The 54,400-nt window shown below is 68.4% G+C and carries 54 protein-coding genes, 1 tRNA gene and 6 pseudogenes (1 of these 61 running past the window's edge); 26 read left to right on the top strand and 35 right to left on the bottom strand.

Translation table 11 applies throughout. From position 1 onward, the window contains the following. The 3 genes from MET2598_RS0123165 to MET2598_RS0123155 all read right to left on the bottom strand — a co-directional run. Nucleotides 1-141, bottom strand: partial view of a TonB-dependent receptor family protein gene (locus tag MET2598_RS0123165; RefSeq protein WP_018262545.1) — the 5' end (the start) only. The gene continues 1,980 nt to the left of window position 1, outside the view; the window shows 141 of its 2,121 coding nt (coding positions 1-141); it begins with the start codon at nucleotides 139-141; the stop codon falls past the left edge of the window. Between the two features lie 42 nt (nucleotides 142-183). Next, on the bottom strand, nucleotides 184-561 hold the full coding sequence (locus tag MET2598_RS0123160) for a hypothetical protein (RefSeq protein ID WP_018262544.1): 378 nt from the start codon (nucleotides 559-561) through the stop codon (nucleotides 184-186). 209 nt (nucleotides 562-770) lie between these two features. Then, nucleotides 771-1,109, bottom strand: coding sequence for a c-type cytochrome (locus MET2598_RS0123155; RefSeq protein WP_012330908.1), 339 nt, complete (start codon nucleotides 1,107-1,109; stop codon nucleotides 771-773). Between the two features lie 317 nt (nucleotides 1,110-1,426). Here MET2598_RS0123155 and MET2598_RS0123150 point away from each other — a divergent pair, with 317 nt between their 5' ends. From MET2598_RS0123150 to MET2598_RS0123140, 3 genes are read left to right on the top strand one after another with little or no spacing between them, the layout of a single operon-like run. Further along, on the top strand, nucleotides 1,427-2,536 hold the full coding sequence (locus MET2598_RS0123150; RefSeq protein WP_018262543.1) for a glycosyltransferase family 2 protein: 1,110 nt from the start codon (nucleotides 1,427-1,429) through the stop codon (nucleotides 2,534-2,536). Then, a complete protein-coding gene (locus tag MET2598_RS0123145) occupies nucleotides 2,518-3,240 on the top strand; it encodes a class I SAM-dependent methyltransferase (RefSeq protein WP_018262542.1) in 723 nt (240 codons plus the stop codon). Before MET2598_RS0123150 ends, MET2598_RS0123145 begins: the two co-directional genes overlap by 19 nt. Beyond that, nucleotides 3,237-5,423, top strand: a complete 2,187-nt coding sequence (locus MET2598_RS0123140) for a hypothetical protein (protein WP_236728800.1) — start codon at nucleotides 3,237-3,239, stop codon at nucleotides 5,421-5,423. Before MET2598_RS0123145 ends, MET2598_RS0123140 begins: the two co-directional genes overlap by 4 nt. Before the next feature lie 113 nt (nucleotides 5,424-5,536). Here MET2598_RS0123140 and MET2598_RS0123135 read toward each other — a convergent pair whose 3' ends face one another. After that, nucleotides 5,537-6,298 carry a helix-turn-helix domain-containing protein gene (locus MET2598_RS0123135; RefSeq protein WP_018262540.1) on the bottom strand — a complete coding sequence of 254 codons (762 nt, stop codon included), beginning with the start codon at nucleotides 6,296-6,298 and terminating at the stop codon, nucleotides 5,537-5,539. 204 nt (nucleotides 6,299-6,502) lie between these two features. Here MET2598_RS0123135 and MET2598_RS0123130 point away from each other — a divergent pair, with 204 nt between their 5' ends. The 3 genes from MET2598_RS0123130 (at nucleotide 6,503) to MET2598_RS0123115 (ending at nucleotide 10,011) form a co-directional block, all read left to right on the top strand. Continuing rightward, nucleotides 6,503-6,919 carry a hypothetical protein gene (locus MET2598_RS0123130; protein WP_018262539.1) on the top strand — a complete coding sequence of 139 codons (417 nt, stop codon included), beginning with the start codon at nucleotides 6,503-6,505 and terminating at the stop codon, nucleotides 6,917-6,919. A 244-nt stretch (nucleotides 6,920-7,163) separates the two neighbouring features. After that, on the top strand, nucleotides 7,164-8,636 hold the full coding sequence (gene hemN / locus MET2598_RS0123125) for an oxygen-independent coproporphyrinogen III oxidase (protein WP_018262538.1): 1,473 nt from the start codon (nucleotides 7,164-7,166) through the stop codon (nucleotides 8,634-8,636). A gap of 367 nt (nucleotides 8,637-9,003) precedes the next feature. Beyond that, nucleotides 9,004-10,011: an extensin-like domain-containing protein gene (locus tag MET2598_RS0123115; RefSeq protein WP_018262536.1), complete on the top strand. Its 1,008-nt coding sequence runs from the start codon at nucleotides 9,004-9,006 to the stop codon at nucleotides 10,009-10,011. On the opposite strand, the gene MET2598_RS0123110 is transcribed toward MET2598_RS0123115, so the two are convergent. From MET2598_RS0123110 to MET2598_RS0123100, 3 genes are all read right to left on the bottom strand, one after another. Then, entirely contained in the window at nucleotides 9,974-10,432 is a 459-nt protein-coding gene (locus MET2598_RS0123110) for a hypothetical protein (RefSeq protein WP_012330917.1), read from the bottom strand. The genes MET2598_RS0123115 and MET2598_RS0123110 overlap by 38 nt on opposite strands. 177 nt (nucleotides 10,433-10,609) lie before the next feature. Further along, nucleotides 10,610-10,957: a GCG_CRPN prefix-to-repeats domain-containing protein gene (locus MET2598_RS0123105; RefSeq protein ID WP_012330918.1), complete on the bottom strand. Its 348-nt coding sequence runs from the start codon at nucleotides 10,955-10,957 to the stop codon at nucleotides 10,610-10,612. Between the two features lie 154 nt (nucleotides 10,958-11,111). After that, a complete protein-coding gene (locus MET2598_RS0123100) occupies nucleotides 11,112-11,846 on the bottom strand; it encodes a lysophospholipid acyltransferase family protein (protein ID WP_012330919.1) in 735 nt (244 codons plus the stop codon). Between the two features lie 299 nt (nucleotides 11,847-12,145). Here MET2598_RS0123100 and MET2598_RS0123095 point away from each other — a divergent pair, with 299 nt between their 5' ends. After that, nucleotides 12,146-12,847 (top strand): HAD family hydrolase, encoded by a 702-nt coding sequence (locus tag MET2598_RS0123095; protein ID WP_012330920.1) that lies wholly within the window; start codon nucleotides 12,146-12,148, stop codon nucleotides 12,845-12,847. Between the two features lie 55 nt (nucleotides 12,848-12,902). On the opposite strand, the gene MET2598_RS0123090 is transcribed toward MET2598_RS0123095, so the two are convergent. From MET2598_RS0123090 to MET2598_RS39800, 3 genes are all read right to left on the bottom strand, one after another. Beyond that, entirely contained in the window at nucleotides 12,903-13,400 is a 498-nt protein-coding gene (locus tag MET2598_RS0123090; protein WP_012330921.1) for a hypothetical protein, read from the bottom strand. Between the two features lie 88 nt (nucleotides 13,401-13,488). Further along, nucleotides 13,489-13,563: transfer RNA gene (locus tag MET2598_RS0123085), tRNA-Val, on the bottom strand. A 151-nt stretch (nucleotides 13,564-13,714) separates the two neighbouring features. After that, nucleotides 13,715-14,212, bottom strand: coding sequence for an NAD(P)H-dependent oxidoreductase (locus MET2598_RS39800; protein WP_198293033.1), 498 nt, complete (start codon nucleotides 14,210-14,212; stop codon nucleotides 13,715-13,717). A gap of 170 nt (nucleotides 14,213-14,382) precedes the next feature. Between MET2598_RS39800 and MET2598_RS0123075 the strand changes: the two genes are divergently transcribed. From MET2598_RS0123075 to MET2598_RS0123065, 4 genes are all read left to right on the top strand, one after another. Then, nucleotides 14,383-14,628, top strand: coding sequence for a 3'-5' exonuclease (locus tag MET2598_RS0123075; protein ID WP_026190902.1), 246 nt, complete (start codon nucleotides 14,383-14,385; stop codon nucleotides 14,626-14,628). Nucleotides 14,629-14,792: 164 nt separating this feature from the next. Further along, entirely contained in the window at nucleotides 14,793-15,533 is a 741-nt protein-coding gene (locus MET2598_RS43010) for a DUF4365 domain-containing protein (RefSeq protein WP_236728799.1), read from the top strand. A 178-nt stretch (nucleotides 15,534-15,711) separates the two neighbouring features. After that, complete coding sequence (locus tag MET2598_RS43005) at nucleotides 15,712-16,131, top strand: hypothetical protein (RefSeq protein ID WP_236728798.1); 420 nt, start codon at nucleotides 15,712-15,714, stop codon at nucleotides 16,129-16,131. Then, entirely contained in the window at nucleotides 16,128-17,588 is a 1,461-nt protein-coding gene (locus MET2598_RS0123065; protein ID WP_018262531.1) for an argonaute/piwi family protein, read from the top strand. Before MET2598_RS43005 ends, MET2598_RS0123065 begins: the two co-directional genes overlap by 4 nt. 100 nt (nucleotides 17,589-17,688) lie before the next feature. On the opposite strand, the gene MET2598_RS0123060 is transcribed toward MET2598_RS0123065, so the two are convergent. The 5 genes from MET2598_RS0123060 to MET2598_RS0123040 form a co-directional block, all read right to left on the bottom strand. Beyond that, entirely contained in the window at nucleotides 17,689-18,285 is a 597-nt protein-coding gene (locus MET2598_RS0123060; RefSeq protein ID WP_018262530.1) for a hypothetical protein, read from the bottom strand. A 111-nt stretch (nucleotides 18,286-18,396) separates the two neighbouring features. Continuing rightward, complete coding sequence (locus MET2598_RS0123055) at nucleotides 18,397-19,206, bottom strand: IS5 family transposase (RefSeq protein ID WP_018262529.1); 810 nt, start codon at nucleotides 19,204-19,206, stop codon at nucleotides 18,397-18,399. Nucleotides 19,207-19,283: 77 nt separating this feature from the next. Next, entirely contained in the window at nucleotides 19,284-20,840 is a 1,557-nt protein-coding gene (gene guaA / locus MET2598_RS0123050; protein ID WP_018262528.1) for a glutamine-hydrolyzing GMP synthase, read from the bottom strand. Nucleotides 20,841-20,932: 92 nt separating this feature from the next. After that, nucleotides 20,933-21,949, bottom strand: a complete 1,017-nt coding sequence (locus MET2598_RS0123045) for an alpha/beta hydrolase (RefSeq protein WP_018262527.1) — start codon at nucleotides 21,947-21,949, stop codon at nucleotides 20,933-20,935. A 100-nt stretch (nucleotides 21,950-22,049) separates the two neighbouring features. Further along, nucleotides 22,050-23,363: an RsmB/NOP family class I SAM-dependent RNA methyltransferase gene (locus tag MET2598_RS0123040; RefSeq protein WP_018262526.1), complete on the bottom strand. Its 1,314-nt coding sequence runs from the start codon at nucleotides 23,361-23,363 to the stop codon at nucleotides 22,050-22,052. 108 nt (nucleotides 23,364-23,471) lie between these two features. Here MET2598_RS0123040 and MET2598_RS42310 point away from each other — a divergent pair, with 108 nt between their 5' ends. Next, entirely contained in the window at nucleotides 23,472-23,627 is a 156-nt protein-coding gene (locus MET2598_RS42310) for a hypothetical protein (RefSeq protein WP_018262524.1), read from the top strand. A gap of 153 nt (nucleotides 23,628-23,780) precedes the next feature. On the opposite strand, the gene guaB is transcribed toward MET2598_RS42310, so the two are convergent. Further along, nucleotides 23,781-25,274 (bottom strand): IMP dehydrogenase, encoded by a 1,494-nt coding sequence (gene guaB, locus MET2598_RS0123020; RefSeq protein ID WP_018262522.1) that lies wholly within the window; start codon nucleotides 25,272-25,274, stop codon nucleotides 23,781-23,783. Nucleotides 25,275-25,454: 180 nt separating this feature from the next. After that, entirely contained in the window at nucleotides 25,455-25,658 is a 204-nt protein-coding gene (locus MET2598_RS0123015) for a hypothetical protein (protein WP_018262521.1), read from the bottom strand. Between the two features lie 426 nt (nucleotides 25,659-26,084). Here MET2598_RS0123015 and MET2598_RS43870 point away from each other — a divergent pair. Continuing rightward, nucleotides 26,085-26,288, top strand: a pseudogene (locus MET2598_RS43870) (DDE-type integrase/transposase/recombinase); the annotation flags it as partial. Between the two features lie 163 nt (nucleotides 26,289-26,451). On the opposite strand, the gene MET2598_RS0123005 reads toward MET2598_RS43870, so the two are convergent. After that, a complete protein-coding gene (locus tag MET2598_RS0123005; protein ID WP_012330931.1) occupies nucleotides 26,452-26,646 on the bottom strand; it encodes a hypothetical protein in 195 nt (64 codons plus the stop codon). A gap of 706 nt (nucleotides 26,647-27,352) precedes the next feature. On the opposite strand from MET2598_RS0123005, the gene MET2598_RS41510 reads away from it, so the two are divergent. Next, nucleotides 27,353-27,646, top strand: coding sequence for a hypothetical protein (locus MET2598_RS41510; RefSeq protein ID WP_150108572.1), 294 nt, complete (start codon nucleotides 27,353-27,355; stop codon nucleotides 27,644-27,646). Continuing rightward, complete coding sequence (locus tag MET2598_RS41505; protein ID WP_012330932.1) at nucleotides 27,646-27,897, top strand: hypothetical protein; 252 nt, start codon at nucleotides 27,646-27,648, stop codon at nucleotides 27,895-27,897. The genes MET2598_RS41510 and MET2598_RS41505 overlap by 1 nt, the downstream gene beginning before the upstream one ends. Before the next feature lie 298 nt (nucleotides 27,898-28,195). Here the strand turns inward: MET2598_RS41505 and MET2598_RS42305 are convergent, their stop codons facing one another. The 8 genes and pseudogenes from MET2598_RS42305 to MET2598_RS41495 form a co-directional block, all read right to left on the bottom strand. Beyond that, the gene (locus tag MET2598_RS42305) at nucleotides 28,196-28,345 is read right to left on the bottom strand and encodes a hypothetical protein (protein WP_210163415.1); all 150 of its coding nucleotides are present in this window, start codon (nucleotides 28,343-28,345) and stop codon (nucleotides 28,196-28,198) included. 92 nt (nucleotides 28,346-28,437) lie between these two features. Further along, nucleotides 28,438-28,641, bottom strand: coding sequence for a hypothetical protein (locus MET2598_RS0122985; protein ID WP_012330934.1), 204 nt, complete (start codon nucleotides 28,639-28,641; stop codon nucleotides 28,438-28,440). Between the two features lie 413 nt (nucleotides 28,642-29,054). Then, entirely contained in the window at nucleotides 29,055-29,546 is a 492-nt protein-coding gene (locus tag MET2598_RS0122980) for an HD domain-containing protein (protein ID WP_236728797.1), read from the bottom strand. Nucleotides 29,547-30,239: 693 nt separating this feature from the next. Then, a pseudogene (locus MET2598_RS37235) lies at nucleotides 30,240-31,441 on the bottom strand (IS256 family transposase). A 178-nt stretch (nucleotides 31,442-31,619) separates the two neighbouring features. Continuing rightward, complete coding sequence (locus tag MET2598_RS43000) at nucleotides 31,620-32,258, bottom strand: Arm DNA-binding domain-containing protein (protein WP_236728796.1); 639 nt, start codon at nucleotides 32,256-32,258, stop codon at nucleotides 31,620-31,622. 204 nt (nucleotides 32,259-32,462) lie between these two features. Continuing rightward, nucleotides 32,463-32,810 carry an EAL domain-containing protein gene (locus MET2598_RS0122965; protein ID WP_236728795.1) on the bottom strand — a complete coding sequence of 116 codons (348 nt, stop codon included), beginning with the start codon at nucleotides 32,808-32,810 and terminating at the stop codon, nucleotides 32,463-32,465. A 413-nt stretch (nucleotides 32,811-33,223) separates the two neighbouring features. Further along, a complete protein-coding gene (locus MET2598_RS41500; RefSeq protein WP_157182249.1) occupies nucleotides 33,224-33,418 on the bottom strand; it encodes a hypothetical protein in 195 nt (64 codons plus the stop codon). A 601-nt stretch (nucleotides 33,419-34,019) separates the two neighbouring features. Further along, nucleotides 34,020-34,178 (bottom strand): hypothetical protein, encoded by a 159-nt coding sequence (locus MET2598_RS41495; protein WP_157182248.1) that lies wholly within the window; start codon nucleotides 34,176-34,178, stop codon nucleotides 34,020-34,022. Nucleotides 34,179-34,422: 244 nt separating this feature from the next. Here MET2598_RS41495 and MET2598_RS0122955 point away from each other — a divergent pair, with 244 nt between their 5' ends. Beyond that, nucleotides 34,423-34,776, top strand: a complete 354-nt coding sequence (locus tag MET2598_RS0122955; RefSeq protein WP_236728794.1) for a hypothetical protein — start codon at nucleotides 34,423-34,425, stop codon at nucleotides 34,774-34,776. Nucleotides 34,777-34,806: 30 nt separating this feature from the next. Here MET2598_RS0122955 and MET2598_RS0122950 read toward each other — a convergent pair whose 3' ends face one another. Continuing rightward, nucleotides 34,807-35,013: a hypothetical protein gene (locus MET2598_RS0122950; RefSeq protein ID WP_026190899.1), complete on the bottom strand. Its 207-nt coding sequence runs from the start codon at nucleotides 35,011-35,013 to the stop codon at nucleotides 34,807-34,809. Between the two features lie 389 nt (nucleotides 35,014-35,402). Next, nucleotides 35,403-35,582 (bottom strand): hypothetical protein, encoded by a 180-nt coding sequence (locus tag MET2598_RS0122940; RefSeq protein ID WP_018262509.1) that lies wholly within the window; start codon nucleotides 35,580-35,582, stop codon nucleotides 35,403-35,405. A 639-nt stretch (nucleotides 35,583-36,221) separates the two neighbouring features. Between MET2598_RS0122940 and MET2598_RS39785 the strand changes: the two genes are divergently transcribed. Both MET2598_RS39785 and MET2598_RS0122930 read left to right on the top strand, forming a co-directional pair. Next, the gene (locus tag MET2598_RS39785; protein ID WP_084673922.1) at nucleotides 36,222-37,634 is read left to right on the top strand and encodes an FG-GAP-like repeat-containing protein; all 1,413 of its coding nucleotides are present in this window, start codon (nucleotides 36,222-36,224) and stop codon (nucleotides 37,632-37,634) included. 1,109 nt (nucleotides 37,635-38,743) lie between these two features. Then, a complete protein-coding gene (locus MET2598_RS0122930; protein WP_236728793.1) occupies nucleotides 38,744-38,926 on the top strand; it encodes a hypothetical protein in 183 nt (60 codons plus the stop codon). 50 nt (nucleotides 38,927-38,976) lie between these two features. Here MET2598_RS0122930 and MET2598_RS37215 read toward each other — a convergent pair. Both MET2598_RS37215 and MET2598_RS37210 read right to left on the bottom strand, forming a co-directional pair. Then, nucleotides 38,977-39,613 (bottom strand): annotated as a pseudogene (locus MET2598_RS37215) (recombinase family protein). 895 nt (nucleotides 39,614-40,508) lie between these two features. Further along, nucleotides 40,509-41,015, bottom strand: a pseudogene (locus MET2598_RS37210) (IS630 family transposase); the annotation flags it as partial. Between the two features lie 885 nt (nucleotides 41,016-41,900). Between MET2598_RS37210 and MET2598_RS39775 the strand changes: the two are divergent. Further along, on the top strand, nucleotides 41,901-42,314 hold the full coding sequence (locus MET2598_RS39775; RefSeq protein WP_084673921.1) for a GFA family protein: 414 nt from the start codon (nucleotides 41,901-41,903) through the stop codon (nucleotides 42,312-42,314). Here MET2598_RS39775 and MET2598_RS42300 read toward each other — a convergent pair. Next, a complete protein-coding gene (locus MET2598_RS42300) occupies nucleotides 42,286-42,495 on the bottom strand; it encodes a hypothetical protein (protein WP_198293085.1) in 210 nt (69 codons plus the stop codon). The two genes, MET2598_RS39775 and MET2598_RS42300, sit on opposite strands and share 29 nt — an antisense overlap. Before the next feature lie 431 nt (nucleotides 42,496-42,926). Between MET2598_RS42300 and MET2598_RS0122915 the strand changes: the two genes are divergently transcribed. Both MET2598_RS0122915 and MET2598_RS41490 read left to right on the top strand, forming a co-directional pair. Continuing rightward, nucleotides 42,927-43,907 (top strand): histone deacetylase family protein, encoded by a 981-nt coding sequence (locus MET2598_RS0122915; RefSeq protein WP_018262505.1) that lies wholly within the window; start codon nucleotides 42,927-42,929, stop codon nucleotides 43,905-43,907. An 86-nt stretch (nucleotides 43,908-43,993) separates the two neighbouring features. Next, complete coding sequence (locus MET2598_RS41490; protein ID WP_157182247.1) at nucleotides 43,994-44,479, top strand: hypothetical protein; 486 nt, start codon at nucleotides 43,994-43,996, stop codon at nucleotides 44,477-44,479. A gap of 539 nt (nucleotides 44,480-45,018) precedes the next feature. Here MET2598_RS41490 and MET2598_RS37205 read toward each other — a convergent pair. Then, nucleotides 45,019-45,541 (bottom strand): annotated as a pseudogene (locus MET2598_RS37205) (IS66 family transposase); the annotation flags it as partial. 438 nt (nucleotides 45,542-45,979) lie between these two features. Beyond that, complete coding sequence (locus tag MET2598_RS0122905; RefSeq protein WP_012330945.1) at nucleotides 45,980-47,308, bottom strand: MFS transporter; 1,329 nt, start codon at nucleotides 47,306-47,308, stop codon at nucleotides 45,980-45,982. Nucleotides 47,309-47,644: 336 nt separating this feature from the next. On the opposite strand from MET2598_RS0122905, the gene MET2598_RS41485 reads away from it, so the two are divergent. Further along, entirely contained in the window at nucleotides 47,645-47,839 is a 195-nt protein-coding gene (locus MET2598_RS41485) for a DUF6880 family protein (protein WP_150108575.1), read from the top strand. A gap of 399 nt (nucleotides 47,840-48,238) precedes the next feature. Beyond that, nucleotides 48,239-49,231, top strand: a complete 993-nt coding sequence (locus MET2598_RS0122895) for a catalase family peroxidase (RefSeq protein ID WP_018262503.1) — start codon at nucleotides 48,239-48,241, stop codon at nucleotides 49,229-49,231. A 589-nt stretch (nucleotides 49,232-49,820) separates the two neighbouring features. On the opposite strand, the gene MET2598_RS0122885 is transcribed toward MET2598_RS0122895, so the two are convergent. Then, the gene (locus tag MET2598_RS0122885; RefSeq protein WP_018262502.1) at nucleotides 49,821-50,333 is read right to left on the bottom strand and encodes a MucR family transcriptional regulator; all 513 of its coding nucleotides are present in this window, start codon (nucleotides 50,331-50,333) and stop codon (nucleotides 49,821-49,823) included. Nucleotides 50,334-50,534: 201 nt separating this feature from the next. Between MET2598_RS0122885 and MET2598_RS0122880 the strand changes: the two genes are divergently transcribed. The 3 genes from MET2598_RS0122880 to MET2598_RS0122865 all read left to right on the top strand — a co-directional run bounded on the left by MET2598_RS0122880 (nucleotide 50,535) and on the right by MET2598_RS0122865 (nucleotide 53,717). Beyond that, nucleotides 50,535-50,747, top strand: coding sequence for a hypothetical protein (locus MET2598_RS0122880; RefSeq protein WP_012330949.1), 213 nt, complete (start codon nucleotides 50,535-50,537; stop codon nucleotides 50,745-50,747). An 822-nt stretch (nucleotides 50,748-51,569) separates the two neighbouring features. Next, nucleotides 51,570-52,952, top strand: coding sequence for an NAD(P)/FAD-dependent oxidoreductase (locus MET2598_RS0122870; protein ID WP_026190898.1), 1,383 nt, complete (start codon nucleotides 51,570-51,572; stop codon nucleotides 52,950-52,952). A gap of 60 nt (nucleotides 52,953-53,012) precedes the next feature. Next, nucleotides 53,013-53,717: a glutathione S-transferase family protein gene (locus tag MET2598_RS0122865; RefSeq protein ID WP_236728791.1), complete on the top strand. Its 705-nt coding sequence runs from the start codon at nucleotides 53,013-53,015 to the stop codon at nucleotides 53,715-53,717. Between the two features lie 20 nt (nucleotides 53,718-53,737). On the opposite strand, the pseudogene MET2598_RS0122860 reads toward MET2598_RS0122865, so the two are convergent. Next, nucleotides 53,738-54,295: pseudogene (locus MET2598_RS0122860) on the bottom strand (IS66 family transposase); the annotation flags it as partial. Nucleotides 54,296-54,400: the final 105 nt, after the last annotated feature.

Genomic DNA, 54,400 nt, shown 5'->3' with positions numbered 1-54,400 from the left:
GGAAGGCGGCGGCCCGCTCCCGGCGACGGTGATCTCGGAGAGGGCGATGGTCGTGTCGGACGTCTGGGCGAGGCCGGGACCGGCGAGCAGGACGAGCGGCAGCACCGCGGCGCGGCGGGCGGCCCGGGAACGGGGGGGCATGAGGGATCATCCGTGTCTGACAGGATCGTGGCGGGCGATCGGTCAGAGGACGGGCGGGGCTCGGGGGCCGGCGCTGATGCCGGGGGGCGCGCGGGGCTGGGCGACGGTGTCGGGCCGGTGCGGGATCGGGACGGCGCGGCGGCGCGGCCAGGCCACGGGGCTCGCCTCGGCGGGCGGCGGAGCCGCTCCGTCGAGCGCCTGGGCCGCCACGCAGCAGGCGCCGTGGTTCGGGACGGGATGGGACTTCCCCGGCCCCGGCGCCTCGGGCGCGGACGCGTCCGGCGCGCAGAGGGCGTGCGCCGCGGAGGGCATCCCGGCCGCGAGCGCTCCCCCCGCCACCGCCTGCAGGACGAGCGCGTAGAGCGCGGCCAGGGCGATGACCGCGCGCAGGATCGGCCGGCGGCGCGGCGGGGCACGCATGCGAGAGGCGTAGGTGGGCCGGCAAGAAGGTGTCAATCGCGCCGCGGCGGTCGCCGGGCGTTTCTCCCCGCCTGCGACCCGGCGGCATCTCATCCGCCATCCGGTTGATGGCTTCGCCATCTCCAATTTCGGCAATGCGGATGTCGGCTCCGCTCACGCGCCGCGCGGGCTCGTGATCCGGGATCCGATTCGATCAAGCCGATCCCGGCTCATTCCAGGCTGCTGAGGTAGCGGATGACGTCCTCGACCTGATCCGGGTCGAGGCGGAATTCCGGCATGGTCGGATGGCCCGTGGTGATGCCCTCGGCGAGGGATTCGGCGAGTTCGGCGACGGGGTAGCGGGTGTGGAGGTCGCGGAAGCGGGGCGCCTCGGGGAGCGGGCTCTCGCCCGTGCGCCCGACCGCGTGGCAGCCGGCGCAGTGGGTCCGCACGAAATTGCGCCCGCGCGTGAGGTGGGGATCCTCGACGGCCCGGGCCGGGCCGGCCGCGAGGGCGAGGCCGAGCGCGACCGCGCCGAGGACGGGGAAACGAGGGTGGACCAGGGGCATCGACCTCTCCGCGGTGAGACCCGAGACTGCGCGAGCCGGCCCGCCCGGACCTTGATTCAACGCAAGCCGCCGAGGCCGTCGGGCGAGGCCGCAGCGCCCCGCCCTCCGCTCCTGCACCGTCGTCGTGTACGAGTTGTTAACCGCTCGCTGCGACCGTGCAAACCGCTTGGGTGAGCGCCCCCGTCGCCATCTGGGGGAGGTTTCCGATCGCCGGGCAGCGGCGGCGAGACCGGCCCCGCGGGGTTCCGGGCGGCCTCCGGGCGGGCGGGCGCGCCTCCGCCTGGGGGATGCCGCGACCGGGTCGCCGGAGGGATGCGATGCGCGACGATGCCGAGACCGGTGCGGAAGCTGCGCGGGACCGGTTCGCCGAGATCGCCCGCGAACTCGCCGCCCTGCGCCCGGCCGCGCCGCCGGATCGTCGCCCGATCGCCGTCGTGGTCCCGATCTACAATGACTGGCCGGCGTTCCGGCACCTCGCGGAGGCCATCGACGCCGTCTGCGAGGCGGCCGATCTCGACGCCGAGGTCATCGTCGTCGACGACGGCTCCTGGCAGAGCGGGGAGGAGACGCTGGCGGCGCTGGCGCGGACCGCGAAGCGCGTCCGCCTGCGCCCGGCAATCCTGGTGACCAATCTCGGCCACCAGCGGGCGATCGCGGTCGGGCTCACGCTCGCGAGCGAGCGGGCCGCGGCCTACGGGGCCGTGATCGTGATGGACGGCGACGGCGAGGACCGGCCCGAGCACATCCCGCTCCTGCTGCGGGAGAGCGCGGCGCATCCGGAGGCGATCGTCTGCGTGCGGCGCGGGCGGCGCTTCGAGGGCCTGCGCTTCGCCATCGGCTACGCGGCCTTCAAGGCGGCGTTCGCCCTCGCCACCGGCAAGACGATCGATTTCGGCCATTACTGCGTGATCCCGCCGCGCGCGCTGACGCGCCTCGTGCACAGCCCGGCCCTGTGGAGCCACTTCGCCGCGGCGCTGCTGCGCGCGGGCGTGCCGCTGCACCGCGTCCGCCTCGACCGGGGGGTGCGCTACGCCGGGCGCTCCAGCATGAACCTGACCTCGCTGATCCGCCACGGGCTCAACGCCATCGCGGTCTTCGAGGACGTCTGCCTGGTGCGCCTGCTGATCGCGCTCGGGGTCTTCTCGGCCGGGATCTGCGCGGCGCTGATCGGCGTCGTGGCGGTCCGCTTCGGCACGGACCTGGCGATCCCGGGCTGGGCGACGAGCGCCGCCGGGCTGCTGCTCGTGGCCCTGCTCCAGGCGGCGCTGCTGGCCATCACCTCGGCGGCCTCGCACCTCAACCGCCGCTCCCTGTCCGAGATGGTGCCCGCCCGGGACGCGGCGCGCTTCCTCGGTCCGGCGGCCCCGCGCGGCGGCGCCCAGCCGCTTCCCCCATCCGGAGAGACGACGTGGAAGGCAGCATCCTGAGCCAGGGCGACTACGTCGGCACCGAACTCGACCTCTTCTCCGCCGCCACGACCTGGAAGGCCTACTGGTCGGGCGAGATCGCCCCCTTCCTGCGCGGGCGCGTGCTCGACGTGGGAGCGGGCCTCGGGGCGACCGCCGAGATCCTCGGCCGGCACCCGGCCGTGACCGAGTGGACCTGCCTCGAACCCGACCGGGGCTTCGCCGCCGCCCTCGCGGCGAAGCTGGCGGAGGGCCGGCTCGCCCCCCACACCCGCATCCGCCGGGGCACGCTCGCCGGCGCGGCGGCCGCGGGCCCCTACGACGCGATCCTCTACGTCGACGTCCTCGAACATATCCGCGAGGATCGGGACGAACTCGCGCGCGCCGCCGCCTGCCTGGCGCCGGGCGGCAGCCTGGTGGTGCTGGCCCCGGCCCACCCGGCGCTGTTCTCGCCCTTCGACGCCGCGATCGGGCACGAGCGGCGCTACACCCGCGCCAGCCTGCGGGCCGCCGGCCCGGACGGGCTCGCCCTGACGCGCCTGCGCTACCTCGACAGCGTCGGCCTCCTCGCCTCCCTGGCCAACCGCGCGCTCCTGCGCCAGGCGATGCCGACGGCCGGGCAGATCGCCGTCTGGGACCGCCTGATGGTGCCGCTCTCGCGGCGGATCGATCCGCTCCTCTTCCACCGGGCGGGCAAGTCCATCCTGGCGGTGTGGGCGCGATGAGGATGCAGGGCAGCCTCCTGGCCGGCGCGCCGCCGGCCGCCATCCCCCTCCCCGCGCGGCGGGCCGGGATCCGGGCGGAGCTCGGCGGCGCCGTGCTCGCCGGCCTGCTGGCGGCCGCGACCGGGGCGCTCCCCCTGCTGCACGATCCGGGCTTCTACTTCACCGACGATTGCCAGACCTACTTCCTCCCGGGCTTCCTCGAGATCGCCCGGCTGATCAAGGCCGGGGAATGGCCGGTCCTGACGCCCCGCCTGTTCCAGGGCGGCTCGCTCCTCGCCGAGTACCAGTACGCGCTCCTCAATCCGGTCTGCCTGCTGCTCTACCTCCTGCTCGACGGCTTCGAGCGCCTCGATCGCGCCGCCGCCTTCTACGCCCTCACGCATCTGGGCCTGCTCGGCGCGGGCCTCTACGCCCTGGCGCGCAGCGTCGGCACCGCGCGCCCCTTCGCGGTGCTGGCCGGCCTGACCGGCGCCACCTGCCTGGGGATGATCTACTGGGGCGCCTCCACCTGGGTCCCGGGCCTCGTCAGCACGGCCTGGCTCGGCTTCGCGGCCGCGCTCCTGATGCGGGCGCGGGAGGAGGCCCGCTTCGTCGCCCCCGCGGCGCTCGCCGTCTTCCTCGTGGTGGCGAGCGGCTGGCCCTTCGCGGACGCGGCCCTGCTCGCCGGGATCGGCACCGGCGTGCTGATCGTGCTGCAGAGCGGCGCGGGGCTCCGCTCCTGCGCCCGGGTCGTGCTGGCGGCCGGCCTCGGCTTCGCCCTCGCCGCCCCGGCCTGGATGCCGCTCGCGGCCGCCATCGGCAGCACCGCGCGGGTCGCCGAGGCCTTCTACCCGCACATGCTGCAGGCGCCCCTGCCGACGCTCCTCGCCATCGGGGCGCCGCTCTTCCCGCAGATCTGGGTCAGCTTCTGGGGACCCGAGATCGTCGCCTCCCCGCCGATGCACTACGTCGGCTGGTGGATCCCGGTCGCGCTGCTCCATGGCAGCTGGAGCCGCCTGAGGACGCCGGCGGGGACCGGCGCCGCCATCCTGCTCGCCGTGACCCTGGCGCTCGGCCTGCTGGCGACGGCCCCGGGCGTCTCGCAGCTGCGCTGGACCTTCCGCTTCCTGCCCTATTTCCAGATCGGCTGCGCGGTGGTCGCCGCGTGGTTCCTGGCCCAGCCCGGTCACCGCTGGTCCTCCAGCCCGACCGTGATCCTGGTCCTGGCGACCGCGGTGATCGCGTCCTTCCAGTCCGTGGCCCTCGCCAAGCTCAATCTCGTCTTCGCGCTCGTGGTCCTGGCGGCGGCGCTGGCGGTGCTGCGGGCGGGCGGCCCGCGGACCCGGGCGGGGCTCCTGGCGATCGGGATCAGCCACGTCGTCCTGTTCGCGCTGCTGACGCGCGTCTTCCCGCATAACGGACTCGTGCCGGAGTGGACTCCGCCCGCGAGCCGGGAGGCCTACCGGGGCGAGCCGCTGCGGAACGGCGACGCGGCGCTGCTGCTGTTCGAGCGGCCGCTCTTCACGCATCGCGAGGTCGGCGGCACCCCGTCCGGCCTGTTCCGGGTCTTCCCGCACGGCAATATGGGCCTGCTCACCGCCTCGGCCTCGATCGCCGGCTACTCGCCGATGCGGGCCAAGGGCTTCGACGACCTCTGCCTCGACTATATCGGGGCGAGCTGTCCGGAGGTGGTCGATCTCTGGACCCGCCCCGATCCGGTGAGCGGGGGCAGCACCCTCGATCTCGCCCGGGTGACCCGCGTGACCGCGCAGGCCGGCGCCCGGGCGGACGCCTTCGCGGCCTTCGCCGGGCCCGGCTGGACGCGGCGGCCGGTCGAGGGAGGCAGCGTGTTCGAGCGGGCCGGCGCGGGGGACCTGCCCGGCACCCTCTCGCGCCTGCCCGCCGGGACGGTGCTCACCGCCGCCTCCGAGGGCGCCCGCGAGGGCCGGTACGAGATGCGGGGCGAGGGCGGGCGCGTGGTCTGGGCGCGGGCCTGGTACCCGGGCTACGAGGCCAGCTGGAACGGGCAGCCCCTCGCCGTCGAGATCGTGAACGGCATCCTGTGCGCGGCGGTGGTCCCGGCCGGGCCGGGCGTGCTGACGCTGCGCTACCGGCCGGCAGGTTTCCTGCCGGGGCTCGCCCTGGCGACGCTCGCCCTCGGCGCGACGGCCGCGTTCGCCCTGCGGTCCCGGCGCGGCGCCTGAGCGACGCCGACAGCCGCATTGCCGACATGGGAGATGGCGAAGCCATCAACCGGATGGCGCAGGCGCGCGCCGGGCCCGGGCTTCCCCGCCGGCCGGCCGCCGACGCCGCCCGCTCAGGCGGCGGCGATCGCCTGGAGGCGGTCGCGGTCCAGCACCCGTACCCCGTCCGGGACGACCAGGATCACCCGGTCGCGGGCGAGCTTCGAGAAGGTCCGGCTCACCGTCTCCAGGGTCAGGCCGAGGTAATCGGCGATGTCCTGGCGGGTCATCGGCAGGGCGAGCGTCACGCCCCTGCGTCCGAGGCGGCAGAGCCGCTCGCGCAGGGCGACCAGGAAGGCCGCCACCTTCTCCTCCGCGGTCCGGCGGCCGAGCAGCACCATGTGGTCCTGGGCCAGGGACAATTCGTGGGTCGCCGCCTCGTGCAGCCGACGCAGCAGGTGCGGCTTGTCGTCGACGAGTTGCGTGAAGGCGGCGCGGTCGAACCGGCAGGCCGCGACCGGCTCCACCGCGTCGGCCGAGAAGGCGTAGCGGTCCGAGAGGGCGAGCCCCATGAAATCGCCCGGCAGGAGGAAGCCGATGATCTGGCGGCGCCCGTCCGCGAGCAGGCGGTAGAGGCGCACCGTGCCCTCGGTGATGTTGTAGACATGCGTCGCCGGGTCGCCCTGCATGGCGATCGCCGCCTTGGCGGCGAAATCGGCGTCGGCGGCCAGCGCTTCGAGGAGGTCGAGTTCTCCCGCGTCCAGGGCGGCGCAGATGCTGACGCTGCGCACCCGGCAGGCGGCGCAGCGCGTGTCGAGGCGGCCCTGCGGACAGGTCGCTCCTTCGGTCCAGCCGGGACATTCGGCAGGCGAGGGCGGAAAGGCGTTCGCCGACATTGAATCTCGCGAGTCGGTGGCACGGATGACGGTCCCGTCGTGGAGTTGTAGATGAGCAAGCCTCACCGCGTCACTCCCCCGACGGCGCGTCGCATGCTCGCGCGGCAGCACTGCCCCAGCGATGCCGGGCTTGATCCTGGTCAAGGACGCGACCGCCTGAACCGCCCGACAATCATGGCCTTCGCGGGTGGCCGGAGTGACCGAGTGGAGATCGACGACCATTTCTCGGCGCGTCTCCTGTGCGACTCGGAGGCGACCGGCGGGCAGGCCCTGCGGCGGGCCTTCGCCCTGGTCCGTCTCTGCGAGCCGGGGGCCGATGCGCGGCGCTGGGCCGCGCTGGTGCGGCACTATCGCCGCCGGGCGCCCGGGCGCGCCGGGCTGATGATGCTGGAGGACGCGCGCGGCTACGCCCACGCGGTATTCTGCTACGCCGTGGACGACGCGCCGCGCCTGCACGGCCTCGGCGCGCCCTCGCCCCAGAAAGTGCTGCGCGTGCGCGACGTCGTCGCCGCCCATCTCGGCGGGCCGCGCGTCGAGACGGCGCTGCGATCCTGCGCGACGCACCTCGCCGGGCGGCTCGGCTGCGCCTCGGTCGCCTTCGACGCGCCGGCCGGCCCCTGAAGCCGGCCGAACCGCCCTGCACTCAAGCCGCCCTGCACCCAAGCCGCCCTGCACCCAAGCCGCCCTGCACTCAAGCCGCCCTGCACTCAAGCCGCCCTGCACTCAAGCCGCCCTGCACTCAAGCCGCCCGGCGGGGCGCGTCGCGCGGGCCGTCCGCCGGCAGGGTCTTGATCTGAATCAGGGCATCCGCCGTCCCGCCCCGTCATCGTGGCGCACCGAGGGAATGCCAGGAAGGGGAGCGGCCATGGACGCGCAGGATGGCACGGGCTGCGAGGGCACGCCGATCGAGCTTCCGCATTGCCGGGCGAAGCCGGACTGCGCCCGGCTCGAGCCGGTTCGCGCGGCGGCCCTCGTCGCGCGCTACGGGCAGCCGGTCCCGCGCTACACCTCCTACCCGACCGCGGCCCAGTTCACGGGCGCGACGGGACCGGCCGAGCACGCCGCCTGGCTCGCCGCCCTCCCGCCGGCCGAGCCGGTCTCGCTCTATCTCCACGTGCCCTTCTGCGACCAGCTCTGCTGGTACTGCGGCTGCCACACCAGCGTGGTCCATCGGCGCGGGCCGATCGAGGATTACGTGGCGACGCTGACCCGGGAGATCGGCCTCGTCGCCGAGGCCCTGCCGGCCCGGCTCGCCGCCGGGGCCGTGCATTTCGGCGGCGGCACGCCCAACCTGCTCGCGCCCGGCGACCTCGCCGCCGTGGTCGAGGCCCTGCGCCGGCATTTCACCCTGTCGCCGGACACGGCCTTCGCGGCGGAACTCGACCCGCGCCTCCTCACCGAGGCCTGGATCACGACCGCCTGCGGCCTCGGCCTCAACCGGGCGAGCCTCGGCGTGCAGGACCTCGACCCGCAGGTACAGGCGGCCATCAACCGCCGCCAGCCCTTCTCGATGGTGGCGTGGTCGGTCGAGCATCTGCGCCGGGCGGGCGTGGGCTCGATCAACCTCGACCTGATGTACGGGCTGCCCCATCAGACCACCAAGGGGCTCCTCTCCACCATCGACCAGGTCGCGGCGCTGCGGCCGGAGCGGATCGCCCTGTTCGGCTACGCGCACGTGCCCTGGATGAAGCCGGCCCAGCGCCTGATCCCCGACCACGCCCTGCCGGGACCGGTGGGGCGGCTGGAGCAGCAGCGGGAGGCCGCCGCCCGCCTGCAGGATCTCGGCTACGTGCGCATCGGCCTCGACCACTTCGCCTGGCCGGACGACGCCCTGGCGGAGGTCGCCGCGGCGGGCCGCCTGCGGCGCAACTTCCAGGGCTATACGGAGGATGCGGCCGAGACCGTGATCGGCTTCGGCGCCTCGGCGATCAGCCATCTTCCGGCCGGCTACGCGCAGAACCACGCGGGCGTGCCCGCGTGGCGCGAGCGGATCCTGGCCGGCGACCTGCCCACCGCCCGCGGGCTCGCGGTCGGCGCCGCCGACCGCCTGCGCGGCGCCGTGATCGAGCGGCTGATGTGCGACTTCGCGGTCGACCTGCGCCGGCTCTGCGCGCTGCACGACACGAGCGTCCCGGCCCTGGTCTCGGGCACGATGCGGGCCCGCCTGGAGGAGTTCGCCCGCGACGGCCTCGTGCGGCTGTTCGCGAGCGGCACCGGGCCCGATTCCCTCGACGGCATCGCCGTGACCGAGACGGGCCGCTCCTTCGTGCGCAGCGTCTGCGCGGTCTTCGACCGGCACCTCGTGCCGGCGCCGGAGCGTCACGCGGCGGCCGTCTGATCCGGGACCCGCTTGATCAAAGCGGGTCCCGGATCACGAGCCTGCGCGGCGCCTGAGCGAAGCCGACATCCGCATTGCCGAAATTGCAGATGGCGAAGCCATCAACCGGATGGCGGATGAGCAGCATTCGCCGAAATTCGCCGAAGCGGTCGCCGGTTCGGCGGCGTCGGGCTCGTCCCGACGCGCGCCCCGGCCAAACCCTCGGCCCGATCCTCGCCCTCTCCGTCGGGCATGGGCGCCTCCGGCGGGGGGACGCGGACGATCCCGGGCGGCCCCCGCTTGCTTCGCCGGGCCTGCCCCGATCCGAGCCAGCCGGACCGCGCCGGCCTTGACCCCGCGTTAACGCCGCTGCGCGCAATCTCCCGGCATGCGTCGTGGCCTCGTTGCGTTCTCAGCCTTCACGCTCTTCAGCCTGGGGCTCACCGGATGCGCGCTCAAACCCTTTGAGCAGCGCGAACCCTGGCGTACGGAGGCCGAGGAGGCCTGCCTCGCCCGCGGCCTCGTCAAGCCGACCGAGGACATCGTCCCCGTGAAGGAGATCGACGGGCCGGGAATCTGCGGGATGGTGCATCCGTTCCGCGTCACCCGGCTCGCGGGCGGCACGGTCGCGCTCAAGCAGCGCATGACGCTCGCCTGCCCGATGATCCCGGAGGTGGAGGCGTGGCTCGCCGCCACGGTTCAGCCGGCCGCGCAGCTGTATTTCGGCCAGCCGGTGGTGGAGATCAATTCCGGCTCCTATTCCTGCCGCGGCCGCAACAATCAGGTCGGTGCGAAGCTCTCGGAGCATTCCTTCGGCAACGCGGTCGACGTGATGTCCTTCCGGCTCGCGGACGGTTCCGTGGTGACGGTGAAGGGCGGCTGGCGCGGCAGCGAGGCCGAGCAGGGCTTCCTGCGCGAGGTCTTCCTGGGGGCCTGCAACCACTTCACCACGGTGCTGGCGCCGGGGTCGAACGTCTACCACTACGACCACCTGCACCTCGACCTCGCCCGCCACGACCCGCGCGGGCTGCGGCGGATCTGCAAGCCCCTGATCAAGTTCCAGTCGCAGCTGCCGCCGCCCGGCTCGCCCCTGTCGCCGATCCGCAAGAAGCCGCCGGCGTGGCAGCCCGCGCCCGATCCGGCGCCGATCGACGTCGAGGAGGACGATCCCTACGGCGTGTCGCCGATGAGCCGGCGCGAGAGCCCGGGCCAGACCCGCGTCGTCCGCGCGCCGGCCCCCCCGCCCGTGCAGGCCTACGCGCCGCGGCCGGCGCCGACCCGCAGCGCCGCCGCGCAGGAGCCGCCCGTGGCGCCGGGCTTCGGCCCGGCGGCGCGGGCGATTTCCGCGCCGCTGCCGCTCAATTCTCCCGCTTGGTCGTCCGGACCGATCTACTGACGGCGGCGCCGCCGAGATCCTCCACCACGGCGCGGCGCTCCGCCTCGCTCTCGGCGAGGCGGTGGACGTGCATCTCGTTCGCGCCCCGGGAGCGCACCCGGGCGACGAAGCCGCGCAGCCGCTCGCGCGGGCTGTCCTCGGTGGTCGCCACGTCGAGGAGCTCCGCCAGCCCCTCCCGGTCCCGGCGCACGGCCAGCACCACGGCCTCGCCGATCTCGGCCGCGTCCGCGTCGAGGTCGTGGATGCCGACCACGTAGCGGCGGCCCGACCGCCCCCGCCACGCGCTCAGGCTCAGGGCCGGGGTGCCCCGCAGGGACGACGCCGCTCTCAACCGCTCCTCGCGCACCTCCGACCTCCTCGACCGATCCGTTTCGATGTCCCGCATCGCCGCCGACCAGGACAGGGCTCGTCTGTTCGCCATTTGTTCTATCCTAACCGTGGCGCGCGACGCGGGTCAAGCGTCGCGCGGTCGCCTCGAGAGATGGGGAGCGGCGGACGGGCGCGCAATGCGGGGGGCGGGGCGACGCCGCCGCGGGGGCGAGGTCGCCGGCCTCGGCGGGCGACGGCCCGGGGCCTCGCGGCCCCGGACCCGCTCAGGTCACCAGCGGTGATGCCAGCCGGCATGGCGCCAGCCGCCGTGCCAGCCCCACGGGCGGTGGTAGAACCCGGCCCCGTGCCAGTAGGGCCGATGCCAGTAGGGCCGATGCCAGCCGCCGTACCACCCTGCCCGGTGCCAGTAGGGCCGGTACCAGCCGACGCGGTGCCAGCGCGGGCCGCCATAGACGACCGGCCCGTAGAAGCGCGGCCCGTAGAAGTTCGGGCGGCAGAAGCCGTAGAAGTCCCGGTGAAAGCCCGGACCGCAGCCGTCGCGGGCCTCGGCCACGGTCCCGGTGCCGACCAGCGTTCCCAAGGCGAGAGCCGCCGCACCTGCCAGTTTCCAGCGCATCGTCTCCTCCTGTCGAGGATCCGAAACCCCGCCGCACCGACGCGGCCGGAGCCGGATCGCGATCAGTCAAGCCGTCTCGCATGATTCCGCCCCTCATGGGGCGAACATGCATGAATGTCGCTGCCGGCCGGGGCGTTCCGACATTACGGAATTGTCATGCGGGGACCTCGCCGCCTCTGCGCGAGGTGTCCGCGAGGAGCGCCGCGGAGGCGGTCTCGATCCGCTCCTGGATCAGCGCGAAGGCGGTCTCGCGCACGATCCCGGGCGGGATCGGCGGCAGGAAGGCGATCACGGCGGTGCCCGGGTGGCGGTGCAGGCTGTTGCGCGGCCAGACCAGCCCGGTGTTGAGGGCGACGGGCAGGCAGGGCACGGCGAGGCGGTCGTAGAGATGCGCCACCCCGAACTTGTAGGCGGGCGGGGCGCCGGGCGGGCGGCGGGTGCCTTCCGGGAAGATGATCAGCTGGCGCCCCTGCGCCATGGCGCCGGCCGCCTCCTCGCTCATCAGGGCGAGCGCCCGCGAGCCCTTCCGGCGGTCGATCGGCACCATCTCGCCGCGGGAGAGGTACCAGCCGAACAGGGGCAGCCAGAGCAATTCGCGCTTCAGGATGTAGGTGAAGTTCGGCAGGACCGTCGTGAGCGCGATGGTCTCCAGCGCCGATTGGTGCTTGGCCGCGACGATGATCCCGCCCGGCGGGATGTGCTCCAGGCCGCGGAACTCGACCCGGATGCCGACGATCCGTTCCAGCAGCCACAGGGTCACCCGGGCCCAGGTCTGGGCGAGGCGCAGCACGAGCCGGCGGGAGACGAGGCAGAAGAGCCCGCCGATCAGCATCGCGGCGGTCAAGGCGTAGAAGGCGACGTTGAACGCCAGCGAGCGGAGGAGGAGCATGGTCGATCCCGGACGCCGCGCGGCGTGGTGCTGGGGCGCGGCGCGGCCTCCCTTATCGCGCCGGCCGGGCGGGGGCCACTCCCGGCGGGCGAGCGGCCGGGCGGGTGTCCTTCCGGCCACACCGGCCAAGAGAATGGGCGGCAAGGCGAGGCGCTCCCAGAGGGGCGGGCCCCGCGGCCGGGCCGGAGGAGACCGGGGACGGGTTTTCGGTGCGGCATCATTCCTTTACCGCAGGATGACTCACATTTCGGGCCGGACCGGCGCGGTCCGGTGCGTTCCTGAGAGCCCCGCGAGTTCGCATGTCCCCTCCCCTCTCCCTGGCGCCCATCGTGGTGTTCGATCTCGACGGCACGCTCGCCGAGACGGCGAGCGACCTCATCGGCACGCTCAACGTGATCCTGGCGCGCGAGGGCCTGCCGCCGGCGGATGTGGGGCGGGCGCGGGACCTGATCGGGGCGGGCGCCAAGGCGATGCTCGCGCGCGGCTTCGCGGCCGCGGGCCGGGAGCTGACGCCGGAGCGGCTGGAGGCGCTGTTCCGGGTCTTCCTGGCCCATTACGGCGCGCATCTCTGCGAGAGCTCCTTCCTGTTCCCGGGCGCGGCGGCGGCGCTCGACCGGCTGGCGGGGGCGGGCTACCGGCTCGCGGTCTGCACCAACAAGGTGGAGGCGCATTCGGTGGAGCTGCTGCGGGCGCTCGGCGTCGCGGACCGCTTCGCGGCGATCTGCGGGCGCGACACCTTCCCGTGGTTCAAGCCGGACCCGCGCCACCTCACCGAGACGATCGCGCGGGCGGGCGGCGACCCGGCCCGGGCGGTGATGGTGGGGGATTCCCGCACCGACATCGTGACCGCGCAGGCGGCCGGCATCCCGGTCGTGGCGGTGCCCTTCGGCTACACGGACGTGCCGGTGGAGGATCTGGGCCCCGACCTCGTCATCGGCCATTTCGACGCGCTGTTCGACGCCGTGCAGCACCTGCGCACCCGCACCCGCTCGGCGGCGTGACCGCCGCTCGGCGGCGTGACCGCCGCTCGGGGCGGCCCCGCCCGGCGGCGCCGGCTCACAGGCCGATGACGGAGAGGGTCACGCTGAGCACGAACAGCGCCACGCCGGCATTGTAGAGCCGGATCTTGCGCCGCAGCAGCCCCCCGACGACGCGCAGATTGGCGATCGCCTCCCGGAACAGGGTGTCGATCGGGGAGGCGACGAAGCGCTCCTGCAGCGCCGCCAGATCGTCCTCCGCGAAGGCGATCCGGCTGAACAGGTCGGCGGAGCGGCGCACCCGCGCGAGTTCCGACCAGAGCAGCACGACCATGCCGGCGACTCCCGCCCACAGGGAGGGGTGGGAGGCCGCGAAGGCGGCCTTCTCCAGGATCGGCGTGGTGCCGCCGCGCATCAGCGGGGAGACGGCGAAGCCGAGGAACGAGGCCAGGAACGCCATCAGCAGCGAGGAGCGGCGGGCGACCGAGTCGAGCCGGCCGCCGAGATACTGGTAGAACGCGGCCAGGAGCGCCGCCCGGTCCTGCCTGGGATGTGAGGGTAAGGGCGTCTCGGTCACGCGACCCGGGTCCGTCTGGCCGGATCCTCGGTCAGGGCGGGGCCCGGCTGCCGGCCGCTGTCCTGGGACGCCATGGGAACCGGTGGAATGGTGGGCGCGACAGGGATTGAACCTGTGACCCTTCGCGTGTGAAGCGAATGCTCTCCCGCTGAGCTACGCGCCCGGTCCGGCGGCTTCTAGGCGGGTCGCGGGCGGGCGTCAAGCGGGTCGGCGCCGCGGATCGCCGCCGCGGGCCGGAAGGGCGCCCCCTCACGGCGCCGAGCGCCGGCGGACCGGCGCATCGGCCGCGGCGAGCGAGGCGGCCGTCCGCGAACTCATCGTACTCGACCGCGACGGTACGGGTCTCGTGAAGCCCGAGATAGGCCAGCGGCACCGTGAGCCCGGCCTCGACGAGGTTCATGGCCGCGAGACGGGCCCCCCTCGTCGTCGCCGTGATCGCCGCGGGCGGTCAGGATGACGAGCCGCTTGCCCGGCTCCAGCATCGGCCAATAGGGCTCGCCGGGCCGGGTCCGATCGAAGCCGAAAGTCGGCCCGACGCGGACCACGTTGTCGATCCAGGCCTTCAGCGGGGACGGGATTCCGAAATTGTACATCGGCACTCCGGCGACCACGAGATCCGCCGCGATCAGTTCCGCCGCGAGGACATCGCTCTCGCGGAGCGTCGCGACCTGCGCGGCGCTCCGGCATTCGGGGCCGTAATCTTGGTACGCGAGATCTTGCGCTTTATCGGCTGAGACCGACTGCTCGCCGCGCATGCTGCCCACGCCCAGGGAAACTGGCTCGGCAAGCTTCTGGACGCCGTCGTGCTCCATCTGACCGCCTCGGCGACCGGTGCGGCCGATTGGTCCGCGACGCTCGATGCGTATGAGTTGCGCACCGGCCTCGCCGTCCCTCAGGAATGAAACCTGGGCGTGCATGCGATCATAGTTTTGCACGCTGGCATAGCGAGCTTCTATTTAGGGCGTGCATGCCGTCCCCCCGCATGACGACCCACAAGAGCAAGGGTCTCGAGTACCACACCGTCGTCTTCGTTGGGCTCGACGACGCCTGGCGCAGGAGTTTCGTCGAGGACCAGGCCGAAGCGACGGCGGGCTTCTTCGTAGCCTTCACCCGCGCCAAGCAGCGTGTCCTCTTCACCTACTGCGCCCAACGCGGCGCTCGGGTCGCGATCGACAGCTTCTACCAACTGCTGCTCGGATGCGGGGTGAAGGTCGCGACAATCGCTTGACCATTTATGCGTTCCGACACGTCGGTTTCGCAAGCAGCCGGAGAAGTGGCGTACAGGTCTTGAGCAGCCGACCGGCGACGGCTGGCGGCGTGGGTGTGGATAGCGTAGCGCGCCCTAGCGGAGAAGCGCTACTGTCCGTTCTCCGATTGTTCTATGATCACGCTATGTCGAAACTGCTGACGCCGAACCAGATCCTCGGAGAGTTGGGCGAGAACGCCGTCCGCGGCCGTTTTCTCACCATGGGCTTTCAGTTCGATACCCGCTCACGACTGGAAGCCGGGATCGACGGCATCGCTGAGGTCATGAAGCAGGGCCGGCCCATGGCCCATATGATCGCGGTCCAGGTGAAGGCGAAGGAGTCGGGCTCCTACGCTTCCGAGACCGATCAGGGCTTCGCCTATCTCCTCCGTAGCGAAGATCTCGAGTACTGGCGCGGTTCGAACCTCCCTGTGATCATCGTCCTCTACCGTCGATCCGACGAGAGCTTCTATTGGCAGGAAATCCCCCGAGGAACAGGCCTGGGCGAGCGCCGCCTCCAGTTCAACAAGGCAAGCGACAAGCTCGACCGCGACGCTGTCGACCGCCTCGCCGCGCTCACTGTGCCTAAGGCTGGCTTCGGCTACTATGTGCCGCCGCTGGGCGGCGGCGAGGAGGCGCTCGTCAACATCTTGCCGATCACGCTCCCGCCTGAGATGTTCGTCGCCACCACGCCCTACAACGGCCGTAAGGCGACGGCCGTGCTGCTCGACGCTGACGAGCCAGCCCGCTTCGACTGGGTGATAAGAGGCAGCGAGTTTTTGGTCGTTTCACGATCTCCGCACATCCGCCTGCAGGGAAATCGTCGATCTCGATCAGATCGAAGCCATCGACACGGACCAGCTTGCCTTCCACGACGACGTCGATGAGCAGAACAATTTCACCTTCCTTCTACGTAATGCTCTGAAGTATCAGGTACGTGCAGATCTGAATTGGTGCAAAGACCGTAAACTATTGTATTTCAGAGCTCTGCGCGCGGACACGCCGCGCAACCTCGCTTATGACGCATCCAAGAAGAAGACGGACGCAGACGTCGTGAACGTCGCTATGAGCAAGAAGGAGGACGGGCGCGTCGACTTCGTGCGCCATCACGCCTTCGTTCCGCGATTCGAGCGTCTCGGGACTCAGTGGTTCCTGATCGTCAACCCCACCTACTATTTCACGACGAACGGATTCATCCCGCACTCTCACCCCGCCGCCCTCCTCGCCGGCAAGAAGCGCATGGACAACAGCGCGTCGCTGCGTGGCCAAATCGTCATGTGGCACCGTTTTCTCACGGCAGCGGACAAGGCGGCGGAACGCGCTGGCAACGGTCTCTTCGACGAGCCGGTCTGCGCCGAACCTCGGCTCCGTTTCGGCCAGCCACCAGCCGTCCAGCTTCGCACCCGCGTGCCGGAAGACGTCTGGGGAACGCCTAAGAAGAGGGCCGCCGAGGCGTCCGAGCAATCACAGGGGCTGCTCGTATGATCACGTTCGAGACCCAAATCTTCGATGAACCCGAGCTCGAGTTCGGCGACCGGCATCACCACCCCGACCCACGTCTGGGGCTCTTCGAAGCCGGACCGCTGCAGCCCTTCGTCGGCGACGTGATCAAGGTCGGGGTGGTGGGAAGCGCCAAGACGGTGGCTGATACACGCAAGTTCCTGGAGCTTGCGGCCAGCGGGTTCGACGGCATGTCGGAGAAGCATCCGAACCTGCACCCCGCCTTTCCCGGTCTCGGCAACCAGAGTCCCTATCGTTGCCGCTTCGACATCGAAGACGGCGCCACCGTGGCCTTGTCGCAGAGCAAGCTCGATCGGATCGGCAAGGAACCTGACCACGAGAGGGCGGTGGAGATGGCCGTCGACGCGATCATCGCCGAACTGCGAAGCCTCGACGAGGGCGGGCACCGGCCGCACGTCGCGATCGTCGCCCTCCCCGTCCGGCTCATCGAACGCGTCTGGAGCGCCAAAGTCGATTCCCGCAGCACAACCGAGAAGGACGACAGCAGCGGCTCGGATGCTCCAAACTTCCGAGGCATGCTGAAGGCCAAGGCGATGAGCCTCAGCTTCCCAATCCAGATCGTCTGGGAGGACGTGATCGACGAGAAGGCTTCAATCCCCCGCAAGGTGAAGGAGAGCAGCGCGCGCCAGATCCAGGATGTGGCGGGTCGAAGCTGGAACCTCCTCACCACCCTATACTACAAAGGCAGCGGTCGGATCCCCTGGCGGCGGCTGCCCAAGGAAGGGGAATATACAGCCTGCTACGTCGGCATCAGCTTCTACCGCGAGGCGGGCGGTCAACAGCTTTTCACCAGCGCCGCCCAGATGTTCGACGAGCGGGGCCGTGGTTTCGTGCTGAAGGGCAAGCGGGCGCATACCGAAAGTCGTGGGCGTCATCCCCACATGACACGCGACGACGCACGCGAACTCATCGAAAACGTCCTTGCCGCCTACAAGACTCATCACAAGACACTTCCCGCACGGGTCATCGTCTTGAAAACTTCTCGGTTCAAGGATGAGGAAGCGGAGGGGATCCGCGAAGCCTTGGACGCCGCCGGGGCGGAGTTGCGCGACCTCGTCTGGGTGCAGGAGTCTTACTCGATCAAATTGCTTCGGGACGGCAACTACCCAGTTCTGCGTGGAACCTTCGTGGATTTGGGCGGCAAAGGTCTGCTCTATACGAATGGCAGCGTCCCCTATTACGGAACCTACCCTGGCCAATATGATCCTCGGCCGCTTTTGCTCTGCCCACACCCGAGCTGCGACAGCACCGTCGCACAGTTGGCGGAGGAAGTCTTTTCTCTGACCAAAATCAATTGGAACTCGACCCAGATGAACCAACGCTCGCCGATTCCAATCCGTGCTGCGCGCATGGTGGGAGAGGTCCTCAAATACATGCAAGAGGGACAGGCGGAGAGCACGGACTATCGAAAGTACATTTAGTGGCCGCGCGTTTCATCTGGCCTGAACGTTCCCGCGCCACGATCGTCAGCCCTGATCACGCTGTCAGCGCAGGACCCGCAGCCACCGTCCGGAGGAAGGATCAGGGCGGAGACGTGAAGCCGACCTCCGGTTGTCGCAGAATCCCTCGCACGGCCTTCCAGTGGACACCACGAGACCATTTCCGACGCATCTCGGAACTCTGGACGGCGACCAGTTTCAGCATCTTCGACGGGGCCCATGGCCCGCCGGGCGAGGGCCGTCTCAAGGCCCATATCGGACCGCCGCTCACCCCCTTGAGGGTGTTGATGGCACGGCGTGTTCCATCGATCATGGCGCCTTCGGCTTGAAGGTAGAAGAACAGGTCGTATCCCGGCGCAGGCTCCTTCACTTCCGGCGTGTCATGCAGAAAGTCGGTCTCCAGGTTCAGCATCGCCTGATGGACCATGTTGTCCCTGAAGGACGCGCGGTCGATCATGAACCCGCTGATCACGAAACGATCGTCGGGTCTGGGGTCGTCGACTTGTCCAATCTTCAGAAAGCCCCAGCCTGAGTTGAGCAATTCAATGGTGACGGGTGCAAGGATCTCGAGCACCACGGCGTCGATCAGAACAGGCGGCTTGAGGCGGTATATGTGAAGATCACCAAGGGTATGAAGCGTGTCCTGCCGCGGTCGATCCGGCACAGCCAGATCGGCCATGTCAATGAGACGACTGGTGGCGTCATCGGGATCCTCGCGGAAAATATGGTCCGCAGTGACGACGAAGCAGCGTCCTTCTTGCGTGAGCAGGGTGCCCGTGCCTAGAGCGTGTTATGAACTTTCTATCATGCGTCCCAGTTTGCTGAGCATGTCACAGACGAAGGCGACCATGTAGATCCCAGCCAGCGTGCTCGCATAACGCTCGTAATCCTTCACCAACCGGCGGCAGCGTGTCGCCCAGGCCAGCGAACGCTCCACCACCCAACGGCGCGGCAGCAGAACGAAGCCGCGCTTGGCCTCTGGCGCCTTGACCACCTCCAACGCGATCCCGTTCGCCTGCGCCGCCGTCGCCGCCTTCTCACCCGTGTAGCCCTGATCGACGAATGCCTTCTCCACGCTCCCGTCCGTCTCCGCTTGCACCGCACACGTCAGGGTGTCGACCTGACTGCGGTCATCGACATCCGCTGGCGTGACGTGCAGCGCCACCCCGTGACCGGGCGTGTCGACCGCCAGATGCACCTTCGACCCGCGCATGCGCTTGGCCCCGTCGTAGCCGGCTCGCTCGCCACTCTCGGGCGAGGAGCGCTGGGTCCGGCTGTCCAGGATCACCGCCGAGGGCTCCGGCTCACGCCCGGCCGCCTGTCGCAGCACAGCACGCAGGTCGCCGGCCACATCCGCGAAGCACTCGGCGGCCCACCAGCGCTGGGTCTGCTGGTAGACCGCTGCCCACGGCGGCAGGTCGTGGGGCATGAACCGCCACGGCGCCCCGGTCTTGACGATGTAACGCAAGCCGTTGAACACCTCGCGCAGGTCGTGGTCGCGCTGGCCCGAGTCCTCGCGCAGCAGCGCCAGGTAAGGCGCCACCAGCGCCCACTCTTCATCGGACACGTCGGACGGGTAGGCGGGGCGATCAGCGCTCATGCCCTTCAACGCCTACGCTACGTCATAGGTTCATAACACGCTCTAGAGGCGCCGTCCGCCGCCGCTTCTACTACCCCTCACTCCCACTCGATCGTCCCGGGCGGCTTCGAGGTGATGTCGTAGGTGACCCGGTTGATGCCCTTGACCTCGTTGATGATCCGGGTCGCGACGCGGCCCAGGAAGCCCATGTCGAAGGGGTAGAAATCCGCCGTCATGCCGTCCACCGAGGTGACGGCGCGCAGCGCGCAGACGTGGTCGTAGGTGCGCCCGTCCCCCATCACGCCGACCGTCTTCACCGGCAGGATCACCGCGAAGGCCTGCCAGATCGTGTCGTAGAGGCCCGCCTTGCGGATCTCCTCCAAGTAGATCGCGTCGGCCCTGCGCAGCGCGTCGAGCTTCTCCGCCGTGATCTCGCCCGGGCAGCGGATGGCGAGGCCGGGACCCGGGAAGGGGTGGCGGCCCACGAAGGCGTCGGGAAGGCCGAGCTCGCGGCCGAGCACCCGCACCTCGTCCTTGAACAATTCGCGCAGGGGCTCCACGAGCGTCATGTTCATGCGCTCGGGCAGGCCGCCGACATTGTGGTGGCTCTTGATCGTCACCGAGGGGCCGCCCGTGAAGGACACGCTCTCGATCACGTCCGGATAGAGCGTGCCCTGCGCCAGGAACGCCGCGCCGCCGCTCTTCCTCGCCTCCGCCTCGAACACGTCGATGAAGAGCCGCCCGATCGTCTTGCGCTTCACCTCCGGGTCGGTGACGCCGGCGAGCGCGCCCAGGAAGAGATCCTGGGCCTGCACGTGCACGAGCGGGATGTTGTAGTGGTCGCGGAACAGCCGCACCACCTCCTCGGCCTCGCCGAGCCGCAGAAGGCCGTGATCCACGAACACGCAGGTGAGCTGCTCGCCGATCGCCTCGTGGATCAGCACCGCCGCCACCGCCGAGTCGACCCCGCCCGAGAGGCCGCACAGCACCTTCTCGCCGCCGACCTGCCGGCGGATGCGCTCGATCGCCTCCTCGCGGAAGGCGCGCATCGACCAGTCGCCCGCGCAGCCCACGATGTCGCGCACGAAGTTGCGCAGCAGCAGCGCGCCGTGCGGCGTGTGCGCCACCTCCGGGTGGAACTGCACCGCGTAGAAGCGGCGCCCCTCGTCGGCCACCGCCGCGAAGGGCGCGTTCGGCGAGATCGCGATGGTGGAGAAGCCGTCCGGCAGCTTGGTCACCCGGTCGCCGTGGCTCATCCAGACCGGGTAGCGCTCGCCCACGTGCCAGACGCCGTGGAACAGGGCCGAGTCGGCGATGACCTCGACCTCGGCCCGGCCGAACTCGGCGTGGTGCCCGCCCTCGACCTCGCCGCCGAGCTGGGCCGCCATGGTCTGCTCGCCGTAGCAGATGCCGAGCACCGGCACCCCGGCCTCGAACACCGCCTGGGGCGCGCGGGGCGAGGTCTCGATCGTCACGGATTCGGGGCCGCCCGAGAGGATCACGCCCTTCGGCTTCAGGGCCGCGAAGGCCGCCTCCGCCGCCTGGTAGGGCACGATCTCGGAATAGACCCCCTCCTCGCGCACCCGGCGCGCGATGAGCTGGGTCACCTGGCTCCCGAAATCGATGATCAGGATCTTGTCGTGGTCGGCCGTCATACCGGTGAGTTAGACGAGGCGGAGGCGGCGCGCAACGCGGGGCCGCGCGATCGGCCGACCCCGTTCCACGGACCCGCGCGCCCGGCGGGCCGTCACCCCCGCACGAAGCCCCGCCGCCGCGCCCAGGCCAGGAACAGGCCGGGCCAGGCCGCCGCCGGGGTGCCGGGCACGCCGAGCGCGAAGCCGTGCCCGCCGCGCTCGAACAGGTGCATCTCCACCGGCACGTCGGCGGCCCGCAGCGCCCCGTACATCAGCAGGCAATTGTCCACCACCGCGACCGGGTCGTCGGCCGCCTGGGCCAGGAAGGTCGGCGGGCATTGCGCGCGCACGTGCAGTTCGATCGAGTAGCTGTTGGTGGCGAAGCGCGTCGGGCTCTCGCCCACCAGCACGCGCCGGCTCGACGTGCGGTCGAAGGGCGGGCGGAGCGTGATCACCGGGTAGATCAGCGCCGCCGCGTCGGGCCGGGCCGAGAGCGCGTCGTCCTCGTCGACCGGCTCGTAGAGCGGCGCCCCGAAGCGCACCGCGGCCGAGCCCATCAGGTGGCCGCCCGCCGAGAAGCCGACCACGCCGATCCGGCCCGGCTCGTAGCCGTAGCGCTTGGCCCGCGCCCGCACGAGGCGCACCGCCCGCTGCACGTCCTGGATCGGCGCGTCCGCCCCCGCCCGCCAGCCCTCGCCGGGCAGGCGGTAGACGAACACGAAGGCCGTGACGCCCTGGCCCGCCAGCCACTGCGCGGTCGGGATCGCCTCGTGCCCGATATCGATGCGCCGGTAGCCGCCCCCCGCCGCGATCACGACCGCGCTGCCGGTCGGTCGGGGCGCGCGCACCACCAGCAGGCAGGGCCGGGCCACGCTCTGGATCACGCCCTCGCGGCTCTCGTCGTAGGCGGGGCCGTCGAGGTCCGGGCCGCCGCCGCCGGGCGGCGTGCCGGGCCAGAGGGCCATGACGTCGAGGTCCGCGCCCGGGCGGATCGGCGATGGGGCCGGCGCGGGCGGTGGCGGGACGACCGGCGCGGCGGTGTCGCCGGCCGCCTGGGCCGCCGTCTCCGTCGGGCGCGCGAACGGGAGCGCGGCCGCTCCCGTGAGCAACGTCCTGCGATGGAGCGGCATGTCCCGTCGATCCGCGATCCCCGAGACTCCCTGAACCACCCCCTCGCGAGCTTGTCCAGTCATCCAAACGATCGCGACCGCGGCATCGGCCCGGGCTCGGTCATTCGGCCGGGGGAAGGGCGCTCCGTCCCTCTTGCCCGTGGGTCAGCAGCGCCACGTAGAACCCGTCCGTGCCGGTGCGGGCCGGCGTCATCTGGATGCCGTGGGCCGTGCGGCGCAGCGCGGGCTCGAGATCCGGCGCGAGCGCGAGGGGGACCGCGCGCAGGGAGGAGCGCCGCGCCAGCAGCCCGGCCACCGCCCCGTCATTCTCCTCCGGCAGGAGCGAGCAGGTGACGTAGACGATGCGGCCGCCGGGCCGGATCAGGCCCGCGGCGCGGTCGAGGACCGCCTCCTGCTCGGCGCGGCGCGCGGCGAGGCTGCCGGGGCGCAGGCGCCACTTGGCGTCGGGGTTGCGCCGCCACGTGCCCGAGCCCGTGCAGGGCGCGTCGACGAGGACGAGGTCGGCCGCGCCGGCGAGATCCGCCAGCGCGTCGGGGGCGCCCCGCCCGCCCCGGGGCGTGCGCACCTCCGCGACCGCGCCCGCCCGGCGCAGGCGCTCGTGGATAGGGGCGAGGCGGCGCGGGTCCCCGTCCGTGGCGACGAGCCGGCCCCTGTTGGCGATCAGGGCGGCGAGGGCCAGCGTCTTGCCGCCGCCGCCGGCGCAGAGGTCGATCACGGTCTCGCCCGGCCGCGCGCCCGTGAGGCGCGCGGCGAGCTGCGAGCCCTCGTCCTGGATCTCGAACAGGCCCTCCAGGAATTCCGGCTCGACGTGGAGCGCCGGCCCGCGCCCGTCATCCGGCACCGGGATGCGCAGGCCGTCCGGCGCGTGCGGGGTCGGGGCGGGGTTCAGGTGCGCCAGCGCCGCGGCCACGCGGTCGCGGTCCGCCTTCAGGGTGTTGACCCGGATGTCGAGGGGCGCCCGGCGGGCGAGGGCCTTCAGCTCCGGCAGGAGATCGTCGCCCAGCGCCGCGACCAACGAGGGCAGCACCCATTCGGGCACGTCGCCGGCGACGTGGAGGGGAGCGTCCGCGAGGGTCGCCGTGTCGAGGCGCGCGCGCTCCGCCTCGGTCAGGGGAGCCGGGGCGAAGCGCTCGCCGCTGCACAGCCCGGCGATCGTGGCGCCCGCGAGGCCGCGCTGCAGGCGCAGCGACCCGATCAGCACGGCGCGCGGCGCGTCCTCGCCCATGATCCAGGCCGCCGAGGCGCGCCGGCGCAGGGCGTCGTAGACGAGGCCGGCGATCGCGGCCCGATCGCCCGAGCCGGCGAAGCGATGGGCGAGGCCCCAATCCTTGAGCGCGTCGGCGGCGGGCCGGCGGCGCGCGCCGATGTCGGCCAGGACCTCGATGGCGGCGGAGAGGCGGGCGGACGGGGTCATCCCGAGACGGCCGCGCTTGTGCCCGCGATCGGGCGGAGAACGGCCAAGCTTTCGTCACCTTCCCTTAGGAGATGGAGGGCCTCGACCCCGATCCGGAGCTTCACCGTCATGTCGCGCCTCGCGTCGCTCACCCTGTCCGGCCTCCTCCTGCTGGTGCTCGCCGCCTGCGCCGCGGCACCCGCCGCGCCCGACCTCACGCCGCCCCCGCGCAAGCCCGCCGACGCCAAGACCACGCTCGAATCCGGCGCCGCGCCGCGGCGGTGATCCCCGCGCCGCGGCTCCGCCTCACGCCCACCGCGCGAGGAGGAGCCGCACCGCGATGGTGATCCCCATCGCCATCGGGATCGGCGCACCCGCCGCGACGAGGCGCAAGCGCAGCCGCACCGGGGTTCGTCGTCGACGGAAGCGCGCCGGCCGTCAGGTCCGGCTCGGGTAGTTCGGGCTCTCGCGGGTGATGGTCACGTCGTGGACGTGGCTCTCGCGCAGGCCCGCATTGGTGATGCGGATGAACTGGGCCCGCTCCCGGAAGGCGGCGAGGTCCTCGGCGCCGACGTAGCCCATCGCGGCGCGCAGGCCCCCGGCGAGCTGGTGCAGCACCGCGGCGACCGGCCCCTTGTAGGGCACCTGCCCCTCGATGCCCTCCGGCACCAGCTTGTGGGTGTCGTTCACCTCCGCCTGGAAGTAGCGGTCGGCCGAGCCGCGCGCCATGGCGCCGACCGAGCCCATGCCCCGGTAGCTCTTGTAGGAGCGGCCCTGGTAGAGGAAGACCTCGCCCGGCGCCTCGTCGGTGCCGGCGAGCAGCGAGCCCAGCATCGCCACCGAGGCGCCCGCCGCGAGCGCCTTGGCGAGGTCGCCCGAATACTTGATGCCGCCGTCGGCGATCACCGGCACGCCGGCCTCGGCCGAGGCCTCGACCGCCTCCATGATGGCGGTGAGCTGGGGCACGCCGACGCCCGCGACGATGCGGGTGGTGCAGATCGAGCCCGGCCCGATCCCGACCTTGATGGCGTCGGCCCCGGCGTCGATCAGGGCCTGGGCGCCCTCGCGGGTCGCGACGTTGCCGGCGATGACCTGCACGGCGTTCGACAGGGTCTTCACCCGGCGCACGCTCTCCAGCACCTTGGCCGAGTGGCCGTGGGCGGTGTCGACCACGATCACGTCGCAGCCCGCATCGATCAGGCGCTCGGCCCGCTCGAAGCCGCTCTCACCCGTCGTGGTCGCGGCCGCGACCCGCAGGCGGCCCTGCTCGTCCTTGACCGCGTGCGGGTAGGCGACCTGCTTCTCGATGTCCTTGACGGTGATGAGGCCGATGCAGCGGTAATGGTCATCGACGACGAGCAGCTTCTCGATGCGGAACTGGTGCAGCAGGCGCTTGGCCTCGTCCTGGGTGACGCCCTCGCGCACGGTGATGAGCCGGTCGCGGGTCATCAGTTCGGAGATCGGCTGGCTCGTGTCGGTGGCGAAGCGGGTGTCGCGGTTCGTCAGGATGCCGACGAGCTTGCCCTTCGAGCCGTTGGGGCCGCGCTCGACCACCGGGATGCCCGAGATGCCGTTCTGGCGCATCAGCTGGTGGGCGTCGGCCAGCGTCTCGTCCGGGTGGATGGTGATCGGGTTGAGCACCATGCCGGATTCGTACTTCTTGACCTGCCGCACCTGCTCGGCCTGCTCGTGCGGCTCCAGGTTGCGGTGGATCACCCCGAGCCCGCCGTTCTGCGCCATGGCGATGGCCATGCGGGCCTCCGTCACGGTGTCCATCGCCGAGGCGATGATCGGCAGGTTGAGCTTGATCGAGCGGGTGAGGCGGGTGTGGATCGCGACCTCGGCGGGCATCACCGCGGAGGCCGCCGGCCGCAGCAGGACGTCGTCGAAGGTCAGGCCCTCGATGATGCGGTCGGCAACGATGGGGGCCATGAACCAACTCCTGGATGCGGCAAGGGGCCGGGCGCGGCAGCATCCCAGCCTCGAACGAGTTGGCACCGGCCGATAGCACGCGTCCATGACAGGCGCAAAGCGGCAACGAGGGCCGCATGCGCCCGCGGCAACCCGCGCCCGAGCGCCGCGCAGAGCGCGGCGCGGGGTGCCTGGGGGCCCCTACTTCTGGCCCTGGCTCGCCTTGTTGGCGTTGTGGTGGCCGATGGCGCAGCCGGCCGCCGCGCCGGCCTTGCCGTGGCCCGCGGCGGCGCCCGCCGCGCCGCCGACCACGGCGCCCTTCAGGCAGCCCTTGGCCTCGGCCCCGCCGGCCGCGAGGAGGCAGGAGCCGGCGAGCGCGGCGGCGAGCAGGAATCTGGTGCGCATGGGATTCTCCCGAGATGGCGTGTCGCCCGAGAACGGCCCGGACCCGCCCGGCGTTCCGGACCGACCGCGGCGCGGCGCCGGGCGGGGGAGACCGACCCGATCCCGGCCCGCCACGATGACGACACCGCTCCCCTCCTCCCGGGGCTCCCGGCGGGTCCCGCGCGACGGCGCGGCGTCGGCGGGGCCGTGGCGGATTGCGGCGGTCGGTCGCGCTTGGCGTTCACGTGGCCTGGCGTCACCGCTCCATCCGATCGGTCCCTGGGCCGTGCTCACCTGCCGCGAGAGATAAGGAGATACTCCCGGAGCGGAGGATGGAGGTGGATCCACCATCATCCGGTGGGCGCTCGCCTCCACGCCCGCCATCGAGCGCCGCCCGCGCCGGTTCCGCGAGCCGCAACGGGGCGCCGTGCGCCTGGACGAGACCTCCACCGGCAGCAAGGGATCGGGAGCGACCATTTCCGGGTGCAGCGGTCTATGCCGCGGGTGAGCGGGTTTCGGTCGTTCGATACGGCCCGGCGCGCGATTCCGGGCTTCGAGGCGATGCCGTGGCTGCGCAACAGCTTCGGATTGGCGGGCGCCTGGACCGTGCGGGAGCAGAACCAACCGCTCGCGCGGTGTTGCGGTTTGCCGTCGCGAAGGCGGGGTGAAAGCGGGACGGCCGAGTCCCCGTGTCTCGGCGCCGGGTCTGCGAGAGGCCCCGGCGTCCCGCCCCCTTCGAAGCCAGCACCACGCTAACCGTGTCTTTCAATGGTTCAGAGCTCAGCCGACCTCGGATGCAGGTGCATTGAGTATTTCAGCCGAAAGTGAAGCTACCATCCGCACCGAAGTTGACCCGCACCCCGGCGATCATGTACGATCCTCCGCGAGCATCAACGACGTCTGAGTTTACAGTACCGCGGGTCCACTTCATTCCACCGTTCACATCATCGAGCTCCTGCTCGGACAGCTGCTGCGGCATGATTTCCTGATCGTCATTCGAGTGGGTCATCGTCGTTTATCCTTCAATATCAGGCTCGAAATAGCGCTATTCGCCGCTTCATGTGCTGTTACTGCACCAAACGGCCGCACTGATCTGTGCTTCAGGGCACGTGTCCGCACGAGAGCGTCGGACGCCAGGACGGTGCGACTGCGGCCTCGCGCTCAAAGCTGATCCGATGGGCGGGGACACGGCGGCGACCGACGCGCGGGCGCGGCGGCCGAGGGAACTCGCGCGCGCCGAAGCTTCATGCCGGGCTGGCACAACCGCGCGCGCCGGATCACCGAGCAGTCCCTGCCGCAGGCGGCCGAGAGCGGCGGGCCTCGGGCGGCGGGCAGGCCGGTTCAGCACCCTCTGCACCGCGGTGGATGTCCCGCGTGGCGACCCCTGCGCGGTCGGGATACCCCGCTCGGTGAGGGCGCGGGCGATGCCGCTGGCAGAGGAGATGCCGGCCGCGCGAAGCTCCGCGATTGACCGGTACGACGCGCGCCGCGTTGCGGTCGCCTCCGGCCTTCCTGCCCACCCCGTGGCCAGGTTCGGCGAAGGTCCGCAGGAAGCCGGGATCGCGGGAGGGGCGATCACGCGTCGCGCCACGGGGACGGCGTGCCTCGATCGCCTTCCCATCAACCTCACGTGCCGGTTGCGTGCCCCCATGCACGCGGCACCAATGGCTGCTTGCCACGTTGATGTTACAGCGATTAACATTCGGAAGGCAGCCATGGCCGACCTTGAGGTGCCTCTTGCCCAGATAGAGGATCTTGCCCAGCAAGCGCGAGAACGCATCGAGGAGAGCATCGCACGGCTTGGCGGTGACAGTGCTGCGTTCTGGTATGCGGTGGCGTTGATCTACCGTCGCGGCCTCGCTGACCCTGCACTCGCAAGAGCTGAGAGCATCGCCGGCACACACTGTGCCTGCCCTTCAAGCGCTGAACTGGTCGCATCGCCTGAGATGGCACCCAAGAACGGCCAGCCCTTGGCCAATTCCTCGGAGTGCTTGGAGTTCATGCTGTGATGATCCGGACCGTGGACGTCATTGCCACGCCCGTGGAGGACGAAAGCACTTGGTGGCTCACCGACCGCTCGGGATATTCCTTGGGTGCGGTTCAGAGAATCATGGATTCGCCCAAGGTCAGCATCGTGGTGAACCCCCAGGGCGCCCTCGAAGGCATCCCCGCGCACCATCCCTCGATCGACGCCGCCTTCGAAGCCATCGCGGAGCATGTGGGCGGCACCTGCGAACGCAATCCCACGATGAAGAGCTGAGGCGGCGCCTTGGCCGCCGGAGAAGCGATCCCTCTGCGGCAGACCTCGCGGACAGCGCGCGGTGCGCAAAACGAAGCCGGCGCGAGGATCAGCCTCGGCCGGCTCCAGTCAGTGTCATCGGGGGCTTCCAATGAGATGCCTCCAAACGGCCGAGGCGGCCCGGGAGTTCCAGCGCGAGGTGGCGGCCGGGCCGGAGATCGCGGGCCGGCTCCGGAGCGGAGGCGGCACGCTGGGCGGGTCTGCCTCACGGCCCGGAGCGGCAGCGCGTTCGTGCTTGCCAGGCCCGGCCTTTGTCGCGTCAGCGCGCGTTCGTCTCGCGGTTCGGGTCGGTGACGGGCGGCTCCCTCGCGTCTCCCCCCGAGAGGATGCGCCCGACCAAGCCCATCGCCCCCATCATGCCGACGGCCAGCCCGCTGCAGACCAGCATCGCGCCCGTCGCGCTGAGCATTCCGAACCCAACCTCCATTGCCGTGCTCCCGTGTTGCAGGCCTCAATACGGGGCAGCGCAGGGCACGGCGGCCGGTTCCTCGCCAGGCCCGCTCAGCCTCCGATCGCGCTGACGACACGCTCGATGTCGTCGATGGCGGCGCGGATCCGTGCCGTCCGCTCCTGCAGGGCCGCGACCTTCTCGGGCCCGGGCTCGGCATCCGTCCACCAGCGGCACCCGTCGACCGTCTGAAGCAGGCGACCGAGGCGCTCGTGCTCTCGCTTGAGGTCGGCGGCAAACTCCTCATTACAGCCCATCTCACTGTCCCTCCGCGGATCACAGATAGAACAACGCGAGTGGATCCTCGGCGGACCCACGTCACGCCGACGTTCGGACGGGAGAGGGGGTCGTCGAGTGTTGCCGGCTCCACGGGGAAACACCGCAACGGGTCTCGTTCGAGGATCTTTTGTGCCGGCTGGTCAGCGTCCCGTGCCACGAGTCCTCGCTCCCCGTTTCGGCACGCCGTCCCGCCGTGTCGCGCCACCTCGCGACACCGGAGGCATCCGGACGCGCGTCCCGCTCGGGCGGTGATCTCCGCGCCGGCGCGCCGGGCGACATTGCCCCGCGCCTCGCAGCGGACGAAGGCCGTCGCCCTCGGCACGAAGCCGGCCGCGCGCGGGCGGCGGGATCTCACGGCCCTGGGTGTCGTCGCCGCGACGGGGATTGCCTCTCACGGCCCAGTGTAGCCGAGCGCCGCCGCGGCCTTGCGCAGCCGCACCATCGACGCCGCGTAGCGCCGCTCCAGACGCTCGGCCTCCTCCGGCTGCGCCCGGTACGGGTCGGCATTGTCCTCGTCGTCCGAGAGCTTGATCAGGATCGCCCCGAGATTGCCACTCGCGATGAGGGCCGCGACCCGCTCGGCGCAGGTCCGGCCATCGTCCGACGGCGTGAGCAGTTGCACCATCTCGATCACGGGCTCGGCAAAGCCGGCCGCTCTCAGGTCCTCCGCGGTAGTGGGGGTGTCCTCGACCACATCGTGCAGCCATGCAGCCTGGACGATCGCATCCACATCCGTGCTCAGCCCGGCCTGCCGGGCGTGCCGAGCCCGGATCTCGGCCGCCGCCGCCACGCGATCCAGGTGCTCGATGAAGGGCTCGCCCGCCTCGTCGACCTGCCCGGCGTGCTGGATGCGGGCCAGGGCTTTCGCGTCGGCGCTCGTCATCATGGGCCGCCCCTCGGATTCGTCACACCATCCGAAGGATTAACTCAGTCCCGGAGGATGCGCTGCGGAGGCAGCGTCGTTGGGCGGGCCGCGCCTGCAGGATCGCGGTCCGGACGGCCATGCGCATCTCGGCCTCGGACGGGTCACGGGCCGGATCTGGACCGACGCCCGGCGCCACGGGATGCCCGTCGGGCATCCTGCCGTGGTTAAGATCTCGTTAACCATTCCGGCCCACACTCTCGCCTGCCGTGCTGAACCCCCGTCCGGCACGGCGGCCCGGGTTCACCTCGTTCTCGCTTGCAGGGATCCCGGGCCGGTGCCCTTCTATCCGAGACCGACCTCGCTCCCCGGCGGGGGCGAAGGCAGCGACCGCCTGACATCCCCGATCCAGCGGTCGGTCGTTGCAGCCAGCGGCCGGGCTCCGCCCCCCACAGCGGGCCCGGCCGCCGCACCTCCACGCAACAGCCCGCCATGGGACCTCGCGGGCATGGCGGCTTGCGCGGACCGGCCCAGGGCCAGCCGTGGAGGCCGTGCCTTCCCCGGTCCGACTGGACCAACGAGAGTGTCACGGCGGCGCGGGGGCGGTGTTGATCTCGCTCAGTGGGTGAGCTTCCCTGCCCGCGCGGGGTCGTGTCCCCAGGCGTGGTGTAGCTGCGGCGTGGCCACCACGGTCACCGGGCGGGGCCGGGACGATCAGGCTGCCAGGGTGGGCAGGCTGACAAGAGGATCATCGCTGATCGGGGCGATGCTTTCCAGGGTCAGGTAGCGGGCNCGCTGGACGGCCCACTCNTCGTTCTGTTCGAGCAGGAGCGCGCCGACCAAGCGGGTGATGGCCGCCTCATTGGGGAAGATGCCGACCACCTCGGTGCGCCGCTTGATCTCGCCGTTGAGGCGCTCCAGCGGGTTCGTGCTGTGAAGCTTGACCCGGTGGGCGGCCGGGAAGCCCATGTAGGCCAGCACGTCGGGTTCCGCCTCATCCATCAGGGCTGCGAGCTTGGGCACCTTGGGTCGGAGTTGGTCGGCCACGCGTCGCCATTGCTGACGGGCCGCCTCGGCGTCGTCCTGGGCGAAGGCGGTGGCGATGAAGGCCGACACGACGCGCCGCCCGCTGCGGCCAGCGTGGGCGAGCACGGTCCTCATGAAGTGGACGCGGCACCGCTGCCAAGTCGCGTTCATCACCTTGGCGACCGACGCCTTGAGGCCCGTGTGGGCGTCCGAAATCACCAGCTTCACGCCGCGCAGGCCGCGGCGCGCCAGCTTGCGCAGGAACCCGGTCCAGAACGTCTCGGCCTCGGAGGGGCCGATATCCATGCCGAGCACTTCCCTGCGGCCGTCGCTGTTCACACCGACCGCCACGATCACCGCGACAGAGACGATGCGCCCGGCCTGGCGCACCTTCACGGAGGTCGCGTCGATCCAGAGAGAGAGGGCCACTCGCCCTCGATCGGCCGGTCGAGGAAGGCCTTCACCCGTTCATCGATCTCCTGGCAGAGCCGGCTGACCTGGCTCTTGGACACGCCCGTGCCACCCGTGGCTTGGACGAGGTCATCCACCGAGCGGGTCGAGATGCCCTGGATGTAGGCCTCCTGGATCACCGCCGTGAGTGCCTTCTCGGCCATCCGGCGCGGCTCCAGGAAAGCCGGGAAGTACGAGCCCTTGCGCAGCTTGGGGATGCGCAGCTCGACCGTGCCGGCCCGCGTCTGCCAATCCCGGTCACGATAGCCGTTGCGCTGGACCAGCCGCTCGGCGCTCTTCTCGCCGTGGGCCGCCCCGGTCAGGCCGCCCACCTCCAGTTCCATCAGCCGCTCGGCCGCAAAGCCGATCATCTCGCGCAGCAGGTCGGCGTCGGCGCTCTTCTCCAGCAGCCCGCGCAGGCTCATCATCTCGTCGGTCATCGGAGGTCTCTCGGGTTCGAGGTTGGTGCTCGCNCCCCGACCCTACCCGGCAACCGCCGATGACCACCCCGCGAGAGATCCCGCCTGCTTCGGCGCTGTGGAGGGCGCGCAGACGGGCTCTCTCGCTCCCGTCGAGCTACACCACCACCAGGGACACGACCCCGCGCGGAGGCAGCGATCACGGGCGCTTTTCCCGCTTCTCCTCAGCGTCGAGGCCGATCTCCACGAGCCGCACCCGCTCCTCAGGCCGCCGCGCTGAAGGACTGACCTGTTCCAGGTCGGGGGAGGCACAGAGGGGCTTGATGCGGACCGCCAACGCGTGCGCCGCCCTAGCCGCAAGACCTTGCCGCTCCGCCTTCCGAGCCTCGATCGGGTCGTTTCCCCCGGCGCACACCGTTCGGCAGACAAGTGCCTCGTCGCGGGCCTCCGCGAGCGAGAATGGCGAGGCTGAGCCGAGCCCCATAGCTCGCGCCCTGCCGCGCAGGGTGAAGCGGAAGATCCAGCTCTTGGCTCCGTTGCCCGTCACCTGTAGCCACGGGCCGCCACCGTCGCCGGACATCCCCGGCGTCCTCAGCGTCGCGACCCTCACGGCGGAAAGCGTCCCGGTCATGCCTGCTGTTCTCACGCTCCTCCCCGCACCGTCATCGCGCGTTTCGGCGAGCTCCTGCGGCGCATCACGGACGACGGGCTGTGCCTTCCTCGGCCATCCAAGGGACTTAGCGGTCACATGCGCACCAGTACGGACGGTCAGCTCGCGGATCTTCTCGCCAATCTGGGGTAAATTAATGAATCTGTAGAACGGCTTAGTAAAAATCACATCTTACACATCCACGATTTTACCCACATCGGATCGGCGGCTTGAGGCGGACGCCTATGGGTGCCCGCGAACGATGGTTGCGGCGGTGGGTCGCGCTTGGGTTCAGGCCGCCTGACGGCACCGCTCGATGCGATCGAGCCTGACGCTGGCCCCGCATGCTACAAACCACACCTGTGGGGGTCTGACCGGCAGAGCGGTGTGCCCTCAAGGACCGCCAGCAAGTCCGAGAGGGGCCTGCGGCTTGCCGGTCAGGCAGCCCTGCCCCTGCGCGCAGCCCTCGACCTCCACGAAGGCGAACTGCGCGGGCGTCTCCACACCCTCGGCCGTCACGGTCATGCTGAGCCGCAGCACCGACTCGCCGAGCGTCACGACCGGACCCGTCTCCTCCACGAGGGGGACGAACACGCCCGGGCCGAGCTGGCCACGGGTCGAGTGGTTCCAGCGCACCAGCGCCTCGACCGCGACAATCGCCCGGGAGGCAACGTCGAGGGCCGGCTGGCAGTGCAGCAAGAACTCGCCGAGTCGCTGGCCGAGGGCATCCGGACCGGTCACCCGAGCATGCCGGAATTCCAGCTTGACCGAGGTCTGGTGGAGGATGTGATCCGCTATCTCGCCAGCCTGGAGCGGTGAGCCGTCCGGCTGCCCTCGACCGAGAATGGGCGAGGATCAGCTGGGCTGAGAGCTCACCGGCGGGACGCCTCCCGCCTGCCCATGCAGGGTGCCTTCGATCCGTGGGGATCTCCTCGGCCTGCCCGGCTCCGACCGCGGCGGGCTCTTTGCTGCTCCGTACACCCCATCACGCCCATGAAGGTTTTGGCGAAGGTGCGCTTGCCAACGGGCTGGAACCCTTTCCGCAAGCACCTTGTTGCGTCCTTCACAAAGCAGAGGGAGGCGACGTCATGCGCCCGTATGCATTGGGCATTGCTGCCGCGGCGGCACTATTTATTGTGCCGGTCACAGCCTTCTCACAGGGGATCGAGATCGGGCCGGGCGGTGTTCGCTTCGGAGATGGAGGTCGCGGGGGCGGTCGATGTGAGCAGCTCAGGCGAGCATGCGAGAACAAGGACGAATTGGGTGAGCGCGGCGAGGGCAACTGCCGGCGCTACCGTGAAGAGTGTGGACGTCGCTCGCGCCGCGATCTCTGCGCGGAACTGCGCCAAGCCTGCCTCAACAAGGATGAGCTAGGCGAGCGTGGACGCGGCAACTGCCGTCAGTATCGCGAGACCTGCCGGTAGTCCACACGAGTTCCCTAGGCTCAATCTGTGGAGCGCCCAAATGCGCAAGGCCCTCATTGCTGCAACCTGCCTTCTTGTACTGCCGCTCCCGGTGATCGCTCAAAGCTCATCACGGGATGAAGACAGAGGCAGGTCATACGACCGCGGCAACAGCAGAAGGGATGATACGCGATACCGCCCCAATGAGGATTGGGATCGGTCCTATTGGCATGGCTATGGAGCCGAAGCGCCGGGGGGAGGCTCTTCGTTTCACATCAGGATGGGTGACGCGAAAATCCATGTCAGGTGCGGCCCTCGCGAAACGCTGAAGGACTGCGTGGACGCCGCCACTACCCTGCTCGACAAAGCGCGGTCGCTGCCAGTGACGGGAAGCGCGAACACGGGATCCGGGAACGCGCCATCGAAGCCATAGTCGGCAGAGCGACCGGGCCCGGTCGCTCTGCCTCCGACCCCCTCATGACTAAGGGACCGTTCGGGGAGCCCTGGCCTCGCCCCCGAGCCCGAGCCGCGGGAGGCCAGACGAGGCCTAGAGCAGCACCCGATCACGTTGCAACCGGGTGCCGCTCTCGATCTTTGGTCTTGCCGCATTTTCTGTGACGAACCGGCATCCACTTCGTCGGAAAATGCTCTCGACGCGCGGCTTGGCGCCCGTGCCGGCCTTCAGGTCGATGAGGAACCCGGCCATCCCGAGTGCTCAGGCGATCAAGTCAGACAAACAGCCGCCGCGACGGGCGACCCGCGGTCGCCGTGCATCGCGATCGGACCCCGCGCCGTCGCTCCCGCCCAGAATTGGTTCGGCTCCGGCCCCGAGTCGGATAGGGACCGCGCCCATGTCATCGCGGAGCCCGTCGGACGGTCGATTGCTGGTCTACGGAGAGCGGAGGTGCTCCGGGCCCTCTGCACCTGCCCTGGTGGCCGCCAGAGCCACGATGGCCGGCGTCCAGGCAGCGGGGCTGGCCGGCATCGTCGACGTGATCCTGACGGTTCGGGACGACGTCACGCTCGAGGTCTCGTTCATCGCGACGCTTCGTGAGCGCCGGAAAGGCCATGCCGGTCAGGCGATCGGGATCATGACCCAGGCAGCCGATGCCGCCGGGGTGCTGCTGATCCTCAAGGCGCAGGGCTGCCCGCCGAAGGGAGCGCGCCGTGTCCTTGGCACGAACGAGCTCGTGCGGTTCTACGAGCGCCGAGGGTTTCGCGTCCTCTCCGCAGCCTACGGCAGAGGCGTCCTGATGGAGCGCCCACCGAAGCGTCAGAAGCCCGTGAGCAGGTGCGCGGCCTGATCCGCTCCTCAGGAGGCCCGGCCGCCACCGTTACGGTTTGGTCGCGGGCGAGGGGTTGGTCGGCGTGGCGGGAGAGGGTGGCGTCGGAGCCGCCGGGCTCCCGGTCGGCGGGCTTGCCGGCGCGGCGGTCGTGGCTGCCGGCGGGTTGGCCGTGTTGGTCGTGTCGGCCTTCTTCTCATCCTTGCACGCGGTGAGCGCGAGCAGCGCGATGAAGGGCAACAGGGTGCGTGCACGCATTGTCGTTCCTCCTCATGGGAACTCTCCCAGGGACCAAGGAACGCGATGTTGCTGAAGTGGTTCGGGATCGAACGCTGGAAGGCCACCCGGCGCGTATCAGCCATCCGGGCCGCCGGCCCGACTTGGCAAGACGGGATCGCCGCGGCGCTGCACGCGCGCGGCATCCTGGCGCCGCGCGGTGGGGCTTGGCGGGACGTACAGATCCACCGTGTGCTGGGTGGCGGGTGGGCGTGGCAGCGGGCCGTAAGGAAACCGGTGACGGAGACCCTCGGCCCGCCGGTGGCCCCTCCGCTCCGAGCGCTCAGGGCGGAGGGTTGGAGTGCCACGCCCAGGAGGTAGCTCGCCTGCGTCTGCGCCCCATGCGCGGTGAATACGGACCTTGGGGCTGATTAGGGGCCATCCCTGCGGTGAGTGCTCGCCCAAAACAGATCGTGCGCATCCGACGTGATCGTGCTGTCGAGGACGGCGAAGCTCACGTCGACCACCAAGAACAGAACGCTGACGCCGATCATGGCGAGCGTCTGGACGGGGCTGAAACCGCGCTCCCGCAGCCGGCAGTAGACGTGCATGTGTCGCTTTGGGCCGGGACCAATCAGGAGGTGAAGGCGGCCGAGCCGACAGGTCGGGTCAGACTCGGGTCGGGTCAGACCCGGCCGCGCACTCGCTTGCCCCGAAACGCAACGCGGGCCAGCGATCTCGCAATCCAAGAGGGGCGACGGCCCTGCGATCTTGCGAGGGGATGGGCCGTCGCTGTCGCCGTGCTGGGGACAACTCGGTGAGCAACAGACTGCCGCAGGATGGTTGAGGAAGTGCTGCCAACAGCAGAGCGCCCGGCTACGGAGTCGGGACCGTGAGCCGGGCGTCGTGTCGTCCTAATCGCTCCTGTTGTCTGCCGGACCAATTCCGGCAGGCTCTGAGCGTTCGAGCAGGGCTTTTCGGGACGGCGTTAAATGCTGTGACTCGCGCTGAGCCGCACGCCGCCCAAAGAAAGAGGCCGCCCTGGTAAGAGCGGCCCGAAGTCTAGGGAGGAAACGCCCACGAAGGGCAATCCTCATGTGGGAAGCGCCCTATCATCGTGACGTGCGCAAGCGATGGAAGTACAGGGGGCGTGAGACCGGCCGAGACAGCCAAACGCAGCCGCACGCCATGAAATTTACGCAAAATTTGGCGGAGATGACGTCATTTCTGGAGGCCGTGGAGGGTACCCTATGGTTGATTACGTTTTGGAAGGTCCTCGATGGGGCGGCGGATCATACGGCTCAAGCGGGGGTATCGTAACTTGGTCAGTTGATAATACTGTACCAGGTTCATTTGCTCCCGTAATACAAGCCGCCTTCTCGAAGTGGTCTCAATACGGAAACATTCGCTTCCAGCAGGTTGACCATATGGCTGGCGCCAACATAGCTATTAGCGACAACTATATAGATGGGCTAGACAGGATTCTTGGACAGACAAATTACACATTTTCCGGGCAGAATTTTCAGTCGGCAACAATTCAATTCGACAGCGGAGAGCACTGGACCGCGTCAAACGGAAGTATATTGAGCAGCGACGGCTTTAACCTTTATGATGTTGCCTTGCACGAAATTGGGCATGCCATTGGCATAGGGCACTACGACGCCTCACCGGCAGTCATGAACACATTTCTAAATTCGTCTGTCACAAATCCTGTGACATCAGATATAGATGCTATCAGGGCGCTATATGGGGCTGCTCTCACGACCACGACCAGACTAGGTGGTGATTTTAACAGCGACGGAACAACCGATGTGCTCTGGCACGATACAGCCGGTCACATTAACGCATGGCTGCTCGGCAGCAATGGCCAGATTATTTCAACTCCAAACATCGGAACCGTTGGTTCTGAGTGGAGCATTAGAGGCAATGGGGATTTCAACGGGGATGATAAAACCGATATTCTGTGGCAGGATACGGCCGGGCACATCAACGAATGGCTGATGGGCAGTAACGGTCAGGTCACGTCCGCGCCCAACATCGGAACCATCGGTTCCGAATGGTCGGTGCAGGGCATCGGTGACCTGAACGGAGATGGCCGGTCCGACATCCTTTGGCGCGATACGGCCGGGCACGTCAACGAATGGCTGCTCGGCAGCGATGGCAAGGTCACCTCGGCTCCCAACATCGGAACTGTTGGCTCTGAGTGGACCGTGAAAGGCGTGGCCGATCTCAACGGGGACGGCATCAGCGACATCCTCTGGCAGGATACGGCCGGGCACGTCAACGAATGGCTGATGGGCAGCAACGGTCAGGTGTCCTCGGCACCCACCATCGGCACGATCGGCGGCGAGTGGACATTGCTGGGAACGGGCGACTTCAACGGCGACGGCACCAGTGATCTGCTCTGGCGAGATGCGGCCGGCCACGTGAATGAGTGGCTGATGGGCAGCAACGGTCGGGCGTCCTCGGCACCTAATATTGGCACGATTGGCTCGGAGTGGTCGCTGATCGGGACGGGCGACTATAACGGTGACAGCCGAACTGACTTGATGTGGCGGGACACAGCCGGGCACGTAAACGAGCGGCAGCTCAACAGCAGTGGTCAGGTCGCATCAGCGCCAAATATCGGGACGATCGCCTCGAATTGGACTGCTGTTGCCTAATTCATCTCACGTGTGACCTGCAGGACCGACTTGGCCCTGCAGGTCACACGAGGTTGCGCTTTACATGCCGGTGACTGCGGCAAGCTGAGTTGCGCTCCACCGGCCCATCACACCCGCCTTCACCAACGATGAGTTGTCTCGCTCGGAACACGGTTGTATTCATCCCCGCGCGAGGCGGCGCGGGACGGGTAAGCGGGTTTATGAAGCCATCCGCTTGGCGATCTCGGCGAGGTGCGCCCGGCTGCACCCGGTCGCCTGGATCTGCGACCACGTCATTCGGCACGGCCGATTGAGGCCTGCAGGGCGCCCTGGAGCGGTTTCGGCGGGGATGCGCGAACCGAGATTGCGCGGAGTGGGATCGGCCCGTGCTGAGAGCGCAACCGCGAGGAGAGCCGCGCGGTCGAGGTAAGGCGCCAGCTCATCCTCACGCTCCCGTCGAGCGCGGGCGCTCAGGCCGGCGAACCGTCGAAGCAATCGCTGGGGTGCATCGTCGAGGAGCAGCCCCGGCGGTGCGGGGTCGGCCGGTGGCGGCACGTGGCGTGTGGTCCGGCGGGCGGAGGTCACGAAAGCCACGCTGCCGCGACACGCGGTCGGGGAAGACAAACGCGGCGGTAAGCGCGCCAATTCGACCCGTTAAACTTTGGTTAAAACACAGATGAGCTACGGTTATACTTAGTGCAGTAGAAGCATGATTATAGCAAGGCTTGCACTCGCGGTGCTGAGAAGGCCGATGCTTGCTATCGTTTCTGCGATCATCTCCGCCCCCTTATGCTTCTTGAGACTGGCCATACCGGTCGTCGGGTGATTTGGCAACTCGGATTGGCGGCCTAATTCATGATCAGGTCGCACACATACATGGTCAGTAATCAGGTTGCACACGGTCCGATCGACGACCTTAAGTGCCTCGGATTATTAACTGCCAAGCTGTCCCGATCACGCACCGTGAGGTGCAGTCGGCTGTGGATCAACCCCGGTCGGTGCGACAAACTCAGCACAGAACGTTGCCCCCAGTGTGTCACTGTGAGCACACTGGCGACATGTCCTGTGGTTGCCCCACGTCGCACTTCGAGCTCTGGCTCCTCTGGCCGCGGCCGGACGGCGCGGGTGTCGTGACCGATCATGAGGATCTGGGTGTCGCCACCAAAGAGGAAGCGTTTGCAGCCGCCGCAGCCCGGGCTCGCGAACTGTTCTCGCAGTCTGACGGGGTGGTCATGCTGCTGGACGGATCGGGTAAGCTGATCTGGTCGAAGCGGTGCGGCATGCCTCGGCCGGGCGACTCCGTCGGCTTCTGAGTGCAGCGGACTGCGCGGTCACCGGGAGCTGACGCAGTAGGTTGCGGCGATCACGGCGGGGCCGCGGGGCGGCGTCGCCCCGCCGCGACCCGCTTGGCGATCTTGGCGATGCGGGCCCGGCTGCACCCGGCCGCCGCCTGAACCTGAGAGACCACGTCAGCCCGGCGGTGAGCATCGCGGCGATGCCTGCGTTGCGCTCCGTGTCCTCGACCCGGCCCCCGGTACAGGCCCTGCGCCTTCGCCCGCGCCTGCCCCTGAGCCTGCCGGCGGCGCCGGTCCTCGTCGTCCTTGCGCGCCACCGCCGCGAGCACGTCCAGCATCATCCCGTTGACCGCCTCGAACATCCGGGCCGTGAACGCGTTGCCGTTGCCCGCCGCCGTCATCCAGCTCGTCGGCGGGTCGAGGGCGACCACGCGGATGCGCCGGTCAGCGATCTCGCGCTCCAGCCGCTCCCAGTCCGCTACCGTGAGGCGGGAGAGCCGGTCGACCTGCTCGGTGAGCAAGCACGTCGCCGGGGTGGGCATCGGCGAGCAGGCGGAACAGGGCCGGGCGCTCGAGGCAGGCGCCGCTCTCGGTCTCGGCGTACCACGCGGCGATCCGGAGCCCCCGCTCGGCGGCGAAGGCTTCGAGCTGCTGACGGGCGCGCTGGGCGTCCTGCTCGTCGGTGGAGGCCCGGAGGAGGTGCACAGGCGGGCCGATCGGTCCGCTATGGATGGTTCACTGAGCGGCGGTTCGCTTTGAATGGTCAAGCGGGCCTTCTTGAACCAGCTCCGGGCTGGTTCTCCGGGGGCAGACCCATCCAGAACCGATGCGGGCATGTCGGGAGCCGGGCAGTCATCCCCGCAATGGCTCCATGATGAGATCGATCGACACACTGCATGGCAAATTTTATCGATCTCGCAGTTATTATTTTGCATTTCTGTCTTGTTTATCTATGGCTTTTCTTATAATTTTTCTAATATGCTCTCGAATTCTCTCGCTTCGCTCTGATGAATTGTCAGTCGCGTCATGTGCTTCAGCCTTGATCGGATCGTGCATCGATAGGGTTCCCGGCGCCAGAGAGCGTGCATACTCAACAAGTAGCCCAGCCTCTTAGGTAGGACGGCATGTCGGTGTGACTACACAACCTACTCTGCCGTAAACCTGCTACATAGTGCAACGCTCCCAAAGTCAGGCAGTCGTTATGGCCATATTTGATCGTGCAGTTAATTTCATGAAACTTCGGTATAAGGATTAAGTTTCCATAAACCAAACATGCGTATTAGCTCGGTGTCGAATACGTAGGCTGCCGGACGGAGCCGCGCACTCCCGACCGCGCAGAAAAGGGCCACCTGATGCAGCCTAACTCAAGGTTTACAGCATAAACACTCTTCTTACACCAAAGATTTCACCAATCGATCGTGTGACGAGTGCAGCAGATTGGTTCCTTAACGAACTTAACGTTTCCGATAATGTCGAAAGGGCATTCCTTGAAACGCCGCCATAACAAATACGCTGACCAAGTGTCGAAGAATTGAGAGGCAGCCTCATGCCGACCGAGCCAGCCTCTAGAGCACCAAGTATAAAATAATTCGCCTTGGATCGTCGTGCCGTGGCGTTTGTAGTTGTGGGTCGTGGTGCCGGCGCGGCCGGGCTTCGTCGGCAGACTGGGCTGGCTGCGGTCGAGGACCTGGATCTGGCTCTTGTCGTCGACCGACAGCACGACCGCATGGGCAGGCGGGTCGACCGAGAGGCCGACCACGGCGCGCAGCTTTGGCACGAAGTCAGGGTCGGGGGAGAGCTTAAACTGCTGCAAGCGGTGCGGCGCGAGCCCGTGCGCTTTCCAGATGCGTTGGACGGACGAGACGCTGATCCCGATCGCCTTGGCCATGGCGGCGGCCGTCCAGTGCGTGGCCTCCTGCGGGGGCTCAGTCGCGGTCACCGCCACCACACGGTTGATGACGTCCTGCCCGCTGGGCGGCACGCGAGAGGGCCGGGTCTTGTCCCGCGGAAAGCGTTCGACCCTTGCCGCGGCGGACCGCTTCTGCCAGCGCCAGACGCAGATCTTTGATGCCCCGGTCCTGCGCATAATCTCGACTAGAGCAGCACCCGATCACGTTGCAATCGGGTACTGCTCTAGGTCTTTGATCTTGCCGCATTTTCTGCGACGAACCGGCATCCACTTCGTCGGAAAATGCTCTAGCTCACGTCGTTTAACGCTCGTCTGAAAAGCCCCGATTGAACGGCTCAAACGGGCGCGGGTTGGGCTACTGTGGTGTCTCATGAGTTGGGTCCGAACAGACGCCCGGCGGCAGGGCGCAGCCGCCGGGCGTTCTGCTGCGGGTAAGACTTCGCTAACCATCCCAGCCAACCCTCTCACCTGCTAGGCTGAACACCCAGCCGGCACGGCGGCGGCCCGATGCTCCGGGATGAGATCTCCGGGCCGCCGCCCCGAATTCCGAGACCGCCCGCTCGCGTCGTCGCAGGTTCGAGCGGGCGAAGACAGCGACCGATTGACCGCCCAAGACCTCAGGCGGGCCGGTTGCTGTAGCTGGCGGCCGAGCTCGCTGTGCAGGCCGGACCCGGCCGCTGAGCTGTTTCAGCACATCCGCAAGCCGTCCTGGCGCGCTACCACTCCGCCCCGGGCCAGCTCGGGCGGGCCTTCGTGGTCGATCGCGTCGCGCTCGCGGCTCTTGAAGCCCCCGGGTTCTTTGAGCGGATCGAGGTCCCCGGCTCGGCCTTCCGGGCCACCGCGCGGGCTACGGTGCCGGCCGGTGCAAGGGCGGTTCGGCCGTGACTCCCTTGCCCGCCTTCGCTACGGCCAACGCAGCCGCTCAGCGGGCCCGCGGCGGACTCTCGTGGGACGGCCCGACACACTCTACTCGGACCGCGGCCGATAATTAGGTCAGAGGCCCTGTCTTGTAACTATGAACATTGCAGAGTTGAATTGAGAGTAGGTCGATTTTTGCGCCGCAGAGAGCGATGAGGGAAGGCTATGGCTAGGATCGAAGGTGGGTGCCTCTGCGGTGCCGTTCGCTACCGGTCCGAGGCTGAACCGGCCATGCAGGTCATATGTCACTGCAAAACCTGCCAGAAGAATTCTGGATCAGCCTTCTCCATGAACGTGGCGATACCTCAAGATAGTCTCACCACACAGGGTGACGCATTGCGGTCCTATATTGACCACAGCGGCGCGAGCGGGCAGCCGTTTTACCGCTACTACTGCAGTAGCTGCGGCTCGCATATCTACAGTCATGGCGCAGCCTATGGACCGGTTGCATTCATCAAGGCAGGAACGCTTGATGACGCGACATGGCTCGCCCCGTCGGTGCACATTTGGGTTGCCGAAAAGCTTCCCTGGGTAGCTATCCCAGACGGTACTACGCAATATCCAGGAAATCCGAGCTGACAGCTGAAAGGTTGGTTACGCGCGGGCCGCCCCGGGCTTCACGTCGAGATCGTGTCCCTTGGAATAACCCAGGAGCGGCGAGGCCGCCGAGACAGACCGAAACGTCGATGCCGCTCCAGTCCGGGACGACGATGACCACGACGCAGCCGGTGATCGGGTCGAGAACGCGGACCTGGGCCACGAGCGCTCCCCGCTGCTGAGCCGTCGGTAAGCGTGGCTGGGATCGTGAGGCTTTCGAGGCGGCTGAGGTCAGAAGCCGCCGTCGTCCCCGCTGGTCTAGGCAGAGGCCCACCGGGTCAAGTGGCGCACACCGCAGCGTGGCAGGACTCTTCGCGATCTCCTCCCCGACCTCAGGCCGCTCCTCAGGAGCGGCCTTCTTTCATCCTACCGGACCTCATGCGCGAGGCGTCCCGTTCGCGTAAGCGCGAGGCTGGAACGCGCTCGGGGGGCTGACCCAGCTCAACGACAGTGCCGTGACGCCTTGTCAGAGTGCTACTCGGTCGAGCCCCGAAGCTGAGCGATGAGAAGCTCTCGGCCTACGGAGCAAAGGCAAACGGCCACGAGCGCCCCGTGAGGAAAAGCGCAGGGCGAAGGCAACCGGGGAGGGTCTGAATGACGACGCTGCACCTGACGCATGCAGCCGCACTGGCTCATCTTGCGCCTCTGGGCCATCCCGAGCGGGCGGATCGCATCCGGGTCGTCGAGCGAACCCTGGAACAGGAGCGCTTCGCGGGCTTGGTCCGAGAGCAGTCGCCGCTCGTCGCGCGCACGGCCCTGATCCGCGCGCATGACGAAGCCTATGTCGCAGCCATGATCGAGGGCCTCAGGCGGGGCGACTGTGTGCTGGCGGATGACGACACGCCTGCCTCGCCGGGCACCTTGGAGGCGGTCCTGCGCAGTGCCGGCGCTGCCGTGCAAGCGGTCGACGAGGTCATGACCGGACAGGTGCGGAACGCCTTCTCGGCCATGCGTCCGCCTGGCCACCATGCCGGGCGCGCGCGCGCCACGGGCTTCTGCTTCTTCAACAACGTCGCCGTCGCAGCCCGCCACGCTCAGGCCGTCCACGGCGCCGCGCGGATCGCCATCGTGGACTGGGATGCCCATCACGGGGACGGAACCCAGGAGATCTTCTGGAGCGACGCGAGCGTCCTCTTCTGCTCGACGCATCAGTGGCCTCTCTACCCGGGTTCGGGGGCTGTGTCCGAGCGCGGCGAACACGACACGGTCGTGAATGTGCCACTCCCTCCCGGTGCTGACGGCACGATGTTCCGCGAGTCCCTCGATGTGGCGGTGCTGCCCAGGATCAGGGCCTTTCGCCCAGACCTTATCCTGATCTCGGCCGGGTTCGACGCGCATTGGCGGGACCCGTTGTCGGACCTGAACCTCACAGAAGCAGATTTCGGCTGGGCGACACAGCGGCTCGTAGACATCGCCGACCAGGTGAGTGGGGGGCGCATGGTATCACTGCTGGAGGGCGGCTATGATCTGATCGGCTTGGCGAGGTCGGCGGAGGCCCACGTCGCGGCCCTGATGGCCCCTCCCTCGCGTTCTATCGGGTACTGGGAAGACTCGCGGGCCCAGGCTTCTGCCTGAGATGGCCGATAATAACGGAAGACGATAAGGCTGCTTCAGTCCACGCGTACAGCACGGGACGAAGCTGCATTCGCGGACGTCCCTTTGTGCTGATGATCACAGCGGCTTTGCTCACCGACGCGTATCGTGTGCATAATTTGATTATGAAACAGATTTCCCCCGAGACAGCGCGGATCGACACCGTTGACGGTATGAACCAGAGCAATGAAAAGATCAAATTGGCCGTGCTTCTCGGTCTTATCGCAGTCGGCGCGACGAATTTCATTGCGTTTAGTATCGCAGCTGCTTTTCTCGGGGGCGACGCTGGAAATGGCAAGATCGTAAACGGACACTATTTTCTGGGAAGTCACGGCACTTACACCGAAGTGAGTGAGGCAGTTTTCACTTACAGCCTGTGGCACGTTCGAAGCCTCTTCATCACCCATCCGCTGGCCGGGTTGGCGGTATTGTCATTGTTCAAGACGAAATGCTCTACCTCTCATGGGTCGACCACGGAAGGGCCTGCGTTTTACGTCCGAATTTATGGGTGCCTTGTGCGCAGCATAGGGCGACGCTTCAGACGTCACCTCTAAGTTTTTCAACAAAATCCAGCCGTAGCGGACCTCGCGCGTGGGTATCGAGCGTCAGACCTGATCCACGAGGAAGCCCGCGAGTCTGCCGATTAAGGGGGCGGCCGGAGGCGAAAAGCCCGTCTCCGGCCAACCTTGAGGTCTGTAGCCGGCGTCCAGCCCGGATCAGGCCAGGGAGCTGATAGGTCCCGGTTCGCGCGATCCCGAGCCGCCGGGCGATCTCGGCTGGGCCGAGCCCTTCCACCTGCAGCGCGCGCGCCCGCGCCGCGTCGATCGCGGGCGCGACCGTTGCTCTAGCTCAACGACGACGTCGCGGCTGCGCGCATGATCGGATCGCAGCGCTGCGTCTTCTGACCTCATCAGGAGCCAGTGCTGCCGGCGGGCCGGGGGTTCTAACGTTCGATGGCAAACCCGGCTCGCTGCCCCTGTTGCGCTGCCGAGAGCTATTTCGCCTGGCTGCTGGTAATTACCCAGGGGGGGTCCGGCCCGGTGTCGGAGCCGGCTGAGCTTGCTTGCGATGTATGGGCCGATGCGGGAGGCGATCAGGCGCCGATGGTCTTGAGGAGGGTGGCGAAGGTGCCGGTCCCCGAGAGGCGGGCGGTGTCGACGACCGTGCGCACGTCTGCCTCACCCTTGGCCGCCCACATCGCGCGCCGGCTCGGGGCGGACAGGATGTCCGACAGCCGCCGCTCCAGCGACCGGCCGCTCCAGCGACCGGCGCTTGGCCGAGAGCGTCGAGGCGGCCAGATCGGTGACGCGCTCGGCCAGGCTGAACACCGACCCGAGCCACAGTTGCAGGCGCAGCGGCACCGGGTCGTCGCTCACCTCGACCGCGTAGGCGACGTCACGAGCCAGATGCGCCAGGCAGGTCTGGTGCCGCACGCCGTGGCCCTGCTGGGCGGTGTAGCGGTCAGAGATCCACACCGCGGGCCGGTGCCCGTCCATCATCGCGTGCACGATGGAGGCAGCCCGCGTCGGGGCGGCCTGATGCACCACCGCTTCGTCCGAGCGGAACACCCGACGGTACGCGTTGCTGCCTTCGATCCGGACGCCAGTCTCGTCCGAGGGTCCACACCTGCATCCGCCGCACCCCGTTCCTGCCCTGGACCGGCCTCGGCTCGAAGGCGCTGCCGGGGCTGCGGGGCCGCGGACTCGCGCTCTATCTCGGGTTCCAGGACCTGAAGCGGCGCCTCACCGGCCGCGGCGCCCCCCTGGCGGCCGGTCGGGCCGGTCGCCGTCGACGCTCCAGCCTACACTTAGACCTGAGAGATACTGCGCGGCCGACGCTCGTCTCCGCCGCGCAGCCCTCTATCGTCCACGCATCCTGCGAGGCTCGATAGGCTGGCCCTGGCCACCAGCATCAACTCAAGCCGGTGGCCAGGGCGCCCGATCGCGGCGGCGCTCTCTCAACGCTTGCCGCGTCAGGGATCCGCGACCGGTTCTTCGCGCCCGGCCTGGGCGGGTTCAGCAAGGCCCCCGGCCTCGGCCTCAGCCCTCCCGCGGTCACTCCGCCAGGACGGGCTTGTTGGCCTCGGCGGCCTCCAAATCCCTGTTGACCCTCAACGTCATCGCGACGATGCCCCCGGCGAGGGTGCAGCCGCCCAGGACAAGCAACCCGGCGGTGAAGTTGCCCGTCAGATCTTTGAGATAGCCCATTACGTAAGGCCCCGCGAAGCCGGACAGATTGCCGATCGAGTTGATTGCCGCTATCCCGGCCGCGGCCGAGGTGCCCGTCAGAAAGGCGCTCGGGATCGGCCACAGAAGCGGTGGCGTCGCTGACACCCCGATCTGGCTCAGGCACAACAAACCAAGCACCAGGACCGGGCTCGAGACCAGCCCTGCGCCCGCGACACCGACAGCGGCGAGGACCATGGCAAAGCACACATGCTCCCGACGCTTCAGCGTGCGATCGGAGTTGCGGCCCAGGAGAACCATCCCGACCGCGCCGAACACGAACGGCAGCGCGGAGAGCAGGCCGGTCTGGAAGTTGCTGACGCCGAAGCCCTTGACGATGGTGGGCAGGAAGAACGCGACCCCGTAGCTGGCCGCGTTCAGGCAAAAGTAGACGAACGAGCACGCCAGCACCCGCGGATCGGAGAGCGCCTTGCCAATGCTGAGGTGCTCGACGGCGGTCTTCTGCTTGCGCTCTGCCTCGAGGCGCGCCTCGAGCCATGCCTTCTCGTCATCCGGCAGCCAAGCCGCGAGGGCCGGCCGATCAGTGAGGTAGAGAATGACCGCGAGCGCCATCACGATCGACGGCAGGGCCTCGAGGATGAACAGCCACTGCCAACCGTCGAGCCCGGCGCCGGTGACGTTCAGCAGGGCCCCCGATACTGGCGCACCGACGATCGAGGAGAAGGGGATGGCCAGCATGAACAGCGCCACCACACGGGCGCGGTAGACGGAGGGAAACCAGAGCGTGAGATAGAAGATGATGCCGGGGAAGAAGCCCGCCTCGGCGATGCCGAGCAAGAAGCGCAGGATGTAGAACACCCACTCGCTTGAGACCCCAGTTGCCTTCGAAATCGGAGCAATGAAGGCAAACATGGCGGAGATGATGCCCCAGCTCAGCATAATGCGAGCGATCCACAACCGCGCTCCGAACTTGTCCAGAGCGAGGTTGGAAGGCACCTCCAGCAGGAAATAGGCAATGAAAAAGAGACCGGCCCCGAAGCCGTAAGCAGACTCCGACAGCCCGATGGCCGCATTCATTTGTAACTTAGCGAAGCCAACATTCACCCGATCTAGATAAGCGACAAAATAGCAGACAAATAGGAACGGCATCAGGCGCCACATGACTCTGCGAATGGCTCTGGTCTCGATCTCTTCCATGACGAACTCCCTCCCTTGCTCTTGTATTGTTGCAGATCTGAGACTCCGTGGTTTCCTACCAGAGATTTGGGCGGAGGCGAGTGCTGAGATCTGCGCCGGACCGCGCACACGGGGAGGACGGAGCCGCAGATCAAACCGGAAGCCGCGACGCCGTTCCAAGGCACCAAGTTGCTCGTCGACATTGGGAGCGTGATGAGCCCCAGGGAGCACTTGCTCCTTGCCGTCTCTCCAGTGCGTGCTCATGCGAGCGGTGGGGCACTCTGCCCTGCTTGGTGGGCCGAGACGCGGGCTGCTCAAGCCACGCTACCCTCCTGCCTGAGCGAGGAGGTGAACGGCATGGCGTCCAAGAAGACGGTGAGCGTTGCCAATCTGACGGCACTCGGCGCCGAGCGCCTCGCGAAGATCCTCATCGAACTCGCAGACGAGAACGCTCAGGTGAAGCGGCGCCTGCGTCTCGAATTTGCAGCAGAAGCCAGGGAGACAGCATCGCTGCCCAGATTGGCAAGCACCTCACTTCACCAATGTTGCTAGAGCATTTTCCGACGAAGTGGATGCCGGTTCGTCGCAGAAAATGCGGCAAGATCAAAGACCTAGAGCAGTACCCGATTGCAACATGATCGGGTACTGCTCTAGTGGTCCAAATCTGACGCTTGATACCTGCCGCGAGGGGCTGCTTCCGACCCCAGGCGGTCCTGAGGAGGTCCGCTTTCAGGCTGCTTGGTGAACCAGAGACGTGAGACCGGAACAGATGGATTTGCGACCGTCCGCTCTACGGATGCAAATTGCTGGGCGAACGTCGCGATCCGGCCTGTGGTAACCGCTTGTGCATCCACCGAAACTCAAGCCACGTGCGCTTGCCCTGGATCGTAAGGGTTCCATTTCGCCGGGGCGGCCCATCGCACGGGTCGCCTCACGACCGGAGAGGAACGGATGTTGGTCTCACGATGCGGGCATGCCCTGGTCGCGGGCGTCATGCTGCCTCTCGTCATGGGCCTCCCGGCCGTGGCACAGGACGCCTCGACAGCCGAGCAGACCATCGACGTGATGAACACCTTGTTCGGCAAGCACCCGGGCAAGCGGGCCAACCACGCCAAGGGCGTGGTCGCCGAGGGCAGCTTCACCCCGTCGGCCGACGCGGCAACGATCAGCAAGGCGTCCCTCTTCAAGGGGACGGCCGTGCCAGTGACCATCCGCTTCTCGGACGCGACCGGCGTCCCAACGATTGCGGATGGCGCGGCTAACGCTAATCCCCATGGCATGGCGCTCAAGTTCAAGCTCGGCGACGGGTCGGACATGGACGTCGTCGCAAACTCCCTTGCCTACTTCCCTGTTGCTACAGGTGAGGAGTTCCGCGACCTGCTGATGGCGGTGTCCGAGAGCGGGCCCGATGCGAAGAAGCCGACCGCGCTGGAGCGCTTCGTCGCCACCCACCCCGCCGCTGCCACGGCCGGCAAGACGGCCAAGACCCCGTCGAGCTTCGCCCGACAGACATACAACGGCGTGAACGCCTTCATCTTCGTGGACAAGCACGGCACGCGGCAGCCGTTCCGCTTCCGGTTCGTGCCCGCCCAGGGCGAGGAGATCCTGTCCGCTGAGGAGGCGGCCAAGCGAGATCCGAACTACCTGATGGCTGAGATTGGCCCTCGCATCGCCAAGGAGCCCGCGAAGTTCCGAGTACTGGCGCAACTTGCCGAGGCAGGCGACCCAACCAACGACGCCACGAAGCCGTGGCCGGAGAGCCGGAAGATGGTCGACCTTGGCACCCTGACGGTCACCAAGGCTGTGCCGGACAGCGCAGAGGCCGAGAAGGCGCTGCTGTTCATGCCGAACGCACTCACCGAGGGTATCGAGGTCTCGGACGATCCCCTCATCGATGCGCGCGTCCAAGCCTACGCAGTGTCGTTCAGCCGACGCTCGCAGTAGGCGCCGGACACCGCGGGTGCCGCTGCGCTTAGCGCGCGGTTCCGGCGGCTGGGGCGGAGGTTCCGGCGGGGCGGTTCGTGTCCGGGGCGCCGGTGCGGGCGCCGTTCTTCGTGGCACCCGAGCCGGACAGGCCGCCCGCACCTACGCTCCCCGTGGGCGTGCCGGCCTCGCTTCGGTCTCGGGCCGGCGACTTGGCGGCTCCCTGGTCCTCCGCCGCTCCAGCGCTTCCTGCCAGACTGGTGAGAAGCGCCGCGCCGAGGAGGACTGCCCGTCCGGTTGCTCTCATGATGCGTCCGCTCCCGATCGTGGTGATCTGCGATTGTTGTCCTGCGTGACCAACAGGAGACGTTCGGCAACGTTCCGGGGGACGCGATGGTTGGGTGTTCTCCAAGGTGCCGACGATCCGCAAGGACGGGCGGGAGGCCACAGCAGATCAGCGCAGGACCGCCAGCCACGCGCCGACGAGGTCTTGGCTTGCGAGAACCATCCCAACGGTCGCGATCAGCACGCCGACCAATACGAGGAGGGCCGAGACGAGTGACAGGCTGCGCTTGCGCGCGGCCTGTCGCGATCGGAACGAGCTCCGCACCTACTCGACTGCGGCCTTGGACCTGCCGGCCTTGGGCCTGCGCGGCCTCCCGCGCTTGGCCGGCTTGCTCCCGCTTGCATCCGAGGTGGCTGCATTCGCGGCGGCCCGATCGCGCCGGATCTGGCCGAGGCCGAGGGCCTTCGCGAGCGCGGAACGCGCCTTGGCGTAGTTTTCCGGCACCATCGGGTACGTCGGCGGCAGCCCGAACTTCTCCCGGTACTCGGCGGGCGTCATTCCGTGGCCGGTCAGGTGCCGCTTCAGCGATTTATAGGGCTTGCCATCGATGAAGCTGATTAGGGCATCTGGCGTGATGGACTTCTTGATCTGAGCAGGAGTCGCCTTCGGCGCCTCCTCAACGGCCGGAGGCGGCGGGTTCAGCACGTTGCCGAGTGCCTCGTATACGCGCGTGAGCAGGGCGGGCAGATCAGTCACCCGCACGCTGTTGTTCGCTACGTACGCAGAGACGATGTCGCTCGTGAGTTCTAGAGAGCTGCTGGAGACGGGGCCGGTCATTTGTTGATCCCTGGCGGACACCAACTCCTGGACTCGACAGAGCATTTGGTCAATGCGGTGAATCTGGGATCGACAGGAAATTCGGCGGCAGATCCTGCGGGTACCGGCCGTGACTTGATGAAGAGCAAAATCCCAAGCCCGAGTGAACTTATGGATCGGGTTCGCCGTTCGTGGGTGGGTCCCAGTCAAGGAGCCGTGCAGATGGGTATCTTGGACAAGGCATGGAGTCCCGGACGGATCGTCGAGATGGGCACGTACGGGCTGGTCCGCTACGCCAAGATGAGCAACGGCGAAACGATCTGGTGGGGGATGGAGGAGACGGTACCCCAGCAGGTGGCGCTGGCGGCCTGGGCAACGGAGGCCGAAGCCAAGCAATCACGCGCCGCTGCGGCGCGGGAGCGAGTAGCCGGCTGAACGCATGGACACAGGAGCGCGGAACGCGCCTGTGGACCGAGCGCTGCTCCTCGGCGTGTGCCTCGACCTGCGCTGCCGGCACGACCTGCATCGCCTGCGCTCGAGCAGCACCCGATCACGTTGCAATCAGGTACTGCTCTCGGTCTTTGATCTTGCCGCATTGTCCGCGACGAACCGGCATCCACTTCGTCGGAAAATGCTCTGGCCGCGATCGTGCCTCTCGGTCCATCACGAATGCGGTCACCTGGTATCAGGACGCGGGCCAAGCCTACGTGCAGGCTGATCTGGACGGCAATGCCGCCAACGGGGCGGAGCTCAAGATCCAGCTCGCGGGCAAGCTCGCGCTGGTCAGCTCGGACTTGCTCCTGGCCTGAGCTGGGCATCGCCGTGAGAAGGTCTTGGGGAGCCTGCTAAGCCCCCTACGCCACCTCTGCTGGCGGGTTCGCTTGGTCGCGGCCCTTACCTTTGTGCAGCGCAGACGATCTGACCAGGTATACTCATGGAGACAGAAACAGCAGGGCTCAAAATGCCGTCCGCGTGAGTTGCCTGCGACGTGCGGACGTGAGTCTATATGAACGCTTTCCTTGTAGACACAAGCAGATAGAGCAGAACTGGAGTGGCGTTCGTCCGTTCTCTCGCTCCGGTTGGCCGAGGTGTGCGCCTCAATCGCTGTTTGACGTCGCACCCGGTCTTCATGCAAATATGGTATGCATGAACATGCGTTGCCAAGTAGCGTAGGCTTGGCGCCAGGCAGACCCGGGCTGCTGAAGAGCGTCGAGCTGGCGCTTCACATACGAGCTGTACGGCCTGTGGGAGTGCGACATGGCGAAAGCTCCATCGTCCGCAGTTGTACTCGGAGCCAGCATAGCGGGGTTGCTCGCCGCACGAGTTCTCAGACAGCATTTCGACCGCGTCACGCTCGTCGAGCGCGATACCCTGCCGGACGAGCCCGCCGTGCGCAAAGGCGTGCCGCAGGGTGCCCACGCGCACGGGCTGCTCGCAGGTGGGTACCGCATCCTGGATGCGTATTTCCCGGACATGATGGACGAGTTGGAGGCGCTCGGCGCGCCTCGCGGCGATGTCGCGGGGGACTTTCTCTGGTTTCAGTACGGCCGCTGGAAGCTGCGCCACGATGCCGGGCTGCCTGGCATGGTCGTGAGCCGTCCCAGTCTGGAGACTGCCATCCGCCGCCGGGTCACGGCGCTGCCGAATGTCGACCTGCTGCACGCGGAAGCGAAGCAGCCGAAGTTCGATCCCGCGACCGGCAGCGTTGTCGGCCTCGTCGTGGAGAGGCACGGGTTTCCTGCCGCTGAGGAGATCCGAGCTGATCTGGTCGTCGATGCGAGTGGGCGAGGCTCTCAATCACCCAAATGGCTTGAGCAGTGGGGCTACGGTCGCCCACAAGAGGCTGCGGTATCGGTCGACGTCGGGTACGCCACGCGCGTCTTCCGGCGGCGACCGGGAGAGTTGTACGGCTCCTTCGGCGCTATCATCGCGTCGACGCCGCCTGCGGGGAAGCGCATGGGCGGCCTCATGGGCGTGGAGGGCGACCGCTGGATCGTCACGCTCGGCGGCAGCGCCGGTGATCACCCCCCGACCGACGAGGAGGGCTGGAACCGCTTCGCCGCGAGCCTGCCGGTGTCGGCGCTCTACGATATCGTCACCTCCGCTTGCCCCCTGACGGGGATCCAACAATTCCGATTCCCAGCCAATCGACGGCGGCTGTACGAGCGAATGCGCCGCTTCCCGGGCGGGTACCTCGTGCTGGGCGATGCACTCTGCAGCTTCAATCCCATCTACGGCCAGGGCATGACCGTCGCGGCCAGCGAGGCACAGGCGCTTGATGACGTTTTGGCGAGCGGTCGCGAGGGTTTGGCGCGGCGCTTCTACGCGCGAACTCGCCGGATCGTCGACATTCCCTGGACCATCGCGACGGCCGAAGATCTCCGGTTTCCGGAGATCGAAGGGAAGCGTCCACCCGGGACCGCGCTGGTGAACAGGTACCTGGAGCGCGTTCATGCGGTAGCTTCCTGCGATCCCCTGGTCTGCCGCAAATTCTTCGAAGTCGTGAACCTCTTGGCGCCTCCAAGTGATTTGTTTTCACCGAAGTTGATCTGGCGGATTCTCAGGCCCTTAGCCGATCAGGGCGGAAACTCGCCACTTCAGGCGCACCGATTAGGCTTAGATCGCGCCCAGATACCTTGATCTGATTGCCGGGTCTGGGAGGACGAAGCACCTGATTACATGCGTGCGAGGGCTCAAGCCGTGATTCTGTACCACTTCAGCGATGCGTGGGGGTTCGACCCGAGCCCCTTCTGCGCCAAGGTCCAGGCCTATCTCCGGCTGGCTGGTCTCCCCTACGAGGGCCGCACCGGTCTGGCCGAGTTCCGCCGTGCACCGCGCAAGCAGTTGCCCTACATCGACGACGACGGTGTGATCGTTGCCGACAGCCAGCGCATCATCGAGCATGTCAAGGCGAAGTACGGTGACAGGCTGGACGGGTGGCTCGGCCCCGAGCAAGCGGCCATCGGTCACGCGGTCAGCCGGATGCTCGAAGGCGGGAATTACTGGATCGGTGTGTACAGCCGCTGGTTCGAAGACGATGTCTGGAGGATCTACAAGCCGGTAGTGCTCGGTGCTCTGCCGGCCCTAATCCGACCAGTTTTCGCCGCTGCGCTACGCCGCGACTACCGCCGGCGGCTTCGCGGCGTTGGCTTATCACTTAGACCTGCTGAGGAGATTTATGAGCTGGGCAGACGGGACATATCAGCGCTTGCTGGAATTCTGGTTGATAAGCCATTTCTTCTCGGAGAGAGAGTCTCTTCGTTCGATGCAACTGTCTACGGTTTTCTCGCGAATGGATTTTACACGCCTCTTCCTGGACCGTTTCGATCCATGATCAGCGAGCATGACAATGTCGTTGCGTACGTGGAGCGGCTGCGCAGAATGACTCAATTGCCGAAACTCTGATCCGAGCGTATCCGGTGTTCTCAGGCCACGGCCTTGGCGGTGGGCATGGCGGGGTAGACCCAGGGCAGCAGCTCGTCGCGGCGGCTGTTGGGATGCCCCTCGACGATGCGGGAGATCACGTCAGCGAGGTAGCCGCGCGGCTCGACGCCGGCGAGCTTGCACGTCTCGACCAGTGAGGCGATCACCGCCCAGTGCTCCGCCCCGCCATCCGAGCCGGCAAACAGGGCATTCTTTCTCGTCAAGGTCGGGGGCCGGATCGTGCGCTCGACCACCTTCGAGTCGATCTCGACTCGCCCGTCAAGCTGCCCCGTCTTCGTGCGACCTCGACCCGGGTCGAGCACCGGCGCGGTGGTCTCGTCCGCGAACAGCTTGCCCGAGGCCCTCAGCTGCTCCAGCAACCGCGCGTGCACCGGCCGCAGCGGGAAGGCGGCGCGCCCGACCCAGTCGGCCAGGGTCGAGCGGTCGAGGTAAACGCCTTGGCGGGCGAGGATCTACGCCTGCCGGTAGAGCGGCAGGTGATCGGCGAACTTGGAGACGAGGACCTGCGCGACGAGGTCGTCGGTGGGCAGCCCGCCCTTGTACCGCCCGCGGATTGTGAGACACCGGTTTGAACCCTATGCGGCGAGAGCCGCAGGTGGAAGCTGCGCGGCCCGAATAGCCGCCGGTGAGCGGAAGCCGTGCCG

The organism is Methylobacterium sp. WSM2598, assembly GCF_000379105.1.
Classification (GTDB): domain Bacteria; phylum Pseudomonadota; class Alphaproteobacteria; order Rhizobiales; family Beijerinckiaceae; genus Methylobacterium.
Note: the sequence above shows the minus strand (reverse complement) of the source record. Positions and strands in the feature narration are given on the sequence as shown.

Excerpts from the sequence above, each read along its gene's own strand:
- MET2598_RS0123160 (WP_018262544.1), bottom strand. The coding sequence starts at position 561 with ATGCGTGCCCCGCCGCGCCGCCGGCCGATCCTGCGCGCGGTCATCGCC.
- MET2598_RS0123155 (WP_012330908.1), bottom strand. The coding sequence starts at position 1,109 with ATGCCCCTGGTCCACCCTCGTTTCCCCGTCCTCGGCGCGGTCGCGCTC.
- MET2598_RS0123150 (WP_018262543.1), top strand. The coding sequence starts at position 1,427 with ATGCGCGACGATGCCGAGACCGGTGCGGAAGCTGCGCGGGACCGGTTC.
- MET2598_RS0123140 (WP_236728800.1), top strand. The coding sequence starts at position 3,237 with ATGAGGATGCAGGGCAGCCTCCTGGCCGGCGCGCCGCCGGCCGCCATC.
- MET2598_RS0123135 (WP_018262540.1), bottom strand. The coding sequence starts at position 6,298 with ATGTCGGCGAACGCCTTTCCGCCCTCGCCTGCCGAATGTCCCGGCTGG.
- hemN (WP_018262538.1), top strand. The coding sequence starts at position 7,164 with ATGGACGCGCAGGATGGCACGGGCTGCGAGGGCACGCCGATCGAGCTT.
- MET2598_RS0123115 (WP_018262536.1), top strand. The coding sequence starts at position 9,004 with ATGCGTCGTGGCCTCGTTGCGTTCTCAGCCTTCACGCTCTTCAGCCTG.
- MET2598_RS0123110 (WP_012330917.1), bottom strand. The coding sequence starts at position 10,432 with ATGGCGAACAGACGAGCCCTGTCCTGGTCGGCGGCGATGCGGGACATC.
- MET2598_RS0123105 (WP_012330918.1), bottom strand. The coding sequence starts at position 10,957 with ATGCGCTGGAAACTGGCAGGTGCGGCGGCTCTCGCCTTGGGAACGCTG.
- MET2598_RS0123100 (WP_012330919.1), bottom strand. The coding sequence starts at position 11,846 with ATGCTCCTCCTCCGCTCGCTGGCGTTCAACGTCGCCTTCTACGCCTTG.
- MET2598_RS0123095 (WP_012330920.1), top strand. The coding sequence starts at position 12,146 with ATGTCCCCTCCCCTCTCCCTGGCGCCCATCGTGGTGTTCGATCTCGAC.
- MET2598_RS39800 (WP_198293033.1), bottom strand. The coding sequence starts at position 14,212 with ATGGAGCACGACGGCGTCCAGAAGCTTGCCGAGCCAGTTTCCCTGGGC.
- MET2598_RS0123075 (WP_026190902.1), top strand. The coding sequence starts at position 14,383 with ATGACGACCCACAAGAGCAAGGGTCTCGAGTACCACACCGTCGTCTTC.
- MET2598_RS43010 (WP_236728799.1), top strand. The coding sequence starts at position 14,793 with ATGTCGAAACTGCTGACGCCGAACCAGATCCTCGGAGAGTTGGGCGAG.
- MET2598_RS43005 (WP_236728798.1), top strand. The coding sequence starts at position 15,712 with ATGAGCAAGAAGGAGGACGGGCGCGTCGACTTCGTGCGCCATCACGCC.
- MET2598_RS0123065 (WP_018262531.1), top strand. The coding sequence starts at position 16,128 with ATGATCACGTTCGAGACCCAAATCTTCGATGAACCCGAGCTCGAGTTC.
- MET2598_RS0123060 (WP_018262530.1), bottom strand. The coding sequence starts at position 18,285 with ATGGCCGATCTGGCTGTGCCGGATCGACCGCGGCAGGACACGCTTCAT.
- MET2598_RS0123055 (WP_018262529.1), bottom strand. The coding sequence starts at position 19,206 with ATGAGCGCTGATCGCCCCGCCTACCCGTCCGACGTGTCCGATGAAGAG.
- guaA (WP_018262528.1), bottom strand. The coding sequence starts at position 20,840 with ATGACGGCCGACCACGACAAGATCCTGATCATCGATTTCGGGAGCCAG.
- MET2598_RS0123045 (WP_018262527.1), bottom strand. The coding sequence starts at position 21,949 with ATGCCGCTCCATCGCAGGACGTTGCTCACGGGAGCGGCCGCGCTCCCG.
- MET2598_RS0123040 (WP_018262526.1), bottom strand. The coding sequence starts at position 23,363 with ATGACCCCGTCCGCCCGCCTCTCCGCCGCCATCGAGGTCCTGGCCGAC.
- MET2598_RS42310 (WP_018262524.1), top strand. The coding sequence starts at position 23,472 with ATGTCGCGCCTCGCGTCGCTCACCCTGTCCGGCCTCCTCCTGCTGGTG.
- guaB (WP_018262522.1), bottom strand. The coding sequence starts at position 25,274 with ATGGCCCCCATCGTTGCCGACCGCATCATCGAGGGCCTGACCTTCGAC.
- MET2598_RS0123015 (WP_018262521.1), bottom strand. The coding sequence starts at position 25,658 with ATGCGCACCAGATTCCTGCTCGCCGCCGCGCTCGCCGGCTCCTGCCTC.
- MET2598_RS0123005 (WP_012330931.1), bottom strand. The coding sequence starts at position 26,646 with ATGACCCACTCGAATGACGATCAGGAAATCATGCCGCAGCAGCTGTCC.
- MET2598_RS41510 (WP_150108572.1), top strand. The coding sequence starts at position 27,353 with ATGGCCGACCTTGAGGTGCCTCTTGCCCAGATAGAGGATCTTGCCCAG.
- MET2598_RS41505 (WP_012330932.1), top strand. The coding sequence starts at position 27,646 with ATGATCCGGACCGTGGACGTCATTGCCACGCCCGTGGAGGACGAAAGC.
- MET2598_RS42305 (WP_210163415.1), bottom strand. The coding sequence starts at position 28,345 with ATGCTCAGCGCGACGGGCGCGATGCTGGTCTGCAGCGGGCTGGCCGTC.
- MET2598_RS0122985 (WP_012330934.1), bottom strand. The coding sequence starts at position 28,641 with ATGGGCTGTAATGAGGAGTTTGCCGCCGACCTCAAGCGAGAGCACGAG.
- MET2598_RS0122980 (WP_236728797.1), bottom strand. The coding sequence starts at position 29,546 with ATGACGAGCGCCGACGCGAAAGCCCTGGCCCGCATCCAGCACGCCGGG.
- MET2598_RS41495 (WP_157182248.1), bottom strand. The coding sequence starts at position 34,178 with ATGGCCGGGTTCCTCATCGACCTGAAGGCCGGCACGGGCGCCAAGCCG.
- MET2598_RS0122955 (WP_236728794.1), top strand. The coding sequence starts at position 34,423 with ATGGCCGGCGTCCAGGCAGCGGGGCTGGCCGGCATCGTCGACGTGATC.
- MET2598_RS0122950 (WP_026190899.1), bottom strand. The coding sequence starts at position 35,013 with ATGCGTGCACGCACCCTGTTGCCCTTCATCGCGCTGCTCGCGCTCACC.
- MET2598_RS0122940 (WP_018262509.1), bottom strand. The coding sequence starts at position 35,582 with ATGCACGTCTACTGCCGGCTGCGGGAGCGCGGTTTCAGCCCCGTCCAG.
- MET2598_RS39785 (WP_084673922.1), top strand. The coding sequence starts at position 36,222 with ATGGTTGATTACGTTTTGGAAGGTCCTCGATGGGGCGGCGGATCATAC.
- MET2598_RS39775 (WP_084673921.1), top strand. The coding sequence starts at position 41,901 with ATGGCTAGGATCGAAGGTGGGTGCCTCTGCGGTGCCGTTCGCTACCGG.
- MET2598_RS0122915 (WP_018262505.1), top strand. The coding sequence starts at position 42,927 with ATGACGACGCTGCACCTGACGCATGCAGCCGCACTGGCTCATCTTGCG.
- MET2598_RS0122905 (WP_012330945.1), bottom strand. The coding sequence starts at position 47,308 with ATGGAAGAGATCGAGACCAGAGCCATTCGCAGAGTCATGTGGCGCCTG.
- MET2598_RS41485 (WP_150108575.1), top strand. The coding sequence starts at position 47,645 with ATGGCGTCCAAGAAGACGGTGAGCGTTGCCAATCTGACGGCACTCGGC.
- MET2598_RS0122895 (WP_018262503.1), top strand. The coding sequence starts at position 48,239 with ATGTTGGTCTCACGATGCGGGCATGCCCTGGTCGCGGGCGTCATGCTG.
- MET2598_RS0122885 (WP_018262502.1), bottom strand. The coding sequence starts at position 50,333 with ATGACCGGCCCCGTCTCCAGCAGCTCTCTAGAACTCACGAGCGACATC.
- MET2598_RS0122880 (WP_012330949.1), top strand. The coding sequence starts at position 50,535 with ATGGGTATCTTGGACAAGGCATGGAGTCCCGGACGGATCGTCGAGATG.
- MET2598_RS0122870 (WP_026190898.1), top strand. The coding sequence starts at position 51,570 with ATGGCGAAAGCTCCATCGTCCGCAGTTGTACTCGGAGCCAGCATAGCG.